The organism is Caballeronia sp. ATUFL_F1_KS4A (genome assembly GCF_023630905.1).
Lineage (GTDB): Bacteria > Pseudomonadota > Gammaproteobacteria > Burkholderiales > Burkholderiaceae > Caballeronia > Caballeronia zhejiangensis.
The window spans coordinates 1-55,568 of sequence record NZ_JALQEB010000033.1; the positions used below are offsets into that span (position 1 = coordinate 1).

At 64.0% G+C, this 55,568-nt stretch carries 52 protein-coding genes and 2 pseudogenes (1 of these 54 running past the window's edge); 31 read left to right on the forward strand and 23 right to left on the reverse strand.

Annotated elements, in window-relative coordinates:
- Positions 1-151 precede the first annotated feature (151 nt).
- The 3 genes from NCS03_RS19810 to NCS03_RS19820 form a co-directional block, all read right to left on the reverse strand.
- The gene (locus NCS03_RS19810; protein ID WP_008354331.1) at positions 152-739 is read right to left on the reverse strand and encodes an amino acid kinase family protein; all 588 of its coding nucleotides are present in this window, start codon (positions 737-739) and stop codon (positions 152-154) included.
- Between the two features lie 68 nt (positions 740-807).
- Positions 808-1,938: a hydantoinase/oxoprolinase family protein gene (locus tag NCS03_RS19815; protein ID WP_008354330.1), complete on the reverse strand. Its 1,131-nt coding sequence runs from the start codon at positions 1,936-1,938 to the stop codon at positions 808-810.
- The gene (locus tag NCS03_RS19820; RefSeq protein ID WP_250529636.1) at positions 1,935-2,975 is read right to left on the reverse strand and encodes an ATP-grasp domain-containing protein; all 1,041 of its coding nucleotides are present in this window, start codon (positions 2,973-2,975) and stop codon (positions 1,935-1,937) included. The genes NCS03_RS19815 and NCS03_RS19820 overlap by 4 nt, the downstream gene beginning before the upstream one ends.
- Before the next feature lie 13 nt (positions 2,976-2,988).
- Between NCS03_RS19820 and NCS03_RS19825 the strand changes: the two genes are divergently transcribed.
- Positions 2,989-3,720 (forward strand): HisA/HisF-related TIM barrel protein, encoded by a 732-nt coding sequence (locus NCS03_RS19825; RefSeq protein WP_250529637.1) that lies wholly within the window; start codon positions 2,989-2,991, stop codon positions 3,718-3,720.
- Positions 3,721-4,402: 682 nt separating this feature from the next.
- Here NCS03_RS19825 and NCS03_RS19830 read toward each other — a convergent pair.
- Positions 4,403-4,591 carry a hypothetical protein gene (locus NCS03_RS19830; RefSeq protein ID WP_250524206.1) on the reverse strand — a complete coding sequence of 63 codons (189 nt, stop codon included), beginning with the start codon at positions 4,589-4,591 and terminating at the stop codon, positions 4,403-4,405.
- Here NCS03_RS19830 and NCS03_RS19835 point away from each other — a divergent pair.
- From NCS03_RS19835 to NCS03_RS19880, 10 genes are read left to right on the forward strand one after another with little or no spacing between them, the layout of a single operon-like run.
- Positions 4,590-5,852: a molybdopterin-binding domain-containing protein gene (locus tag NCS03_RS19835; RefSeq protein ID WP_250529638.1), complete on the forward strand. Its 1,263-nt coding sequence runs from the start codon at positions 4,590-4,592 to the stop codon at positions 5,850-5,852. The genes NCS03_RS19830 and NCS03_RS19835 overlap by 2 nt on opposite strands.
- Positions 5,849-7,543, forward strand: a complete 1,695-nt coding sequence (locus NCS03_RS19840) for a formylmethanofuran dehydrogenase subunit A (RefSeq protein WP_250529639.1) — start codon at positions 5,849-5,851, stop codon at positions 7,541-7,543. The genes NCS03_RS19835 and NCS03_RS19840 overlap by 4 nt, the downstream gene beginning before the upstream one ends.
- Before the next feature lie 3 nt (positions 7,544-7,546).
- Positions 7,547-8,488, forward strand: coding sequence for a formylmethanofuran--tetrahydromethanopterin N-formyltransferase (fhcD, locus tag NCS03_RS19845; protein ID WP_008354324.1), 942 nt, complete (start codon positions 7,547-7,549; stop codon positions 8,486-8,488).
- On the forward strand, positions 8,485-9,306 hold the full coding sequence (locus NCS03_RS19850) for a formylmethanofuran dehydrogenase subunit C (RefSeq protein WP_008354323.1): 822 nt from the start codon (positions 8,485-8,487) through the stop codon (positions 9,304-9,306). The genes fhcD and NCS03_RS19850 overlap by 4 nt, the downstream gene beginning before the upstream one ends.
- 46 nt (positions 9,307-9,352) lie before the next feature.
- Entirely contained in the window at positions 9,353-9,925 is a 573-nt protein-coding gene (locus tag NCS03_RS19855) for a cytochrome b (RefSeq protein WP_250440804.1), read from the forward strand.
- Positions 9,922-10,842: a pyrroloquinoline quinone biosynthesis protein PqqB gene (pqqB, locus tag NCS03_RS19860; protein WP_250529640.1), complete on the forward strand. Its 921-nt coding sequence runs from the start codon at positions 9,922-9,924 to the stop codon at positions 10,840-10,842. The genes NCS03_RS19855 and pqqB overlap by 4 nt, the downstream gene beginning before the upstream one ends.
- 22 nt (positions 10,843-10,864) lie before the next feature.
- Positions 10,865-11,611 (forward strand): pyrroloquinoline-quinone synthase PqqC, encoded by a 747-nt coding sequence (pqqC, locus tag NCS03_RS19865; protein ID WP_008354320.1) that lies wholly within the window; start codon positions 10,865-10,867, stop codon positions 11,609-11,611.
- A complete protein-coding gene (pqqD, locus tag NCS03_RS19870) occupies positions 11,608-11,916 on the forward strand; it encodes a pyrroloquinoline quinone biosynthesis peptide chaperone PqqD (protein WP_250529641.1) in 309 nt (102 codons plus the stop codon). Before pqqC ends, pqqD begins: the two co-directional genes overlap by 4 nt.
- A 4-nt stretch (positions 11,917-11,920) precedes the next feature.
- The gene (gene pqqE / locus NCS03_RS19875) at positions 11,921-13,117 is read left to right on the forward strand and encodes a pyrroloquinoline quinone biosynthesis protein PqqE (RefSeq protein WP_250529642.1); all 1,197 of its coding nucleotides are present in this window, start codon (positions 11,921-11,923) and stop codon (positions 13,115-13,117) included.
- The gene (locus NCS03_RS19880; RefSeq protein WP_175982318.1) at positions 13,114-13,788 is read left to right on the forward strand and encodes a response regulator; all 675 of its coding nucleotides are present in this window, start codon (positions 13,114-13,116) and stop codon (positions 13,786-13,788) included. The genes pqqE and NCS03_RS19880 overlap by 4 nt, the downstream gene beginning before the upstream one ends.
- On the opposite strand, the gene NCS03_RS19885 is transcribed toward NCS03_RS19880, so the two are convergent.
- Positions 13,734-14,738, reverse strand: a complete 1,005-nt coding sequence (locus tag NCS03_RS19885) for an ATP-binding protein (RefSeq protein ID WP_175982319.1) — start codon at positions 14,736-14,738, stop codon at positions 13,734-13,736. The two genes, NCS03_RS19880 and NCS03_RS19885, sit on opposite strands and share 55 nt — an antisense overlap.
- 176 nt (positions 14,739-14,914) lie before the next feature.
- On the opposite strand from NCS03_RS19885, the gene NCS03_RS19890 reads away from it, so the two are divergent.
- Positions 14,915-17,218, forward strand: a complete 2,304-nt coding sequence (locus NCS03_RS19890; protein WP_250529675.1) for a TonB-dependent receptor — start codon at positions 14,915-14,917, stop codon at positions 17,216-17,218.
- 236 nt (positions 17,219-17,454) lie between these two features.
- Here the strand turns inward: NCS03_RS19890 and NCS03_RS19895 are convergent, their stop codons facing one another.
- The 3 genes from NCS03_RS19895 to NCS03_RS19905 form a co-directional block, all read right to left on the reverse strand.
- Positions 17,455-18,525 carry a beta-propeller fold lactonase family protein gene (locus NCS03_RS19895; protein ID WP_033535973.1) on the reverse strand — a complete coding sequence of 357 codons (1,071 nt, stop codon included), beginning with the start codon at positions 18,523-18,525 and terminating at the stop codon, positions 17,455-17,457.
- 172 nt (positions 18,526-18,697) lie between these two features.
- A complete protein-coding gene (locus NCS03_RS19900) occupies positions 18,698-19,225 on the reverse strand; it encodes a DUF3280 domain-containing protein (RefSeq protein WP_250481956.1) in 528 nt (175 codons plus the stop codon).
- Positions 19,226-19,278: 53 nt separating this feature from the next.
- A complete protein-coding gene (locus tag NCS03_RS19905) occupies positions 19,279-21,474 on the reverse strand; it encodes a SulP family inorganic anion transporter (RefSeq protein WP_250529676.1) in 2,196 nt (731 codons plus the stop codon).
- Positions 21,475-21,719: 245 nt separating this feature from the next.
- Between NCS03_RS19905 and NCS03_RS19910 the strand changes: the two genes are divergently transcribed.
- The 3 genes and pseudogenes from NCS03_RS19910 to NCS03_RS19920 all read left to right on the forward strand — a co-directional run bounded on the left by NCS03_RS19910 (position 21,720) and on the right by NCS03_RS19920 (position 23,016).
- Positions 21,720-22,043: a hypothetical protein gene (locus NCS03_RS19910; protein ID WP_175982322.1), complete on the forward strand. Its 324-nt coding sequence runs from the start codon at positions 21,720-21,722 to the stop codon at positions 22,041-22,043.
- A pseudogene (locus tag NCS03_RS19915) lies at positions 22,040-22,426 on the forward strand (VOC family protein). Before NCS03_RS19910 ends, NCS03_RS19915 begins: the two are co-directional and overlap by 4 nt.
- A 341-nt stretch (positions 22,427-22,767) precedes the next feature.
- The gene (locus tag NCS03_RS19920) at positions 22,768-23,016 is read left to right on the forward strand and encodes a hypothetical protein (RefSeq protein WP_008354307.1); all 249 of its coding nucleotides are present in this window, start codon (positions 22,768-22,770) and stop codon (positions 23,014-23,016) included.
- 6 nt (positions 23,017-23,022) lie between these two features.
- On the opposite strand, the gene NCS03_RS19925 is transcribed toward NCS03_RS19920, so the two are convergent.
- Both NCS03_RS19925 and NCS03_RS19930 read right to left on the reverse strand, forming a co-directional pair.
- Positions 23,023-23,616 (reverse strand): J domain-containing protein, encoded by a 594-nt coding sequence (locus NCS03_RS19925; protein ID WP_250503168.1) that lies wholly within the window; start codon positions 23,614-23,616, stop codon positions 23,023-23,025.
- A gap of 88 nt (positions 23,617-23,704) precedes the next feature.
- Complete coding sequence (locus tag NCS03_RS19930; protein ID WP_250529643.1) at positions 23,705-24,025, reverse strand: hypothetical protein; 321 nt, start codon at positions 24,023-24,025, stop codon at positions 23,705-23,707.
- Between the two features lie 104 nt (positions 24,026-24,129).
- Here NCS03_RS19930 and NCS03_RS19935 point away from each other — a divergent pair, with 104 nt between their 5' ends.
- The 3 genes from NCS03_RS19935 to NCS03_RS19945 all read left to right on the forward strand — a co-directional run bounded on the left by NCS03_RS19935 (position 24,130) and on the right by NCS03_RS19945 (position 26,886).
- A complete protein-coding gene (locus NCS03_RS19935) occupies positions 24,130-24,678 on the forward strand; it encodes a phosphonate degradation HD-domain oxygenase (protein WP_250529644.1) in 549 nt (182 codons plus the stop codon).
- Between the two features lie 117 nt (positions 24,679-24,795).
- Positions 24,796-26,205, forward strand: coding sequence for a DHA2 family efflux MFS transporter permease subunit (locus tag NCS03_RS19940; protein ID WP_033535971.1), 1,410 nt, complete (start codon positions 24,796-24,798; stop codon positions 26,203-26,205).
- Between the two features lie 105 nt (positions 26,206-26,310).
- Positions 26,311-26,886, forward strand: a complete 576-nt coding sequence (locus NCS03_RS19945) for a transglycosylase SLT domain-containing protein (protein ID WP_008354302.1) — start codon at positions 26,311-26,313, stop codon at positions 26,884-26,886.
- Between the two features lie 91 nt (positions 26,887-26,977).
- Here the strand turns inward: NCS03_RS19945 and NCS03_RS19950 are convergent, their stop codons facing one another.
- Positions 26,978-27,328 carry a hypothetical protein gene (locus NCS03_RS19950; protein ID WP_008354301.1) on the reverse strand — a complete coding sequence of 117 codons (351 nt, stop codon included), beginning with the start codon at positions 27,326-27,328 and terminating at the stop codon, positions 26,978-26,980.
- Between the two features lie 111 nt (positions 27,329-27,439).
- Positions 27,440-27,757, reverse strand: a complete 318-nt coding sequence (locus NCS03_RS19955; RefSeq protein WP_250529645.1) for a hypothetical protein — start codon at positions 27,755-27,757, stop codon at positions 27,440-27,442.
- Positions 27,758-27,908: 151 nt separating this feature from the next.
- On the opposite strand from NCS03_RS19955, the gene NCS03_RS19960 reads away from it, so the two are divergent.
- Positions 27,909-28,616 carry a hypothetical protein gene (locus NCS03_RS19960; protein ID WP_250529646.1) on the forward strand — a complete coding sequence of 236 codons (708 nt, stop codon included), beginning with the start codon at positions 27,909-27,911 and terminating at the stop codon, positions 28,614-28,616.
- A gap of 205 nt (positions 28,617-28,821) precedes the next feature.
- On the opposite strand, the gene rarD is transcribed toward NCS03_RS19960, so the two are convergent.
- A complete protein-coding gene (gene rarD, locus NCS03_RS19965) occupies positions 28,822-29,799 on the reverse strand; it encodes an EamA family transporter RarD (RefSeq protein WP_250503171.1) in 978 nt (325 codons plus the stop codon).
- Between the two features lie 374 nt (positions 29,800-30,173).
- Here rarD and egtD point away from each other — a divergent pair, with 374 nt between their 5' ends.
- Complete coding sequence (gene egtD / locus NCS03_RS19970) at positions 30,174-31,142, forward strand: L-histidine N(alpha)-methyltransferase (protein WP_033535963.1); 969 nt, start codon at positions 30,174-30,176, stop codon at positions 31,140-31,142.
- On the opposite strand, the gene NCS03_RS19975 is transcribed toward egtD, so the two are convergent.
- The 5 genes from NCS03_RS19975 to NCS03_RS19995 are packed head-to-tail and all read right to left on the reverse strand — an operon-like array spanning position 31,139 to position 37,233.
- Positions 31,139-31,435 (reverse strand): acylphosphatase, encoded by a 297-nt coding sequence (locus NCS03_RS19975; protein ID WP_008354295.1) that lies wholly within the window; start codon positions 31,433-31,435, stop codon positions 31,139-31,141. The two genes, egtD and NCS03_RS19975, sit on opposite strands and share 4 nt — an antisense overlap.
- A 48-nt stretch (positions 31,436-31,483) precedes the next feature.
- Positions 31,484-32,623, reverse strand: coding sequence for a hybrid sensor histidine kinase/response regulator (locus NCS03_RS19980; protein WP_175982330.1), 1,140 nt, complete (start codon positions 32,621-32,623; stop codon positions 31,484-31,486).
- A 22-nt stretch (positions 32,624-32,645) separates the two neighbouring features.
- Positions 32,646-33,242, reverse strand: a complete 597-nt coding sequence (locus NCS03_RS19985) for a chemotaxis protein CheB (RefSeq protein WP_250529647.1) — start codon at positions 33,240-33,242, stop codon at positions 32,646-32,648.
- A gap of 2 nt (positions 33,243-33,244) precedes the next feature.
- On the reverse strand, positions 33,245-34,090 hold the full coding sequence (locus tag NCS03_RS19990) for a CheR family methyltransferase (RefSeq protein ID WP_008354292.1): 846 nt from the start codon (positions 34,088-34,090) through the stop codon (positions 33,245-33,247).
- Positions 34,087-37,233: a response regulator gene (locus NCS03_RS19995; protein ID WP_081851862.1), complete on the reverse strand. Its 3,147-nt coding sequence runs from the start codon at positions 37,231-37,233 to the stop codon at positions 34,087-34,089. The genes NCS03_RS19990 and NCS03_RS19995 overlap by 4 nt, the downstream gene beginning before the upstream one ends.
- 161 nt (positions 37,234-37,394) lie before the next feature.
- On the opposite strand from NCS03_RS19995, the gene hpnA reads away from it, so the two are divergent.
- The 4 genes from hpnA (at position 37,395) to NCS03_RS20015 (ending at position 43,180) form a co-directional block, all read left to right on the forward strand.
- Positions 37,395-38,405 carry a hopanoid-associated sugar epimerase gene (gene hpnA / locus NCS03_RS20000; RefSeq protein ID WP_250529648.1) on the forward strand — a complete coding sequence of 337 codons (1,011 nt, stop codon included), beginning with the start codon at positions 37,395-37,397 and terminating at the stop codon, positions 38,403-38,405.
- A gap of 244 nt (positions 38,406-38,649) precedes the next feature.
- Positions 38,650-40,896: an NADP-dependent isocitrate dehydrogenase gene (locus tag NCS03_RS20005; protein ID WP_008354288.1), complete on the forward strand. Its 2,247-nt coding sequence runs from the start codon at positions 38,650-38,652 to the stop codon at positions 40,894-40,896.
- Positions 40,897-41,045: 149 nt separating this feature from the next.
- Positions 41,046-42,557, forward strand: a complete 1,512-nt coding sequence (locus NCS03_RS20010) for a tetratricopeptide repeat-containing glycosyltransferase family protein (protein WP_250529649.1) — start codon at positions 41,046-41,048, stop codon at positions 42,555-42,557.
- 104 nt (positions 42,558-42,661) lie between these two features.
- A complete protein-coding gene (locus tag NCS03_RS20015; protein ID WP_008354286.1) occupies positions 42,662-43,180 on the forward strand; it encodes a hypothetical protein in 519 nt (172 codons plus the stop codon).
- 10 nt (positions 43,181-43,190) lie between these two features.
- On the opposite strand, the gene NCS03_RS20020 is transcribed toward NCS03_RS20015, so the two are convergent.
- Positions 43,191-44,393, reverse strand: a complete 1,203-nt coding sequence (locus NCS03_RS20020) for a glycosyltransferase (protein WP_008354285.1) — start codon at positions 44,391-44,393, stop codon at positions 43,191-43,193.
- Between the two features lie 15 nt (positions 44,394-44,408).
- On the opposite strand from NCS03_RS20020, the gene NCS03_RS20025 reads away from it, so the two are divergent.
- From NCS03_RS20025 to hpnH, 3 genes are all read left to right on the forward strand, one after another.
- Positions 44,409-44,729: a hypothetical protein gene (locus tag NCS03_RS20025; RefSeq protein ID WP_250529650.1), complete on the forward strand. Its 321-nt coding sequence runs from the start codon at positions 44,409-44,411 to the stop codon at positions 44,727-44,729.
- A gap of 94 nt (positions 44,730-44,823) precedes the next feature.
- Positions 44,824-45,786, forward strand: coding sequence for a 4-hydroxy-3-methylbut-2-enyl diphosphate reductase (gene ispH / locus NCS03_RS20030; protein WP_008354283.1), 963 nt, complete (start codon positions 44,824-44,826; stop codon positions 45,784-45,786).
- Between the two features lie 13 nt (positions 45,787-45,799).
- Positions 45,800-46,954 (forward strand): adenosyl-hopene transferase HpnH, encoded by a 1,155-nt coding sequence (hpnH, locus tag NCS03_RS20035; protein ID WP_008354282.1) that lies wholly within the window; start codon positions 45,800-45,802, stop codon positions 46,952-46,954.
- A 66-nt stretch (positions 46,955-47,020) separates the two neighbouring features.
- On the opposite strand, the pseudogene NCS03_RS20040 reads toward hpnH, so the two are convergent.
- The 3 genes and pseudogenes from NCS03_RS20040 to NCS03_RS20050 form a co-directional block, all read right to left on the reverse strand.
- A pseudogene (locus NCS03_RS20040) lies at positions 47,021-47,128 on the reverse strand (PIN domain-containing protein); the annotation flags it as partial.
- A gap of 79 nt (positions 47,129-47,207) precedes the next feature.
- The gene (locus NCS03_RS20045) at positions 47,208-47,402 is read right to left on the reverse strand and encodes a YbdD/YjiX family protein (protein WP_008354281.1); all 195 of its coding nucleotides are present in this window, start codon (positions 47,400-47,402) and stop codon (positions 47,208-47,210) included.
- Between the two features lie 11 nt (positions 47,403-47,413).
- Positions 47,414-49,498: a carbon starvation CstA family protein gene (locus NCS03_RS20050; protein WP_008354280.1), complete on the reverse strand. Its 2,085-nt coding sequence runs from the start codon at positions 49,496-49,498 to the stop codon at positions 47,414-47,416.
- Positions 49,499-49,693: 195 nt separating this feature from the next.
- Between NCS03_RS20050 and NCS03_RS20055 the strand changes: the two genes are divergently transcribed.
- Positions 49,694-51,121, forward strand: coding sequence for a cache domain-containing protein (locus NCS03_RS20055; protein WP_250436190.1), 1,428 nt, complete (start codon positions 49,694-49,696; stop codon positions 51,119-51,121).
- A complete protein-coding gene (locus tag NCS03_RS20060) occupies positions 51,111-51,749 on the forward strand; it encodes a response regulator (protein ID WP_008354278.1) in 639 nt (212 codons plus the stop codon). Before NCS03_RS20055 ends, NCS03_RS20060 begins: the two co-directional genes overlap by 11 nt.
- Before the next feature lie 27 nt (positions 51,750-51,776).
- Here NCS03_RS20060 and NCS03_RS20065 read toward each other — a convergent pair whose 3' ends face one another.
- Complete coding sequence (locus NCS03_RS20065) at positions 51,777-52,394, reverse strand: MlaC/ttg2D family ABC transporter substrate-binding protein (RefSeq protein WP_175982336.1); 618 nt, start codon at positions 52,392-52,394, stop codon at positions 51,777-51,779.
- Between the two features lie 213 nt (positions 52,395-52,607).
- Between NCS03_RS20065 and hpnN the strand changes: the two genes are divergently transcribed.
- Entirely contained in the window at positions 52,608-55,268 is a 2,661-nt protein-coding gene (hpnN, locus tag NCS03_RS20070) for a hopanoid transporter HpnN (protein ID WP_250529651.1), read from the forward strand.
- Positions 55,265-55,568: the 5' end (the start) of an MlaA family lipoprotein gene (locus NCS03_RS20075; RefSeq protein WP_250529652.1), read on the forward strand. It continues 671 nt past the right edge of the window; only the first 304 of its 975 coding nucleotides appear in the window; it begins with the start codon at positions 55,265-55,267; its stop codon lies beyond the right edge, outside the window. The genes hpnN and NCS03_RS20075 overlap by 4 nt, the downstream gene beginning before the upstream one ends.

A 55,568-nucleotide genomic window follows, 5' to 3' on the forward strand; every position in this document is an offset into this window, starting at 1 on the left:
AACTCAACCCTTGACGCTCAATACAGTTGCTTTCTTTGCAGCAGCAAAGAAAGTGACTGCCGCCCCGCACAGGGGCAGTGCTAATAGACCGACACGAAAACGGGATCCGGCGAAATCAAAAGCGATAAGCAAAACCAAAAGCGAAGAAAATTCAAACCGCCACGTTGAGCAATCGATCCCGCATAACCCCCACATCGGACTTACTCAAAACCTCGACGACATAATTTGCATCCCGCACATAAGCCGCAAACCGCCGATCCAGAATGCCTTTAGAAGCCAGCGCCTCGAGCGGCGCATTCGCCTCGACCTCGCAAGACTTCACGATCATCAACCGCTCCGCATTAAGCGAAGTAGAAAGCCACGCGGCGAGCGAATCCGAAGTGGTATCCCAGTTCGTCATGGAATCGGGCGTCGAGCGCATCAGATCGGTCGGAACCCAAACCGCCACACGCCCATCGCGCAACGCGCGCCGAATCCTATCCTCGTTCGACGCCAGCACGAGCTCCGGCACCACGCCCTGCATCAGAATCGCGTACTGCGCCATCGCGAGCAGACACATGTTGTGAGCCGCGAGATCGTCGAAATGCCACTCCTGCTGATACTGCCGCACCGCGTCCGCGAAATCGCCGCCGCCCGGCACGATCACGACGCGCCCGCCGCCCACTTCCCATAGCCGCGTCAACCACTCGCGCAGCGCCGGGTCGTGACTCAGGCTTCCCCCGATCTTCACCACCCACATATTCCTGTCCTCGTTCGATCAAGCCGGCGGGCCACGCACCCGCATCCTTCGCTATGTTTCGCACGCTATCACGCAGCGCGCGCCGATGCATCGTTCGACAGATGCGCTTCGTTGCCTCCCGCGCCCTTCATCGCCATCGACGCCAGCAGCGCAACCGCCACGCTCGGCGCGCACGTCGATACCCATTCGGCACGCGTCGCATCGTCGCCGTCGATACCCGCGAGACGCGCGAAGTCGACATAGCTGCGCGCCTCCTGCCGCGCCAGCGCCGCCGCCAGAAAACGCCCGCAACCCGCGCCCACGATCGGCGCCGCCGCCAGCGCCGCATCCTGCGCAACGACGCGCGCCAGATTCGTCTCCAGCGCGCGCAACTGCTCGCGCCGCCAGCCCTGCGCGAAACGCCGCCACTCCGCATCGCTCGCATCGGCGGCGTCGCGGCCGATCATCCGCGCAATCCGGACGCGGCTCGCAGCCTGCGTCTTCGGCCCGTTGTCGGCGCTCGGATGCTGGTCGTGCTCGGGCCACAACTCGCCCGTCAGACGATAGACATCCGCGGTCGTCGCGAACCATTCGTTCATCACGCCGGCGTGCTCGCCGCGAAACGCGATGCGATGCGCGAGCCCGCACAACGGCGTTCGCACCACGCCCTGATACACGAGCTCACCGCTCACCAGCCGTTCGGCGTCGCTGGTGCCGCGCGCCACGACGCGTCTGCCGACGATCGGAATGATGTCCGTCGTCGTGCTGCCGATATCGACGAGCAGCGCATCCGGCAGGCACGCCGCGACCCATTGCGCGGTCGCGAGCCAGTTCGCCGATGCGACCTTGCGCCAGTGTTCCGCGCACGCCGAGCGCGCGAGCCAGCCCGCGTCGCCGGCGAAAAACATCGTGCGCGGCCCGAGCCTTTGCGCAAGCGCGCGCGTCAACGCACGCACGCCCTCGGCGCGGTCGGCGAAGAGATCGACCATTTCGCCCGTCATCGTGACGGCGTGGCGCGCGGCCGGATCGGCGGCGGCGGGCCAGCGCTCGAACATCGCGTCGATCGCGCGTTCCAGGTGCGCCATGCCCTGCCACAACGGACACGCCCATTGCGCGACGTCGGCGAGCACGCCCGCGCGCGTCGCCATCGACACCTTGACGTGCGCGCCGCCCACGTCCCAGCCGAACACCGGCGCATCGTGCAATGTCGGTGCCGTCATGACGACGCTCCGGCGCACGCGCGCAGCAATCCGGCATCGCCGTCGAAGCCGGGCACGCGATGCGCCGCGAGCAGCTCCGCCGCGAGATTCCTGCCGCCGCGCCGGCTCAGTTCCGCATACGCGACCGTGAGACGCGGATTCACCTCGATCACGACCGGCCCGCGCTCGGGATGCCACACGACATCGATGCCGACGAAGCCGCGCAGCCCCGGAAACGCATCGGCGACGCGCAGTGCGAGCCGTTCGAGCGCGCGTCCTTGCGGCCCATGCCGGTCGATGCGGTCGACATCGACGCCATCGAACTGAACGATGCGCTCGCGCCGTTCCGATCCCGCCGCATCCGACAATCCGATGCGCTGCCGGTTGATGCTCACGAGCCGCGAGAGCCGGTCGCGGCAGATCAGCGAAAGGCTCAACGGCTCGCCGTCGATCCATTCCTGCAGCACGGGATTGCGGCCCGCTTCCGCGCGCGCGGCGTATTCGGCGCACGCGGCGGCGAGGTCGTCGTAGACGTAGGTATCGAGGCCGCCCGCGCCGTCGTCGGGCTTGACGACCCAGCGCCGGCCGATTGCGGCGGCCGCGTTTTCCGGTTCGAGCGCGCGCGTCGCGGCGATGCTGCGCGCGGCGAGACACGCGGCCGTCGCGCTCTTGCTCGATGCCCCGCGGATCGCTTCCTTCGCGCAGCCGAGCCAGCGCGCCTGGCCGACGGCGTCGTAGAGCTTGAGCAGCAGTCCGTCGCACTCGGGCGCGACGATGCAGGCATAGTCATGCTCGCGCGCCACGCGGGCCACGAAGCGGATGAGCGATTCGCCCGGATGCGCGCGCACGTAGCCGCTTGCGCCGTCGAGTTGCTCGAAGCGCGAGCTTGCGACGGTCACGTCGATGCCGGGCAGCGCGCGCAGATCGGCGGCGATGGCGTCGCGCATCACGCGGCCTTCGACGATGAGCGCGGAGAGATCGGCGAGGCTGCCTGCGCCTGCCGCGTCCGGATCGATGCCGCCGCCGGTGAGATACTCGAATACAAAGATCTTGGTCAAAGGAAAGCCATCCATGCAGGTGATACCCGTTCTCGATCTGCTCGACGGCCACGCGGTGCGCGCGGTGCGCGGCGAGCGTTCGCGCTATCGGCCGATCCAGTCCTCGTTGTGCGCGACGAGCGATCCTGTTGCGATCGCCCGCGCGCTCGTCGCCGCGACCGGCGCGCGCACGTTGTACGTCGCCGATCTGGGCGCGATCCTTTCGCGCGGCGCGCACGATGCCGCGCTCGCCGCGATTTGCGATGCCCTCGGCGACGGCCTGCGCATCTGGCTCGACGCGGGCTTTACCGCGTTTCTGCCGATGCGCGCTTTCATCGAACGCGTCTTGCGGCTGACGCGTTCAGCGGCGCCTGCCGCGATCCTGCCTGTGTTCGGCACCGAAACGCTCGTCGATGTCGGCGCGATCGCCGAGGCATCGGCTTGCGGCTTCGAGCCGATACTTTCGCTCGACTATCGCGGCGGGCGCGCGCTCGGGGCGACGCATGGCGAGAGCGGATGGTGGCCGTCGCGCGTGATCGTGATGACGCTCGATCATGTGGGCGCGTATGGCGGGCCCGATCTCGACACGTTCGCTGACGTGCGGGCGCTTGCCGGGGCGCGGGAGGTGATCGGCGCGGGTGGGATCCGCCATGCCGATGATCTCGCGCTCGCCGAGCGCAGCGGCGCTTCTGCCTGGCTCGTCGCTTCCGCTATTCACGATGGCTCCTTATCTCAGGGCGATGTGCATCGCGGGGCTTCTTTCTGACTTCCTTGGCATCGAACTCAATTTTTATGCCAACGGCTTTCGGGGCGCGTTTCAGGTGTAATCGTTTGGGAAGCAGGTGTTGCATATGGTGATTCATGGGTGACAGTGTGTTGCAATGCGGAGCAGTTTTTTTCGCCTTTCCCGGCGGGGGTTTCGCTGGATCCCGGTTTCGCGTCGGTCTATTAGCATTGCCCCTGTGCGGGGCGGCACTCACTTTCTTTGCTGCTGCAAAGAAAGTAAGCAAAGAAAGCAGCTCTTCAGGCCCGCGGTCACACGCAATTTGGGTAGTCCTCTCGTCCCAGGCGGCACTCGCCTAAAGAGTGCCCTCAAACACCTAATCGGGCTTGGCTCGCGCACGGTCTGCCGCCCGAATACGTTGAGCGCGCTGGTTCAGCACGAAATGGCTTCGGCACAGCGCTACGCGCTGCCGCCGGGTCCGCAAGGGAAACCATCGTACGGCAAAGGCAGTGCGATAAAGATGTTAGTAGCGAAGCACGCGCATTCCCGATTGACCGGTCGGCCGCGAAGCGGGCTGGAGCTATTTGGTGCTGAACCAGTTTGGTATGTGGTGCGATGAGACGGACCGTGCGCGAGCCAAGCCCGGTTGGGCCTATGAGGGCACTCGTTAGGCAGCCCACGAACGACGAGAGGACTACCCAAATTGCGTGTGACCGCGGGCGTATCAGTAGCTGCTTTCTTTGCTTACTTTCTTTGCAGCAGCAAAGAAAGTGAGTGCCGCCCCGCACAGGGGCAATGCTAATAGACCGACACGACAACGGGATCCGGCGAAATCAAAAAGCGATAAGCAAAAGCGAAAAGCAAAAGCAAAAGCAACAAAACCGGCATAGACCTTGCTCAAAAGGTCGACCATGCCCGATACCTCCACCACGCCGAGCGCCCCGTCCGCGGCCTCAAAACCTTGGACCTGTCCGTTCTGCCCTTTACTATGCGACGACATCACGCTCGCACCCACCGCCGATCACCGCCTCGCAGCGCCGCACACCGCCTGCCCGCGTCTGGACGCTTCCCTTGCCCGCTTCGGTCCGAACGATGCAAGCCAGAAGCCCCAAATCGACGGGCAAGTCACCGACGAAAAGTCGGCGCTCTCGCGAGCCGCCGCGATCCTGTCGAACGCACATCGGCCGCTATTCGGCGGTCTCGCGACCGACGTGTCCGGCGCACGCGCGCTCTATGAACTCGCCGCGCAGTGCGGCGCGATCCTCGATCACCTTCACGGCGACACGCTCGCCGACAGCAATCGCGCACTGCAAGATCGCGGCTCGTTCTTCACGACGCTCTCCGAAGTCCGCTCGCGCGCCGATCTCATCGTCGTGTTCGCGTGCGAGCCGTCGCGACGCTATCCGCGCTTCTTCGAGCGCATCGCAAGCGAGGGCCGCGAGACAAAGGTTGTATTCATCGGATGTGACATCGATAAAGCCGCCAACGCCCAAGCCGAATCGATCCTCGCCAACGCCGATCCCTTCGACACACTCGCGCTGTGGTCCGCGCTCGTCGAAGGCGGCCGTCCGATTCCAACGCCCGAACTCGTCGCGCTGACCGAACGCATCAACGCCGCGAAGTACACGGCGGTGATCTACGAGCCATCGGCGCTGCCGACGCAGCACGCCGCGCTCGCGATCGAAGCGCTGCAACGCATCGTCAAGGCGATCAATCGCACCGCGCGCGCCGGCACGCTCGCCCTCACCGGCGACGACGGCGCCGCGTCCGTCAATCAGGCGATCACATGGCTGTCGGGCTTTCCGCTGCGCACGCGCGTCGCATACGGCTTGCCGCTCGATCACGACGCGCATCGCTATCGCTCGGAAACGCTGCTGCAGCGCGGCGAAATCGACGCGCTCCTGTGGGTGTCCAGCTACGCGCCCGAGCCGCTGCCCGCATCGCTCGATGCGAACGTGCCCGCGATCATCCTCGCGCATCCATCGACGGCCGTCCCCGCGCGCCACGCGCCGACCGTGTTCATCCCCGTCGCGACGCCGGGCATCGACAGCGGCGGGCATCTGTTTCGCGTCGATACATCGGTGGTCGCGCCGCTCGCCGCCGCGCGCGATTACGCCTTGCCGACGGTCGCATCGATCGCATCGCAACTCGCGCAGGCAAGGAGGCCCGCATGAGCGTCACGCGCCTCAAAGGCGGCACGCTTTACGATCCGGCGAATGGCGTCGATGGCGAGAAGCGCGACATCCATATGCGCGATGGCCGCATCGTCGCCGATGCCGCGAACGAAAGCATCGACCGCGATTACGATGCGAGCGGCATGATCGTGATGGCGGGCGGCATCGATCTGCATTCGCACATCGGCGGCGGCAAGACGAATCTGTCGCGGCTGCTTCTGCCCGAAGATCATCGCGACGATCCGCGTGCCGTGCCCGATCGTCCGAACGAAGGCCGATACATGCGTCTGCCATCGTGCGGCGTGTGCGCGCCCGGCACGCTTGCCACCGGTTATCGCTATGCGGAAATGGGCTACACGGCCGCGTTCGAGCCGGCGATGATCGCGTCGAACGCGCGCCACGCGCATCTGGAAATGGGCGACACGCCGATCATCGATCACGGCGCCTACGTGATGATGGGCAACGACGAGCTCTTCCTGCAGATGCTCGCTGCGAAGGAAGACTTCGAACGTCTGCGCGATTACGTCGGCTGGACCATCGATTCGAGCAAGGCGCTCGGCGTGAAGGTCGTGAATCCGGGCGGCATATCGGCATTCAAGTTCAATCAGCGTTCGCTGGATGTCGATGAAAAGCACGCGCATTACGGCATCACGCCGCGCGATGTGTTGAGCACGCTCACGCGCGCGCTCACCGAGCTGCGCGTGCCGCATCCGCTGCATGTTCACGCAAGCAATCTCGGCGTGCCGGGCAACATCGAATCGACGATCAGAACGATGGACACCGCCGATGGCCTGCCCATTCATCTGACGCATATCCAGTTCCATAGCTACGGCACGGAAGGCCCGCGCAAGTTTTCATCGGGCGCGCGCGCGATCGCCGATGCAGTGAATGCGCGGCCCAACGTGACGATCGATGTCGGCCAGATCATCTTCGGTCAGACCGTCACCGCATCCGGCGACACGATGATGCAGTTCAAGAACGCGCCGATGGCCCGACCGCGCAAATGGGTGCTCGGCGATATCGAATGCGATGCGGGCTGCGGCATCGTGCCGTTCAAGTACCGCGAACAGAGCTTCGTGAATGCGCTCCAATGGATCATCGGGCTCGAGATCTTTTTGCTCGTCGACGATCCGTGGCGCGTGTCGATGACCACCGATCATCCGAACGGCGCGCCGTTCACGAGCTATCCGCATCTGATCCGCTTGCTGATGGACAAGTCCTTTCGCGACGAACAACTCGACAAGCTGCACGCCGATGCGAAAACCGCGAGCGCGTTGAGCGAAATCACGCGCGAATTCTCGCTCTACGACATTGCGATCATCACGCGCGCCGGTCCCGCGAAACTGCTCGGCCTCACGGATCGCGGGCATCTCGGCGCAGGCGCGGCGGCGGACATTGCCGTGTATCGCGACGATGACGATCGCGAGCGCATGTTCACATCGCCTGCTTACGTGTTCAAGGACGGCGAGCTGATCGCGCGCGACGGCACGCTGCTCGCGACGCCCACCGGCGGCATCCATTACGCGCGCCCCGACTACGACCGCGCGATCGAAAAGCGCGTGCGCGAATTCACGCAGGCAAACCTCGCGACGCGCTTCGAGAACATCGCGATCGGCGACGATGAAATCTGCGCATGCTGCAACGGCGGGCGGCTGTTGCCCGTCGCATCCTTCGCTTCGAACGGGAGTTGACGCATGCGTATCAACGACACGCAGATCGACGACACCTTCGCCGAAGCCTTCCCGATGAAAGCGACGCGCCTCGTCATCACCGCGCATTCGTCGACGTGGGCCCGTCACGCGGCCAATTCGCTGACAGGCTTCGCGACGTCCGTCATCGATTGCGGCTGCGAGGCCGGCATCGAACGCGATCTGTCCGGCGATGAAACGCCCGATGGCAGGCCCGGAATCGCGGTGCTGATCTTCGCGATATCGTCGAAGGAACTCGCCAAGCAGATCGCGCGGCGCGTCGGCCAATGCGTGCTGACGTGCCCGACGACCGCCGTCTATGGCGGCATCGATCCCGCCAACACACGCGCGCCGCTCTCCGACAACGCGCCGCTCGGCGCGGGCCTGCGCTTCTTCGGCGACGGCTATCAAATATCGAAAGTGCTCGACGGCACACGCTATTGGCGCGTGCCCGTGATGGACGGCGAGTTCGTCTGCGAGGAATTCACCGCGACGGTGAAAGCGGTCGGCGGCGGCAATCTGCTGTTTCTCGCGCGCGACATCGACAGCGCGCTCAATGCGGCCGAATCCGCCGTCGCCGCGATGCATCGGCTGCCGAACGTCATCACGCCGTTTCCGGGCGGCGTCGTGCGCTCGGGATCGAAGATCGGATCGAAGTATGCGGGCGCGACGGCGTCCACGAACGATGCGTTCTGCCCGACGCTCGTCGGCTTGTCGAAGAAGAGCGAGCTGACGCCGGACATCGCGTGCGTGCTCGAAATCGTCATCGACGGCTTGACCGATGCCGATGTCGGCGCGGCGATGACCGCGGGTATCGCGGCGGCGACGAAGATCGGGCGCGCCGGCGGCGTGCTGCGCATTTCGGCGGGCAACTACGGCGGCAAGCTCGGGCCGTACCATTTCAAGCTGCATGAACTGTCGAAGGATATCGACGGGAGCCGCGCATGAACGCCATCACGTTGCGCGTAAAAAATGCGCCGGGCTTTCGCGTCGACGGGTCGAAATTACTGCCCGCGACGCTCGCGGAGATATCGGCGACAGAACTGCCGCGCATCACGCTGCAAGGCGCGGGCGAAACGTGCGCGCTCGGCGATCTTTTCGACATCGCGCAGGAACCAAGCGATGCGCCCGCACTCACGATAGAAGGCGATGCGCCGTGGCTCGATCGCATCGGCGCGAACATGACCGAAGGCACGCTCGCGGTGCACGGCGCTGCAGGCGATTACGCGGGCATGAAGATGTCCGGCGGCGAGTTGAACATACGAGGCGATGCGGGCGCATTCGCCGCGTGCGAGATGCAAGGCGGACGACTGTCGATTCACGGCAACGCCGGCGAGTTCGCCGCAAGTGCGCTGCCCGGCGACATGGAAGGCATGACAGGCGGCACGCTCGCGATTCACGGCAGCGCAGGCGCGCGCCTCGCGGATCGCATGCGGCGCGGCACCGTGCTGGTCGCGGGCGATGCGGGCGATTTCGCCGCGTCGCGGCTCGTCGCGGGCTCGGTCTGCATCGGCGGGAAAGTGGGCGCACACTTGGGCTACGGCATGCGGCGCGGCACGGTGTTGCTGGCAAATGCGCCATCCCGCATTCCGCCGACGTTCACCGAAGGCGGGCGCGGCTTCGACGTCTTCTGGCTGCTGTTCACGCGCATGCTCGCGCGCGAGATCGCACCCTTTTCGCAGTTCGCTGGCAAGATATTGCCGCGACGCTACGCGGGCGATCTCGCCGTCGATGGACGGGGGGAATTGCTGATCGCCAATTCGTAGCAAGGAGATGAACAATGGACCGTTGGCACTTCCGGGGAGACACGCCATGAGCACCGCGCGGACATCAGCAACGTCGCGCGACGGCCGTATCGATGTCGCAAGCGAGCGTTACGCAGGCCCGATGATCGCGTTGCACTGGATAATTGCGATCGCAATCATCGCGATGCTGTGCATCGGCTTCTATATGGTCGGCCTGCCGCGCGGGTTGCCGTTCAAGTCGGACCTCATCAACTTCCACAAGTCGCTCGGAATCACCGTTTTCCTGCTGGTGCTGCTCCGCATCCTGGCACGTCTGGCTTATCGCCGGCCGCCTTTGCCGCCGATGCGAACGTGGCAACGCGCCGCCGCGAGCATTACGCAGGCTCTTTTATACGTTGGCATGGTGGCGATGCCGCTCACCGGTTATCTCGGCTCGTCGTTCAACAAGTTCGGCACGAAGTTCTGGGGCATCGCGCTGCCGCAATGGGGCTGGGACGACAAATCCATGCGGCAGATCTTCTTCGGCATTCACGAGTATCTGGCGTGGATCATGGCCGCGCTCGTCATCGTGCATTTTCTCGGCGCGATGAAGCATCAGTTGATCGATCGCGACGGTCTCTTGCGGAGGATGCTGCCTTGAAGATTCGCGTGCTCGGTTCATCGGCGGGTGGCGGCTTTCCGCAATGGAACTGCAACTGCCGCAATTGCGATGGCGTGCGGCGCGGCTCCATTCTGGCGCGTGCGCGCACTCAGTCGTCCATTGCTGTTACCGATAACGGCGAGGACTGGCTGCTCGTCAACGCATCGCCGGACATTCTTGCGCAGATCGCCGCAAACCCGGAATTGCAGCCCGCGCGCCGCGTGCGCGACACCGGGATCGCTGCCGTCATCACGATGGATGCGCAGATCGATCATGTCACCGGTCTGCTGATGCTGCGCGAGCGCGGCACGCCCTTGCCGCTCTATACGACGGACGCCGTGTGGCAGGACCTCTCGACGGGCTTTCCCATCACGTCGATTCTTTCGCATTACTGTGGCGTCGAGCACAGGCGCATCGCGCTCGATGGCGCATCGTTGTCCGTGCCTGAGCTGCCGCGCGTGGGCATCGACGCATTGCCTCTGTCGAGCAAGGCGCCGCCGTATTCGCCGCATCGCGATGCGCCGGAAACAGGCGACAACATCGGCCTTATGTTCACGAATCGCGCTTCGGGCAAGCGCGCATTCTATGCGCCGGGGCTCGGCGCGCTGGAGCCGCATGTGCTCGATGCGATGCGCGAAGCAGACTTGCTGCTCGTCGATGGCACCGTCTGGACCGACGATGAAATGATTCGCCTCGGCCTCACGAAGAAGACCGGCAAGGATATGGGCCATCTCGCGCAAACCGGCGCGGGCGGCATGATCGACGTGCTCGATTCGATCGATCGCGCGGGCGTGCGCAAGGTGCTGATCCACATCAACAACACGAACCCGATCCTCATCGAGGATGGACCTGAAAGGCGCATGTTGTCGGAGCACGGCATCGAGGTCGCGCACGACGGCATGACTTTCGAGCTGTGACATTCGCACTGGAGACCGTTAGATGTTCGACCCGATGCTCAACCCGACCACAGGCCCGATCTTCACGAAAGTGACAGACGAAGGCCCCGCGTGGACGCGCGACGAATTCGAAGCGCAGTTGCGCGCGAAGGGCACGGCGTATCACATTCATCATCCGTTCAACGTGAAGATGAACAGCGGCGGCTGCTCGAAGGAACAGATACGCGGCTGGGTCGCGAACCGCTTCTACTATCAGATCAACATTCCGCTGAAGGATGCGGCGGTGATGTCGAATTGCCCCGATCGCGACACGCGCCGCCGCTGGGTGCTGCGCATTCTCGATCACGATGGCTACGACGATCAGCCCGGCGGCATCGAGGCATGGGCGCGTCTTGGCGATGCGGTCGGCCTCTCGCGCGACGATCTATGGTCGCTCAAGCTGGTGACGCCGGGCGTGCGCTTCGCCGTCGATGCCTACGTGAACTTCGCACGGCGTGCGCCGTGGCAGGAGTCGGTGTGTTCATCGCTTACGGAGATGTTCGCGCCGCAGATTCACAAGGACCGGCTCGCGACATGGCCCGAGCATTACAAGTGGATCGAGCCCGAAGGGCTTTCGTATTTCCGCTCGCGCGTGTCGCTTGCGCAGCGCGATGTCGAGCACGGTCTCGAAGTGACGCTCGCGCATTTCACGACGCGTCAGGAACAGCAACGCGCGCTCGATATCCTGCAGTTCAAGCTCGATATTCTCTGGACCATGCTCGATTCCATCGAAAAGGCTTTTCCGCAATGAGCGATACGAACCCGACTCAACGCAAGCAGGAAGCCGTCGAAGCGCCGGACGATTCGTTGCATCCGAAACTAAAACGCCTCTTCCGGCTGCAATGGGAACCTGCGCAGAACGCGCATGTGCTGCTTTATCCGGAAGGCATGGTGAAGCTCAATCAGAGCGCATCGGAGATTCTTCAGCGATGCGACGGCACGCGCGATATCCCCGCGCTCGTCGCCGATCTGGAGCAGGCGTTCAATGCGACCGGCCTCGGCGACGACGTGCGCGCGTTCATCGCCGGCGCGCGTGCGCGAGGCTGGCTGGAGTAGCGTCATGACCGACTTGTCCGAACCGATTGCGAAGCCCGAGCACGAAGACGCAACCGTCGCGCCGCCGCTCTGGCTGCTTGCCGAGCTCACGTATCGCTGTCCGCTGCATTGCGTGTTCTGCTACAACCCGGTGAATTACGCCGATCACACGCACGAGCTGGACACCGATCAATGGATCGACGTATTGCGTCAGGCACGCGCGCTGGGCGCCGCGCAACTCGGCTTCTCCGGCGGCGAGCCGCTGTTGCGCGACGATCTCGAAACGCTCGTCGGCGAAGCGCGGAAGCTCGGCTTCTATACGAACCTCATCACATCGGGCATCGGTCTGACGGAGAAGCGCATCAGTGCGTTGCAGGACGCCGGGCTCGATCACATACAGCTTTCGTTTCAGGACTCGTCGCAGGAATTGAACGACTTCCTTTCCAGCACGAAGACCTTCGACTACAAGAAGCGCGTCGCGAATCTCATCAAGGCGCATGGCTTTCCGATGGTGCTCAATTGCGTGCTTCACCGCTATAACCTGCCGCATATCGGACGCATCATCGACATGGCGCTCGCGATGGGCGCGGAGTATCTCGAACTCGCGAACACGCAGTATTACGGCTGGGCGCACAAGAATCGCGCGCAACTCATGCCGACCAAAGAGCAGCTCGACGAAGCCGAAGCGGTGGTCGAACGCTATCGCGGCGAGATCGGCGACCGGTGCAAGATCTTCTTCGTCGTGCCGGATTACTACGAGCGCAGACCGAAGCGCTGCATGAACGGCTGGGGCTCGGTGTTTCTCGGCATCGCGCCCGATGGCGCCGCGCTGCCGTGTCATACCGCGCGGTCATTGCCGGGCCTCACGTTTCCGAACGTCACCGATATGTCGATCAAGGACATCTGGTACGAGAGCGATGCGTTCAACCGGTTTCGCGGCTTCGGCTGGATGAAGGAGCCGTGCCGCAGTTGCGACGAGAAGGCCATCGACATGGGCGGCTGCCGCTGTCAGGCGTATCTGCTGACGCAGGACCCCGCGAATGCCGATCCGGTTTGCGACAAGTCCCCGCATCACGAGCGCGTGATCGAAGTCGTGCGCGCTGCATCGGCACGGCAGGAACCGCAAGAGCAACCCATCGTCTTTCGCAACGATGCGAACTCGAAGCGCATCGCGGCCGAGGCCTCCGGTAGTGGTTCAAAAGAAGGAGAAGACAAGCCATGACTGCCGATATCTCCGTGCTGCTGGTGGACGATCACGCCGTCGTGCGTGAAGGCTACAAGCGTCTGCTCGAACTGAGTCCCGATGTGAACGTCGCGGGCGAAGCGGCGGATGCAGCCGAGGCTTATCAGAAGTTTTGCGCGCTGCAGCCGGATGTCGTCGTGATGGATCTCGCGTTGCCGGGCGCAAGCGGCATCGAGGCGATGCGGCGCATGCTGGCGCGCGAGCCGCACGCGCATGTGCTCATTTTCAGCGTGCATGAAGAAGCGATCTTCGTGCGACGCGCGCTGGATGCGGGCGCGCGCGGTTATGTGACGAAGGCGAGCGCGCCCGATGTGCTCGTCGAAGCGGTGCGTTCGGTTGCGCGGCGCGTTTCGTATCTGAGTCCCGATGTGTCGCAAGCGCTTGCATTGCGCGCGAGCATTCAGGAAGGACGGCAGTTATCCGCGCGCGAATTCGAGGTGCTGAGATTGCTCGTGCAGGGTTATACGCTGCCGAGCATCGCTGAGAAGTTAGGCTTGAGCCAGAAGACGGTTGCGAATCATCAATCGGTGATCCGCCAAAAATTCGGCGCGGATAACGGCGTGCAGTTGGCACAGATCGCGAACCGCCTGGGGCTTCACTTCGCCGATTTCGCTTCGTCGGCGGTCGCGGGCAACGGCAGCCCCGCCTGAGCCGGCACGCGCGCGCAAAACAGAAAACCCGCGCCCGGCTCGCTCACAATCTGAAACTCGCCGCCGAGCGCTTCGACGCGCTCGCGCATGCCGATCAAACCGAGTCCCTTGCGCGGCTTCGCGAGATCGACGCCCGGGCCGTCATCGGCCATCGTCACGACAATTTCTTCCGGCGCGCGCGCCAGATAAATCTCCACGCGTGAAGTCCGTGCGAACTTCGATACGTTCGTCAGCCCTTCCTGCACGAGCCGATACAGCGTGATGTTGAGCGCATCGCTCAAATTGTCGAAATCGCCGTCGACAGCGAGCGTGAACGTCACATCGGGCAAGCGCTCGCGCCAGCCATCGACGCAATGTTCGAGCGCCGTCGGCAAGCCGAATTCATCGAGGCCGATGGGACGCAGCCTGCGAATCATCCCGCCGATCTCGCGATACACATGCGTCGCGCTTTGCATCAGCGCAAGCGACAGCCGATGAATCTCCGCCTCGCGCGTAGCCGACAAATCGCGGATACGCCCCGCATCGAGCGATATCGCGTTGAGGTACTGCCCGAGCTCGTCGTGCAACTCGCGCGCGAGATGACGCCGCTCGGTCTCCTGCGCGGCGAGCGCCTGATTCGCAAGGCGACGATTCTCCGCAAGCAGATGCTCGGCCTCTTCTTCGAGCGCGCGCCGTCTGCGCACTTCCGATTGCGCCTCGCGATAACGCCGCCACGCGAACCACGCGAAACCGATCGCGAGCACGACGAGCGTCGGCGGCAATTCATCGACTTGAAACCGTTCGGCGCTGCGCGTCAGCCGATACGCGTACTCGCTGAAATCGAAACGCGCAAAGAGCGCGGCCGCGATCAGCGTCGCCGCGAGCACGCAAGCAAGGTCGCGCCACACCGGCGAGCGCGGCGCGCGGCGGTCGGCGTCTTTCGCGAAAGAGGGCAAGGATTCGGTCGGCATCGTGGAATGCATTCTACGCACGGCGTCATCGCGCCGTGCGGTGGGTGGAACGCAATTGGGAACGCTTCCCTGCGCGATCGGGAAAAGCTCCCGGTCCACGCGCGCTGTCTTATGCGACGCTTTCATCGAAAGAAACACGCTCGGCGCGTGAATCGAAATATAAAGAGGAGACGATGATGAAGAGCATGCCGCGCCTGCGCGCGCCCGCGCATCCGTTCAAACCCCGAGCGGGGCTGCGGCTCGTCTTCGGCGGCGCGTTCGCGAGCATCACTGTGGCCGCATGGGCGCAGACGCCGCCAGCCGATACGACGCCGACAACCGAACTGCCTTCGATCGTCGTCGTCGGGACCACGCCGCTCGTCGGCGTCGGCACGCCGCTGGAGAAAGTGCCCGCGAACGTGCAAACGATCAAGGGCAGCGAGATCCAGGCGCAGCATTCGCCGACCGTCACGAACTATCTGGAGAAGAACGTCGCGAGCGTCGATACCAACGACGCGCAAGGCAATCCGTGGCAGACCGACATCAACTATCGCGGCTTCACTGCGTCGCCGCTGCTCGGCACGCCGCAGGGCTTGTCGGTGTTCATGGACGGCGTACGCATCAACGAGCCGTTCGGCGATGTCGTCAACTGGGATCTGATTCCGCAGGCCGCGATCCAGACGATGCAGATCATCCCCGGGTCGAATCCGACGTTCGGCCTGAACACGCTCGGCGGCGCGGTCGCGGTAACGACGAAGAACGGGCGCAGCAATCCGGGCGGCAACGTCGATGTCGGCTTCGGTTCGTTCGGACGCAAGTATGCGCAGATCGAGCAAGGCGGCGCGATCGGCGATCATCTCGACTATTACTTCACCGCGAACGTCACGAACGACAACGGCTGGGCCGATCACAACGCGAGCAAGCTGCGCCAGGCGTTCGGCAAGATCCGCTATACCGACGCCGACACGACGGTCTCCGTTTCGATGGGCGGCGCGGACAACACGCTGAACGGCTCGCAGACGATTCCGCGCTCGTTCATGGACAACTTCCGTCAGGCGTACACGTTTCCCGACACGAACGAGAATCAGGTCGGCTATCTGACGATCAACGCCGAGCACTACATCACGCCGAACGTGCAGTTGAGCGGCAACGCGTACTATCGCCACTATCGCAACAAGAACGTGAGTTCGAACGTCAACGACGATTTCGATCCGGACGGCGACGATGCCGACGAACTCACGCAAGCCTTCAACGACCAGTCGGTGATCGTGACGGACAGCTACGGCGCGAGCCTGCAACTCACCTTGCTCAACAGGCTCTTCGATCACGACAATCAATTGATCGTCGGCGCGGCGGGCGACTTCGCCAATTCGCATTTCACGCAGGCCGAGCAGCCGGCCGCATTCGAAGACAACCGCGCGACGATCGCCACGGGTCCGTTCGCACCGACGACCGACGCGAAGACGCACAACTCGAATCTCGGCATCTACTTCGAGAATACGTTCTCGTTCAACGAACAATGGTCGATGACGCTCGCCGGACGCTACAACTGGGCGAAGGCGACCATCGGCGACGAGAGCGGCGTGCAGCCGCTGCTCGACGGGAATCACACGTTCTCGCGCTTCAACCCGGCCGTGGGCTTCAACTGGAATCCGACGCCGAACTTCACCGCCTACGCGACGTACAACGAAGGCATGCGCTCGCCGACCGCAATCGAACTCGCGTGCGCGGACCCCGCCGCGCCGTGCTCGTTGCCCAATGACTTCATCGCGGACCCGGATCTTAAGCCGGTGATTTCGAAGACGTTCGAAGTCGGCGCGCGCGGGCGTCTCGGCAGTCATACGCAGTGGAGCGCCGCGGCCTACAGCACGACGCTCGACGACGAGATCCAGTTCGTCAGCGCGCAAGGCGCGGGCAGCACGCTCGGCTATTTTCAGAACGTCGGCAAGACGCGACGGCAAGGTTTCGAACTCGCGGGCCGCACGCAATGGGGACCGGTGGGCATCGCGGCGAGTTATAGCTATGTGAACGCGACGTATCGATCGACGTGGACGGAAAGCAGCGCGAGCAATTCGAGCGCGGACGCCGATGGCAACATCACCGTGCATTCGGGCGACCGCATTCCGGGCATTCCGGCGAATACGGTGAAGATGCGCATCGACTACAACCCGTTTGCGCACTGGAACATCGGCACGAATCTCACGTATCGCAGCAATATCTTCGCGCGTGGCGACGAAAACAATCAGGACGTCAACGGCAGCGTCGCGGGCTATTTCCTGATCGATCTCGACACGACCTACAACGTGACCAAACAGTTGCAGGTCTATGCGACCGTGAAGAACCTGCTCAACAAGCGCTATGCGAACTTCGCGATTCTCGGCGAGAACTTCTTCGACGGGCCCAATCACACGTTCAACAACGGCGCGACGGTGAACGAGCAGTTTCTCGGCGTCGGTGCGCCGCGTGGCGTGTGGGTGGGGATGCGGTATGCGTGGAAGTGATATGACGTGATAGCGCGGCTCAATCCCGATACGACTTCCACGGAATGCCGCGCGCGTTGATGCCTTCCCAAAGCGAAGCCTGACAGCGAAGCCTGTCTTCCTCGCTGCGCGGATGCGTCCTGTCCCTCGCGCGCATTCGTCGTGATCGACGTTGCAATATGCGCAATGCCACGGCGCACGAATGGAAGTGGCCGCGCAATGCGGCCATTTCACACTCGGCAACGCCTCCTTGCCGCTCAACGCCCGACGATCGACCCCGCGCTCGGCGGATAAGTGACGATGCCCCACGCCAGCGGCAGATCGCCGATCTGCTTGACTTCCTTGTAGTCCGATCCGTCGAGCACGTACACCGCGTTCGAACGTCCGCAGGCCAGCAGCAGCTTCGAGCCGTCGGGCGTGAAGCTGAAGTGCCAGCAACGCTGACCGACAGGCACATCCTTCCTATGCTCGTAGGTCGAGCCGTCGAACACTTGCAAGGTCTTGTCACGCGATGCCGCGATCAGCAAGCGCTTGCCGGAAGGATCGAACGAAACGCCATACGGGCCCGTCTTCGTATCGACGGTCTTCACGGTCTTCAGGCTTTTGCCATCGAGCACGACGAACTTGTTCGCGTTCTCCAGCGTGACGACATACTGCTTGCCATCCGGCGACACCTTGATGCCGCGCGGACGCGAACCCTTGTCGAGGTTCACCGTGCGGACCGGCTTGCCCGTCCCGACGCGATACACCGACACCGTATCGTCGCCCTCGTTCGTCACGAGGATCAGCTTGCCGTCCGGCGAGAACTCGACGCCTTCGGTCTCGTGCCCGCTCTTGACCGTATGCGTGATCTTCATGGTCTTCAGATCGACGATGGCGATCTCGGCGGGCGGCGAATTCGCGTCGTCGTCGTCCTTCTCCGGCTGGCCCGGTTTCGGCGGGCCGCCGCTTTCACCCGGCTCGTACGTCACATACGCATAGCCGCCGAACACGCGCACGAACTCGGGATTCTTGCCGATCTTCGCGCGCCGCGTGACCTTGCCCGTCGACGTATCGATCTCCGAGAGATCGCTCGTCGCCTTGTTCGCCACGTAAAGACGCGTGCCTTCCTTGTTGAGCGACAGCCCGCGCGGGCCGTCCTTGCCGACATCCCAGGTCGTCGCGAGCGCGAGCGTGTCGAGATCGATCACGCCGACGCCGGCGTTTTCGGTCGTCACGTAGGCGGTCGGCGCGGCGGCATGGGCGACGTTCGCCGCCAATGCAAACGCAAGCGATGTCGCGATCGCCGACGCGCAGGCAATGCGCGCCGCCTTGAATCTGACTTGCATGGTCGTCTCCAGCGGTTTCGATACCGATTGTTCGAGTTCGTGAGCGCACGCGCGCGACACGGCACGGCGCGCGTGCCGGCAGCCTCAACTTAGCCCAATCGGCGCGGCCGAGGCAACGGCATCGGCCGGGAGAAATTCCCGAATTCCGCTGGACTTTTCGCGTGGCGCCAATCTAGCGCGTCGCGGATGGATCGCTTGCAAGGAGATCGACGAGCGCCTTCGCGCCGCGCTTCCACGACAGGTCGGTGTTGCCGCGTATGTCGACGGAGCGTTGAAAGAGCATCGCGCCGCTGTTCGCGTCTTCGACGCGCAGGTTCATGTTGAGGATGAGATTGCTGATCTTCTGCACCCAGCACACGCCGACGCGCGATGTACCGAGTTCCTTCGCCACACGCAGTTCGCAGCCGTTGCACGCGTTCATGTCCTGCGTGCTTTTCAGCGTCGCGATGAGATCGCTGGCCTTCGCATTGTCGGCGACGCGAAAGAGCGCGCGCTCGCGCAAGTCGTCGCGAAACGCGCCGCTCACCATCGCGAGGCGCGCGCTCTGAATGCGGTCGATTTCGGCGTCGTTGTAGGCGGCGTTATCGTCGATGAGGGTGCAGTCGAGCATCGCGATCGATTGCGGCGCGCTCTGGGCAAGCGCGCTCGTCATGACGATGGCGAGCGCAAGCGCGAGCATCGCGCGGACAGTGTGTGTCATGTTGAAGGCCCCGGCGTTGTGCTTCCCGGCAAAAGCAGATCGCATGCCTGTCATCACGACGCCGCGCGCAACGCTTCATCGGCGATGGCGAGCCGCGACGCCATCATCTTCACGACGAAGCGATGCCACTCCTGCGCGGTCAATGGATCGTCCCGCTCGATCTCGCGCAGCGCCGCGAGCGTGAGACGGCGCAGGCGCGCCGGTTCGTCGGCGACGACATCCGCGCTGCGTGGCGCATGCGTGTACACGGCCATCTCGCCGATGATCGTGCCCGGACCGAACGAGCGCAGCCGCACCGAACGGCCATCGGCGAGCGGCAGCGACACGGTCACGCGCCCTTCTTCGACGATGTAAAGCGCATCGCCCGCATCGCCTCGACGAAAGAGCGCCTCGCCCGCGCCGATATCGCATACGTCTAGGAACGCGGCCAGTCCCTGCAGTGCGCGCTCGCTGAAATGCGGCGCGAGCATCGCGCGGAAATCCCCGGCCGGCGCGCGCGGTTCGAGCGTGCGCGTCGTCGTGGCGAGCTGCTGCGCTTCGATCCATTCGAGGCCGGCGTCGAGCGTGTCGAACTCGTGGATGCCGAGCGAAAGCGCGCCCGTGCGCCCTAGCAGCGCGCGCGAGTTGCGCGGCAGAGCGGTCAGCACGAGATCCGCGCCGATCGCCGCGCACGCCTGACGCAGCTTCACGAATGCGAGCGACACGGACGCGTCCATGCCGTTGGTCCACGCGAAATCGAGCACGACATAGCGCACCGGACGCGGACCATGCGAGCGAATGCGCTCGCGGATGCGCTGCAACATCGAATTCGCCGAGCCGAAGAAAAGGAACCCTTGCAGGCAGACGCCGCAGATCTGATCGCCGCGATCGATCAGCAAGCGCGTTTCCTCGATGCTGCGCTCGACATTCGATGTGCGCGTGCGGCCGTCGAACTCCATGCGAACGCATCCCGCTCGACCATAGAGCAGCGCGAAGGTCACGCACGCCGCGACCACGCCCGCGACGACGCCCGCGATCACGCCATAGAACGCGATCACCGCGAGGATCAGCGGCACGAGCAGATACTCGTGCCACGTCAGCTTGCGATATGCGCCGACGAGCCAGTCCATCATCAGACGCAAGCCCATGTAGATCTGCATGCCGACGAGCACGGGCACCGGAAAGAGCGACACGAGATCGGGCGATGCGATCAGCAGGAAGAGGCACGCGAGCGCGGCGAACACGCCCGCCGCGCGGCTCGTCGCGCCGGCGCGCGCGTTGAGCATCGAGCGGTTATACGACTGATAGCCGACCATGCCGCCGAAAAGACCGCTCGCGATATTCGCGAGACCGGCCGCGCGCATCTCGCGATTGAGGTCGATGTCCTGGCCGGTGGCCGCGCCTATCGCCGTCGAATTCATGATGATCGTGATCGCCGACACCGACGTGACGATGAGCGTCTCGGGCAAGTGCGCGACGATCGCGTGCCAGTCGATCTCGCCGCGCGCGAGCGACGACGGCAGATGCAACTCGGGAATGTGCAGCGCATGCGCCGGCACATGCTGAAGCAGGAGGCCCATGTCGCGCGCATCGTCGGGCGAGATGCCGGCGACGCGCAACAGCACGTAGAAGAGCGCGATGCCGATAGCGAGCGTGATCGGCAATGCGGCCGCGTGACGCCAGGTGCGCGCGAGAATCGTCGCGAGTGCGCCGACGAAAAGCGCGGGCGCCCATGCAAGCCAGTGCAGTTGCGCGAGCTTAGGCAACGTGTGCCAGTCGAGCGTGACGCCGGTCAGCACGCGAAACGCGCCCGCGATCAGAAGATAGCCGGTGCCCGCGAGAAACCCGCCCATCACCGGATAGGGAAGGAATTGCAGCGAACGACTGCGTTTCGATGAACCGATCGCGAAGAGAATGAGGCCCGTCACGAGCGAGCACAGCGCGATGGCGACGAGCACCGTCAGCAGGATGACCGTGGGCGTGCCGCCGTTCGCGCGCACGCTGCTCGCGACGCCCGCCGCGACGCCGACGAGAAACGCCGTCGCGTTGCTGTCCGGCCCGCCTATGTTCATACGCATCGAGCTCGTCACCGCGATGACGAACGCGGTCACGATGCAGCTCACGAGCGCGGTGGGCACGCCGAGTTCGGCATAGCGCGCGAGATCGGCGCTGAAGATGAGCGTGCCGAGGCTCATCGCGTAGCACAGCATCATCAGCGTGGACACGGTGCCCGCGGTGATGTCGCCGACGAGCGCGGTCATGCGCGGCATCGCGCGGGCAAGGACAGTACGATGTGTCGTGGCTGGCTTCACCGCGCCTCCCGGATCGGGACAACGGCAGACGTATCCGCTTCAAGCAAGTGCGCCGGAAAGTATCCGCCGCGCGCGAAGACGCTGTCAATTTCCCGCGCCACACATACGCATTTCTTCTGACGCGAATGCGCTTCGCGGTGGCTTCATCGCGCCAACAGGAGTAACGTTGAATCGCGAGCGAACGCTACACCAAGGAGGCGGTCATGCCTGACGATCCCGCTCAATGGCACGTTTTCGACTACGAAGGTTTCGAGATCCACGTGCAGCCGCAACTGAAGCCCACGCCCGAACATGCGCCGCCGAGCACGATGGAGCGCTACGTGTATGTCGGATATGTGTGCAGGCCCGGCGCGAACGCGAACACGCCGGGCGAAGCGGTGCACTTCCATGCCGACGGCGACGACGCCTACACGCGCGCGCAGGACGCCGTGGACGATGCGCGGCATATCGGCAAGAGCATCGTCGATGGCACGCATCCGGATCTTTCGGTGCTGCCGCTCGTGTCGCATCAGCATCATCCGGGATGACGAACGACAGCATGGAAGAATCAAGCGACGAGGCACGCGTCGAAAGCCTGAGCGCGATCACGCTCGCGACGAACGACATGCCGCGCGCCGTGCGCTTCTATGAAGCGCTCGGTTTTCGCATCGTCCACGGCGGCGCAAACGAGGCCTTTACTTCGTTCGCGCTCGGCAGTTCGTTTCTCAATCTGACCAGCGAGACGCACGACCCGATTCGTTTCTGAGGCCGCGTCATCATCCATGTGTCCGATGTGGACGCGTTATATCGGAAAGCAGTGGCACACGGCCTCGAGCCGCAATTCGCGCCACGCGATGCGCCCTGGAACGAGCGCTATTTCCATCTCACCGATCCGGACGGCCACGAACTCAGATTCGCGCGCCCGCTCTGATTCGCACGACTCAGGCACGACGTTCGCTTTGAAACCAGTGACGGGTAACGTACGAATCGGCCATTTCATATGACCGATCGCGCACATACCCTCGCATCGCGTTGCATGACGATGAGTTCAACAGCGCTACGCATCTTTCATCAACGAGCACGGCGAAAGACGCGTTCAAGCTCGCTGTTGCTATTTCGCCAAAACGGGCACGGCTCAGGATTTGAAGCGTAGAGTTCAAGTGCTTTGTCAAGAATGTGATGCGTCGCGGCAGGGGTTTCACTGATAGGGCTTCAATCATCGGCGTGTTCGGCCGTTATCCCTAACATGAAAGCCGCGTGCTGGAGACTGAAATGAAATGCGCGAACGAGCAGTCCCTTCGTTATCAGGTAGAAAAATGGCTCGCGCCGGGCAGCATGCCGGTGCATGTGAGGCAGTTCAGCCGCACGCGTGCCGACAGGCGGCGCTATGTATGCGTCGAGGCGTTGCACGGCGCGGTGTCGCGAGCGCTGTTCTTCTTCCGCCACGATGACGGGCACTGGTGCGTGTATCCGCCCGCACCGAAGCAAAGCAACATGCGCGGCGAAAGACTCGCGGCCTGAGGCGGTTCAGAAACGCAGGTTGTTGAGGAACTGGAACCACATCGCGCCGAGCGGATTCGACGCGTCGGTAGCCGCCGGTTCCTTCTCTTCTTTCTTCGCCGCGACCGGTTCTTCTTCGCGCTCTTTCTCTTTCGATTCTTCCCTGGCCTGACGCGATTCGTGCAGCGCGATCGCGCTGTCCGCGATCTGACGCGCGGTCGACTCGTCGCATTGCGCGCCGAGCAGCACGCCGAACACGACGTCACGATTATGGCCTTTCGATGCAAAGCGCATCGCGAGCGATACGCGCTGCGCATAGAGCGCCTCGCGGGCTTCACGCTCCTTCGTTTCGCGCGCTTCGCGTTCGGCTTCTTCCTGCCGCACGCGCTCTTCCCAGCGGCGCATCTCTTCCGTGTAGATGCGGTCGTAGACCTCGCGTTGCGCGGGGTCGGAGAGAATCGCGTAGGCTTCCTTGATCTCGAGGAACTTCGCGCGGGCGACGTCTTCGTTGCCCACGTTGCGATCCGGGTGGCAACGCATCGCGGCCTTGCGATACGCGCGTTTGATTTCTTCTTCGGTGGCGTGCTCGTCCACGCCGAGCGTTTCGTACAACGTTGCCATTTTGCGTTCGGTGGATGCGGGTCGTCGAGCATCCTAACACGCGAAAAACAGGGTCTTTTCGCGCGATGCGGCATTGCAACACGAACGGCTAGCGACCCGTGATCGCGCGTGCGGCCACGGCGCCTAACGAATCGAAGATGGCGCGCGCGGGCTTCAGATAGCGCGCGATATGCAGCCGTATGTTCACCACGCCCGCCACGAAAATAAGAAGCGTGATGAGCAGATAGTCGCGCCGCTCCGGTACGAGGTGATAACGCGTATGCAGCAGCACGAACACGATCCACACGAACGCCGGCGCATGCAGCGTCCAATGACGCTGCGCGAAATGCCACGCGATGCGGCGCACATCGCGTCGTGAAGCGCGATCGAGGCCTGCGAGTTCGGGGCGTCGGCGGAAAGAGAAAGGCATGAGGTTCAACGCACGCTTTGCGTGCGCCATCATCGCGTCATAAAGCCTTGCGAGAATCGCGCGTCATTTCGCTCCAAGCATACCCGCCCGACCCTTTCCTTACGATGGCGCTTTCACTCGACGACATCCGTCATCTCTTCGATGAACACGGTTCAATCGCCTATAGCGGCGAGCCGGTCACGCAATTGCAGCACGCGTTGCAAAGCGCGACGCTCGCCGAGCAGGCGGGCGCGAGCCGCGAGCTGATCGTCGCGGCCTTGCTGCACGATCTCGGGCACCTGCTGAATCTGCAAGGCGAGACACCGAGCGAACGCGGCATCGACGATCTGCATCAGTACTTCGCGCTGCCGTTTCTGCGTCCGCTGTTTTCCGACGCCGTGCTCGAACCGATTCGCCTGCACGTCGATGCAAAACGCTGCCTTTGTGCGATCGATGCGTCGTATCACGCGCGGCTGTCGGCGGATTCGGTGCGCAGCCTCCAATTGCAAGGCGGCATATTCGACGATGAAACCGCGCAGGCCTTTCTCGCGAAGCCCTACGCGCGCGATGCCATCGCGCTGCGCCGATGGGACGATGAAGCGAAGGACGCGCGGCGCGTCACGCCCGCGCTGCCGCATTTCATGGAAATCGTGGCGAGCGTCGCGCTGAGTTAGGCGTCGCTGCATCGAAGCACGCACGTTCGCGTATCGCGCTAGACTGTGCGCCATGCGTCCATTCCCATTCGAAAGCGCCTTGCAACAAGCCTTCAGCGCGCATACGAGCGCCGCATCGTGAAAGGCGGCAACTTCCGCATCACCGCCGCCGTCGTCGCTTCGGCGCTCTTCATGCAAAACATGGACGGCACGATCGTCGCGACCGCCATCCCGGCGATGGCCCGCGATCTGAACGTCGACGCCGTTCATCTGTCCAGCGCGATCACCGCCTATCTCGTTGCGCTGACCGTCTTCATTCCCGCGAGCGGCTGGGTCGCCGACCGTTTCGGCGCGCGCCGCGTGTTCATGTGGGCGATCGCGACGTTCACGCTCGCGTCCGTTGCGTGCGCCGCGGCGATGAACCTGCCGCAACTGCTCGCCGCGCGCGTTGTGCAAGGCCTCGGCGGCGCGATGATGGTGCCTGTCGGCCGTCTGATCCTGTTTCGCGGCGTCAAACGCGAGGAACTGCTGCAAGCGACGACATGGCTCACGATGCCCGCGCTCGTCGGTCCGTTGCTCGGCCCGCCGCTCGGCGGCTTTCTCACCGACGCGCTCTCGTGGCGCAGCATCTTCTGGGTCAACGTGCCGGTCGGCGTCGCCGGTCTCTTTCTCACCTGGAAGTTGTTGCCGCCTTCGCCGCCCGAAGAACGCACGCCGCCCGATCTGCGCGGCATGCTGATGTCGGGCGCGTCGCTGAGTCTGTTCATGATCGGCATCGAGAGCGCGGGGCGCGGCGTGCTGCCGGCCGGCGTGCCGTGGATTTGCGTCGCCGTCGGCCTGCTGCTCTTTCGCGCGACCGTGCTGCATTGCCGGCGCGCGCCGAATCCGGCCATCGACTTTTCGTTGCTTTCGATCCCCACGTTCCACGCCGCGACGGTCGCGGGCAGCCTGTTTCGCGCCGGCGCGGGCGCGCTGCCCTTTCTCGTGCCGCTGACGCTACAGACGGGCTTCGGCTACAGCGCGACGGCGAGCGGCCTCGTCACGTTCGCGAGCGCGCTCGGCTCGTTCTGCATGCGCCCGATGACGGCGCTCGCGCTGCGGCGCTTCTCCGTGCGGACGGTTTTATGCGCGGGCAGCGTCGTGTTCGCGGCCGTGCTGCTCGTCTGCTCGACGATGTCGCAGGCCTGGCCCGCCGCCGCGATCTTCCTGCTCCTGCTGCTCGGCGGACTCGGCCGGTCGCTGAGTTTCGCGACGATGGGCGCGCTCGCCTTCGCCGATGTGCCCAAGCCGCGCCTCGCCGCCGCGACCTCGTTCCAGGGCACCGCGCAACAGTTGATGAAGGCGGTCGGCGTGACGGTCGCCGCCGGCACGATTCAGGCGACGATGCTCGTTTCCGGCAGCGCGCATACCGAGCGCTGGCAACTGGCGTGCGGTTTCATCGTGACGGCGCTGGTCGTCCTGGCCTCGCTCCCGATGTTCGCGCGTCTCTCGGACGATGCGGGCGAAGGCATATCGGCGCCGGCTTCCAAGCGTGCCGAACGCACGTAATTCCTTCCGATCCGCGAAACAAAACATCAGATTTAAGACAAGTACATGATCCACAAGGCTTTTTTATGTGGCTATAATGCGATTCCGCTTTGATCTGTCCATCCGATGCGTCGTGTACTTGTCATCTTTGCCGCCCTTGCCCTCTCGCTGAACGGCGCGCCTGCCGCCCACGCACAGGACAATCCGCTCGCCGCCAGCAATCCGGTCGCGCAGTCCGCCGTCGCGCAAGACCCGAAGGCCGAGCAGGCAAGTCACAAGATTTCGGAAATGCTCACGCGCAAATTCGGCGTGGCGCGCCAAAAGGCGGAAACCATCGCTACGGCGGTCATGTCGTCCGCGTCGAAATATTCGCTGCCTCCGGCGCTTTTGCTCGCCATCATCTCGATCGAATCGCGCTTCAAGGAAACCGCCCGAGGGCCGAACAATGCAACGGGCCTCATGCAAGTGGTGCCGTCGGCGCACAAGAAACTGGTGCGCAACGTCGATCTGACGGATCCGGAAGACAACATCGAGACGGGCTCTGCCATCCTGCACGGCTATGTGAAGTCCGCTCAGGGCGATGTCGATGCCGCGCTGAAAAGCTACGGCGGTTCGCGCGCCTACGCCGAGAAGGTCAGCGTGCGCGCAAAGGCGTTCGAACCGGCCGCATCCGTCGATGCGGCGTCGGCGAGCGCTCAATAAGCTTCAATCTCGCGCGCCGCCGCCGGGCGGATGCCGCAACACGTCCCGATGACGTCGCGGCGATCGCACCCGACTGCGCGCCGGCCTCGCTTCAATAGGCCTTTTTGGTGCCACTGCCGTCGGACTTCGTGCCGCCCGAATTCATGTTGCCGTTGTTCGGCGCACTGCGTTGCACCGTGCCCTGATCCTGGCTCATGCCGTTGGTCGCGTCGTTGCCCATGCCGCTCTTCGCGCCGGTGCCGGTCGTGCCATCCGCCGAGCCGCCCATTCCCGTTCCGCCCATACCGACGCCGCCGCCCTTGCCACCCGCAGCTGAACCTGCGCCGGCCGAACCGTTGCCGCCTGCGCCCATCGAACCGCCGCCGCCCGCTTGCGCATAGACGCCGCCCGACAAGCCGAGTACCAGCGCGGAAATCACCAACTTCTTCGTAGTCGCGTTCATTGCAAGTCTCCCGAGTTTGCGTATCGGTCGTCGCGTATGTCGTGCAACGACCGTGTCCGCATTAGCGCAAGGGACGTGCCGCGAGTCTCATCGCGTCAGACGATCAGAGGATCAGTAGCCGCACGGCACGTACGCATTGCGATAGTTGTCGTAGCAGCAGCCAGGCGGCTGCGTCGGCTGCGCATAAACAGGCTGTGCGTATGCGGGCTCCGCATATGCGGGTTGCTGATAGACGGGTTGCGCGTAAGCCGGTTGAGCATTGGCGACCGATGTGACCAGCGCACCGAGCACCGCTCCGCCGATCAGCGCGCCGACGATCGCACCGCCATCGCCGCCGTGGCCGCGGCCACCGCCGTGTCCGTGCGCCGAGGCTTGGCCCGCCATCGTCAGACTACCGATCATCAACAAGACAAGTGCTGTGCGTTTCATGAGCTTCTCCATTTCCCGTTTAGCCGGGTTCGTGGAAGTCATCTTAAGCAGACAGCTAAGAAATAACTGCATTACTTGGTAACCGCGCATTTCAATGATTACAAATAGGCTGATTCGTTCGGATTCCAAATCGTTAAAACCACAGTTACAAATGGAAGCGAATTCGCTACGACGTAACAGCTTTTTCCGCCGGTTCGGTAACGCAAATGCTCGCGCCCAAGCAATCCCGCCGCTTTTACCGCATGCCGTTTCATTTGCTCGCCACTGGTTACTGTTTGTCACCAGAAGAACGTCAACTGGATCGAAGCACGCGGCGTTTTCATCGTCAGCGCGGCGCACTGCGCGCCACGCGTCCTCGAATAAAAGATCAAGGGAGTTTCAAACCATGAAGAAGATCGTCGCTGCTCTCGCATCCGCCATGCTGGTCTCCACCGTATTCGCGCAAACCGCCGCCACCGACGCCGGCAAAGCGCAACTGAAGGCGAACAACGAAAAGGCCGAGGCGCAGGCGAGCGCCGACAAGAAGAAGGCCGAAGCACAGCGCGACGCCGCCAAGGCGCAGGCATCGGCGAACGAGGACAAGGCATCGGCGCAAGCCGACGCCAACAAGGAAGCCGCGAAGGTAGCGCAGGCGACCACGCCGGAACAGGCTTCCGACGCTCGCGGTGATGCCGCCAAGGCACAGGCGAAAGCCGACAAGAAAAAGCACGCTGCACAAAGCAAGGCCGACAAGAAAAAGCAGGACGCAGCGAAGGATGCCAACGTGGCACAAGCGAAGGCCGACAAGGAAAAAGTCGAAGCACAAAACGACGCGAACAAGTCGGCCGCCGATGCGAAGGTCGACGCGGCGAAGAAGTAAGGGAGGCGAGCGTCCCTCGCATTGCGCATCGGGCATTGCATATCAACAAACCGGTGCGTTCGATTCAGGCGAGCCTTCGGGCTCGCCTTTTTACTTGCCTATGTTCTCGGATCAGCGCGGCACGCGTTTCGATGGCGTCGTGTTCGGGCTCGACCTCATGCGCGATCCGCACGACGCCCCCATCGAAACGCACGGGGCGCGCTGATCAATCCACGCGCTCGATTTCATCCGCGACGGTTTCATGCTCGACGCTCGCATGATGCTCGCTCATCGGCATCGGCGATGCCTTTTTGCGCGAGCGCATCAGAAGACGCGCGCTATGCACGCCCGTCAGCACGACAGCGATCCAGATCGGCACATAAGTCCCGAGCTGGTGCGCTGAAAACGGCTCGCCGAGCAGCAGCACCGCCACGCCGACGAGCAGCACCGGTTCCACATAGCCAAGAATGCCGAATAGCGCGAGCGGCAGATGACGGCTCGCGCGCAGATACGACGCGAGCGCGATCGTGCTCAATGCGCCGAGTCCGGGAAGCAGCACGAGCCACAGATGCGGCGCGCCCGCGACCTCCGTGAACGCGCCGCGCGCGAACAGCATGAGCGCGGCGACGGGCGACATCAGCATGATCTCCACCGCGAACGACACGAGCGGGTCCGCGTTGAGCCGTCGACGCAACATGAAGTACGGCGGATAACCGAGCATCACGACGAGCGTCGGCCATGCGAACGCATGCGTGGCGATGAGCTCATGCGCAACGCCGACGGCCGCCGCCGCGACGCCTGCCCACTGGAATCCATCGAGCCGCTCGCCGTAGTGAAAGCGTCCGAGCAGCACCATCGCGAGGGGAAGCAGGAAATAGCCGAGCGATACTTCGAGCGCGCGCCCGTGCAGCGGCGCCCAGAGAAAGATCCACAACTGCAGGCCGAGCAGCGCGGCCGTGATCGCGAACATCAGCAGCAGTCGCGGCGTTTTGGCGAGCCTCGCGACGAGCGCGCATAATTGCGGCCAGCGCTTTCTCACCGCGACCAGCGCGAGCGCGCCCGGCAATGTCCACACGATACGCCACGCAAAGATGTCGAGGCCGTCGAGCGGCGCGAGCCATTTCGTGTAGCCCGACATGAGCGCGAAGAGCGCGGAAGCCGCGACGGACAGCGCGATGCCGCGCGCGAGGTCATGCTGATTCATCGGGAAGTCGCTGCGCGTTGAAGGTGAATGCAAGCCGGACACAACGTGAACTGCGCATTCTAAACGCCGCGAGCGCTTTGTTTTCGGAACGCGCTTCAAAGAAAACTGCCGCGCGCGCCCGCTTTTTGCTTCCTTCATGCTTCGCATTCGGCATGAACTCTGCCGCGTGAACATTGTCTCTTGCGGTTGTCTTTTGCCGGTCATGTTGATCGGCGACCCTTGTCGGTCCGGCGCGTTCAGCCGGCCTGTCCCTCAGTCCGAGCGGCACACCGCGCGATCATCCGCCGCTCACGTCGAAGCATCCGCTGCAACAACGCGCCGTGCCATCGTTTCCCGGTGGCACGCGAAGAAAACGCCGCATCGATGGAGACGTCATGACTCAAGCTGCCCTTTCCCCCCGCTTCAACAATGCCTTCGCAGAGGCTGTGCACACAGGACTCAGCAAGCGTCCGCAGAAAGAACTGCCGTCGATGTATCTGTATGACGAAGTGGGTTCGGCCCTCTTCGAAGTGATCACCGCGCTGCCCGAGTACGGCGTGACGCGCGCCGAAGAGCGCGTGCTGAAGGACCACGCGACGGACATCGTCGCGGCGATGCCCGGCGACATTCAGGTCGCGGAACTCGGCAGCGGCAGCGGCCGCAAGACGCGCCGCATCCTGGAAGCGCTGTGTAAGAAGCAGCCGACCGCCTATCATCCGATTGAAATTTCGCGCACCGCATTGCAGTTGTGCCGGCGCGAACTGAGCGATATCGAGCGCGTGTCGATTGTCGGACATGAACGCGACTACCTCGCCGGACTCTCCGAAGTCAGCGCCAAGCGCAAGGACGGCGAAAGACTGCTCGTGCTGTTTCTCGGCAGCACCATCGGCAATTTCGCGCGGCTTGCGGCGACGAAGTTCCTGTGCTCGATTCGCGGCATGCTGCAACCTGGCGACGCGCTTCTGCTCGGCACCGATCTCATCAAGCCGCTGCCGGTGTTGATCGCCGCGTACGACGATCCGATCGGCGTGACGGCCGCGTTCAACCTGAACATGCTCGCGCGCATCAATCGCGAACTGGGCGGCGACTTTCCGATCGACGCCTTCGAGCACGTCGCGCGCTTCAATCCGGATGCGCGCAGCGTCGAGATGCATTTGCGTGCGAAGCGCGCGCTTTCCGTTCGCGTGCGCGGCGCGGATCTGCGCGTGGACTTCCGCGAAGGCGAAACGATCTGGACGGAAAGCAGCCACAAATATGCGGCCGATGAAGTCGCGCCCATCGCCGCCGATGCGGGCTTCGAATGCACGCATCAGTGGCGCGACGAGGAATGGCAGTTCGCGGAGAGCCTGCTGGTCGCGCGTTAGTGCTGCTCGAAGCGCTCGTAGCGTTTCTCGATGTGGCGCTCCTCGCTGTGAAACTCGGTGACGCGGGCATGCGGCGGCCCGCGTCGCAGCCATTCGAGCATCAGATCGACCTGATTGGCCGCGCCCTGCACGACCGCTTCGACGGAGCCGTCATCAAGATTGGCGACCCAGCCGCGCACGCCCAGCGCATGCGCCTTGCGCACCGTGTGATGCCTGAAACCGACGCCCTGCACGACGCCGCGCACACGCACGTAATAGGTTTCGATTCTCGTATCCAGATCCGGGCCCGGCATCGCGCTCACTCCTTTCCAGTGTTCATAGGCGCATTGTAGACACGCGCTTCAACTCAGGCGAAAGGGCTGCGCCATGTCGGCGTGTTCGCCCGAGCGCGGATGCGGCACGCGCGGCAGCCTCACTTCGAACACCGTGCCCGTTTCGGACGTCGAGCGCACGGATACGTCGCCGCCATGCATCTGCGCGATTTCACGCGTGATGTAAAGCCCGAGCCCGAGGCCGCTCGACTCGTTCTGACGCCGGCCCGATCGATACGGCGCGAAGATCGTCGGCAGAACGTCCGCGGGAATCTCGCCGGCGTTTTGCACCGCGATGGTGATGTCCTCGGCGTTGCCGTCGAGGCGCACTTGAATCGCCGAGCCTTCGTGACCGTGCTGGAGCGCGTTGCCGATGAGATTCGAGAACACCTGCGACAGCAGATCGCCGTCGCCCTGCAAGAGCGTGTCGCCCTGACGCAGCACGAAGATGCGCCCCTTGCCGACGCGCGCCTCGTATTCATCGACGATATTCTTCGCGAGCGTCATCAACTCGACGGCGCGCGGCTGCAGCGTCACGCGCCCGCCACGCAGACGCGCAAGGTTCAGCAACTGATCCACCATCCGCACCATGCGCATGCCGCTCGACTTGATGCGCGTGCCGATGTTCGCCACGTTCTCGTCCTGCACGAAACGCGCGAGATATTCCGCCGACGCGATGACCGCGGAAAGCGGCGTGCGCAGATCGTGACCGAGCACGGCCATCAGCATTTCGTTCGCATCGAGCAGTTGCTGCACGGTCGCGAGCTGCGTCGCGAGTTGCTGCTTCTGACGCTCCATCTGAATGAAGACATCGACCTTCGAATTGAGGATGCGCGAATCGAAGGGCTTGTAGAGAAAATCCACCGCGCCCGCTTCATAGCCGCGAAACGTGCGGCTCGCGTCCTGCGCCGTCGCGGTGAGAAAGATGATCGGCACGTGCGCGGTGCGCGGGCTGCCGCGCATCAGTTCGGCGAGCTCGAAGCCGTCCATGCCCGGCATGTTGACGTCGAGGATCGCGAGCGCGACTTCGTGCTTGAGCAGCAGCTCCAGCGCGGCGGGGCCCGACTCGGCTTTCAGCACCGACAGATCCGGCCGCGCGAGCGACGCTTCGAGCGCGGTGATGTTGTTGCGAATGTCATCGACGATCAGCACGTGGATGGGTTGCGTCATCTGGTGACTCCTTGCCTTCTTTTCATGGCTGCCGGCCGATGCATTGCGACAGCCGCAACGCCATTTCATCGAGCGTCAGTACTTCATTCACCGCGTCCTCAGCGATCGCCGCGAGCGGCATGGCCGGGGCCGAGGCCGTCTCCGGGTTCTGCGCCCAGCACGCGCCGCCCGCCTCGCGGATCGCGCGCGCGCCGCGGGCGCCGTCGTCGTTCGCGCCGGAGAGCACGATGCCGAGCAGACGTTCGCCATACGCATGCGCCGCCGATTCGAACAGCACGTCCACCGATGGCCGCGAGAAGCGCACCGGCGGATCGACCGACAGCGCGATCGCCGGCGCCGCGCCGCCTTCCGCCTCGACGAGCATGTGATATCCCGGCGGCGCTAAATACACGGTGCCGGGCGCGATCTCGTCCTTGTCGAACGGCTCTTCGACGGCCAGTTCGCAGCGCGACGCGAACAATCCCGGCAAGAGGCTCGGCTGTCCTTGCCGCACATGCACGACGATCAGCACGGGCAGCACGAACGTCTTCGGCAGCGCGGGCAACAGATGATTGAGCGCCTCGACGCCGCCCGCCGATGCGCCGATCACGACTGCTCCGATGCGATGCGCGTCGAACATCGTCACACCTTCTGGTAAAGCCGCTCGCGCGCATTGAAATCCGCGAAGCGGTCTGCATAGGTGGAAAAGCGCAGGCTTTCCTTGCTGCCGAGCCCGAGAAATCCGCGCCGCACGAGCGAATCGCTGAACAGACCGAGCGCGCGATCCTGCAACGCGCGATCGAAATAGATCAGCACATTGCGGCACGACACGAGATGCGCTTCGAGAAACACGCTGTCGGTCGCGAGACTGTGATCCGCGAACACGACGCGCGACTTGAGCGTCTGCGAGAACTTCGCCGCGCCGTACGCGGCGTGATAGTAGTCCGACAGCGAACGCTTGCCGCCCGCCGCCAGATAGTTCTGACTGAAGCTCGCCATGCGTTCCAGCGGATAGATGCCGCTCTCGGCCTGACGCAGCGCTTCGGCGTTGATGTCGGTCGCGTAGAACACGGTGCGATCCGCGATCTTCTCTTCGGCGAAGAGCACGGCGAGCGACCACAATTCCTCGCCGGTGCTGCATCCCGCGACCCAGACCTTGATCGACGGATACGTCTGCAGAATCGGCACGACCTGCTCGCGAATCGCGCGAAAGTAGTGCGGATCGCGGAACATCTCGCTCACCTGCACCGTGAGGTACTGGAACAGCCGCGCGAACAGCGCCGGATCGCGCAGAATGCGCTCCTGCAAATGCGAGAGCGTCGGCAGGCCGAGATCGTTCACGGCTTGCGCGAGGCGTCTTCTCAGCGAACTCATCGAGTAATGCCGGAAGTCGTGCTGATAGCGCAGGTAGATCGCTTCCAGAATCAGCTTCAGTTCGATGTCGAACGTCGCTTCTTCGTCGTGACTGCCGTCGTTCGCCATGTTCATCGCTGCCGCAACCAAACCCGACATAAAGACACGAGCTTATCCACGTCGATGGGTTTCGATATGTAATCGTCCGCACCTGCCTCGAGACATTTCTCGCGATCGCTCGGCATCGCCTTCGCCGTCAGCGCGATGATCGGCAGACGCGCGTGCTCCGTGCGCTTGCGGATTTCGGTCATCGCGGTCAGGCCGTCCATTTCGGGCATCATGATGTCCATCAGCACGAGGTCGATATCGCTGCGGCGCGCGAGCGCTTCGAGCGCTTCGCGCCCGTTGCGCGCGATTTCGAGCGTGGCGCCGAGCGGCTCGATCACGCGCGACAGCGCGAAGATGTTGCGCACGTCGTCTTCGGCGAGCAGGATCGTGCGGCCTTCGAACACGTCGTCGCGCTGACGCGCCGCGCGCAGCATGCGCTGCTGCTCCGGCGGCAGCGCGCTTTCCACGCTATGCAGGAACAGCGTCACTTCGTCGAGCAGACGCTCCGGCGATTTCGCTCCCTTGATGATGATCGATTTCGAATAGCGGCGCAGGCGCTGCTCTTCTTCCTGCGACAGCAGGCGTCCCGTATAGACGATGACCGGCGGCGACGCGTGCCCGCCGCTCGTCGACACGCGTTCGAGCAGTTCGTAACCGGAGCCGTCGGGCAGCGCGAGATCCATCACGACGCAATCGAACGGCACGCGCTGCATCTCCTCGATGGCCTCCGCGATCGATCCTGCCTCGACGATGCCCACCGTGTCGCTCGCGAGCAGCGCGTGAATGCTCTGACGCAACGCCGGATCGTCCTCGACGACGAGCACGCGGCGCATGCCCTGCGACGAGCGCGCTTCGAGCTTGCGGATCGCGTGCGCCAGTTCTTCGCGCGCGCTCGGCTTCAGCGTGTAGCCGATCGCGCCGAGATGCAGCGCGACATCGGCGTGATCGGTCGCGGAGACGATGTGAATCGGAATGTGACGCGTGAGCGGATCGTGCTTGAGCCATTCGAGCACGGTGAGGCCCGACTGATCCGGCAGGCCGATATCGAGCAGAATGCCGTTCGGCTGCAGCGAACGCGCGAGCTCGACGCCTTGCGTGGCGGTCGCCGCGTGCACGCAGTCGAAATCGAGTTCGTGCGCGAGATCGTAGAGGATGCGCGCGAACGGCTGATCGTCCTCGATGACGAGAATCACGCGATCCGGACGCTTGCGGTCGGCGCGGTCGTCGGCGATGCCGAGCGGCTCCGGACTGACCATGGGCGCCGGCATCGGCTGTACCGGCGCAGGCGCAGGTGCAGGCGCAGGTGCGGGCGCGGGCGCGGCCATGGGCTGCGCTTCCCGCATGTGACCGATGGTATCGAGCTTCGCGGTGACGGTGCCTTCGTGCGCCGCGATCGGCAGCGTCACCGAAAACACGCTGCCCTGCCCAAGTTCGCTCGACACGGACACCGATCCGCCGAGCAGTCGCGAAAACTCGCGCGAAATCGACAATCCGAGGCCGCTGCCGCCGTATTTGCGGCTCGTGGTGCCGTCGGCTTGCTGGAACGCCTGGAAGATCATCTCTTGCTTGTCGCGCGCGATGCCGATGCCCGTGTCGCGCACATCGAAACGCAGCGCGTTGTCGCCGGCGCGCTCGACCGCGACCGTCACGCGGCCGCGCTCGGTGAACTTGAATGCGTTCGACAGCAGATTGCGCAGCACCTGCAAGAGCCGCTGGCTGTCGGTGACGAAGTATTGCGGCACGTTCTCGCCGTGCGCGGTGACGAATTCGACGCCCTTGTTCGCCGCGATGGGCGCGAACGATTGCTGCAACGTCTGCAGGATCGCATCGACGGATGTGTGCGCGAACTGCACGTCCATCTGTCCGGCCTCGACCTTGGACAAATCGAGAATGTCGTTGATGAGTGAAAGCAGATCGCTGTTCGACGAATGGATCGTCGCGGCGAAGCGCACCTGTTCCTCGGTCAGGTTGCCTTGCTTGTTGTCCTGCAAGAGTTTCGCGAGGATCAGCGAACTGTTGAGCGGCGTGCGCAGTTCGTGCGACATGTTCGCGAGAAACTCCGACTTGTACTGGCTCGCGCGCTCCATTTCCAGCGCGTTCGCGGTCAGTTCCTGCTGCGCCTGCATCAGCTCGGACTTTTGCCGCTCCAGATGTTGCGTGTGCTCTTCGAGCTGCACGTTGGTCTGTTCGAGCTCGGCCTGCTGCTGTTCGAGACGCGCCTGCGAATCCTGCAGCGCGCGGCCGCGCTCCTCCAGTTCCTCGTTCGACACGCGCAACTCTTCCTGCTGGACCTGCAATTCCTCGCTCTGGCGCTGCGTTTCTTCGAGCAGTTCGACGAGACGCGCGCGATACCGCGACGAACGCAGCGCCATGCCGATCGGTTCCGAGGCCATGTCGAGCAGCGCGCGGGTATCGTCGAAACGGCCTTCGTTGCCGACGAAGCCGAGTTCGATCGCGCCCACGACGTCGCCATCGGCGAGAAGCGGCGCGATCACGACGCGCGACGCCGCCGCCGATCCCAGCGCCGAACCGGCCTTCAGATAGTGCGCGGACGCGTCGCGCAATTCGAGCACGCGCGCCTCTTCGACTGCCTGTCCGACGAGTCCCTGGCCGCGCGGTATCCTCGCTGGCGCGCTGGCATCGTCCGGCAGCGCCCACGACGCGACCCGCACGAGCGCATCGCCTTCGAGCGCGTAGACGACGCCGACTTTTGCATTCACGTACGGAATGATCGAACGCAGGATGCTCACGCCGATCGAAGCCGGAGACTGCTCGCCGCGCAATTTCTGCGCGAGTTGCACGATGCCCTGTTGCAGCCAGGTCGTGCGTTGTACGGCGAGCCGCGATTTGATATACAGATGCGCCACCGCTGCGAGCGCGAGCATGACGACGATGCCCATTGCGCGGTTGATCTGCAGCACGTCGCGGCTCGTGTTCGGATCGGTGGCGGCGAGTGCGTATCCTGCGAGCGTCAGCACGGTCGAGACGCCCGCCGTGACGATCGGCACGGCGGGGCGGTCGGCCCAGACGCAGAGCACGACGGGCAGCACGTAGAACACCCAGATCGCGATGCGGATCGGCGTGAGCACGTCGATGCAGAACACCACGGCGAGCGTGATTGCGATTGCGAGGTAAATCCAGGCGCTTAGGTTTCGAGTGTCTTGAGGCATCGCTTACCGGTTGTGTCCATGTTTTGCGCGGTCCTCGCGGCCGCGGCAGGCGAGGACCATAGCATGAGCCGCAAGCCCTTGTCACATCGGGCTTTGCAGCCTTTTTTCGGCGCGGCAATCGTTACAATCGAGGCCGCACGGACGTTTTCAACGAGGTAAGAATGACTGATTTTTCCGGCTCTCGCGTGCTCGTCACGGGTGCTTCGGGGTTCGTCGGTTCCGCGGTCGCGCGGCTCGCCATCGAACGCGGTTTCGACGTGCGCGTGCTCGTGCGCAAGACCAGCCCGCGCAAGAACGTCGAATCGCTGGACGCGGAGATCGTCGTCGGCGACATGCGCGACGAAGCGTCCATGCGCGCCGCGCTCAAGGGCTGCCGCTTCCTGTTTCACGTCGCCGCCGATTACCGCATCTGGGCGCCGGATCCGGCCGAAATCGAACGCGCGAATCTCGAAGGCACCGAAGCGACGATGCGCGCGGCGCTGTCCGAAGGTGTCGAGCGCATCGTTTATACCAGCAGCGTCGCGACGCTCAAGGTGACGAGCTCGGGCGCGATCGTCGACGAGACGAAGCCGTCGGATGCGCAGAGCACCATCGGCGCATACAAGCGCAGCAAGGTGCTCGCGGAGCGCGCGGTCGAGCGCATGGTCGCGCAGAACGCGCTGCCGGCGGTGATCGTGAATCCGTCGACGCCGATCGGCCCGCGCGACGTGCGCCCGACACCGACCGGGCGCATCATCGTCGAAGCGGCGACGGGCAAGATCCCCGCGTTCGTCGATACGGGCCTCAATCTCGTGCACGTCGACGATGTCGCGAACGGGCACTTTCTCGCGCTCGAACGCGGCAAGATCGGCGAGCGATATATCCTGGGCGGCGAGAATCTGCCCTTGCAGCAGATGTTGGCGGACATCGCCCGATTCGTCGGGCGCAAGCCGCCGACCATCAAGCTGCCGCGCGGGCCGCTTTATCCGCTCGCGATCGGCGCGGAGCTGTTCGCGAAAGTGAGCGGAAAGGAGCCTTTCGTGACCGTCGACGCGCTGCGCATGTCGAAGAACAAGATGTACTTCACGTCGGCGAAGGCGGAGCGCGAGCTGGGCTACGCCGCGCGGCCGTACGCGCAAGGTCTGAAGGACGCGCTGGACTGGTTCCGGGAGAACGGGTATCTCGCTCGATGAAGCGCCAAATCATTTCGTGAAACGTTCCGGCCATCGCGACGCGGCCGGAAGACAGCAACTCTTGTATAAGACTCGAAAAAAATTAAGTCGTTGAATTCGCAAGAAAAACGCCCGTTTTGGCCAATTTCTCAAGCCGAAATTCACACGCGCGCCCTGCAAAATCAGGCAGAATAGCGGTTTGTTGCCGGAGGGGTGACGAGGCCGGCGGTTTTTTCCAACCTGTTTTCGGATGTCGAGACAAGCGATGAGTAATCAGCAACCCACCATCATCTACACCCTGACCGACGAAGCTCCGCTGCTCGCGACCAGCGCCTTTCTGCCGATCATCCGTGCCTTCACCGCGCCGGCGGGCGTCAACGTCGAGACGAGCGACATCTCCGTCGCGGCCCGCATCCTCGGCGAATTCCCCGAATTCCTGACCGACGAGCAAAAGGTCCCCGACAACCTCGCGAAGCTCGGCGAACTCACGCAGGACGCCGACACCAACATCATCAAGCTGCCGAACATCAGCGCGTCGCTGCATCAGCTGACGAGCGCGATCAAGGAACTGCAAAGCAAGGGCTACAAGCTGCCCGACTATCCCGAAGAGCCGAAAAACGACGAAGAAAAGGCCATCCGCGCGCGCTATGGCAAGTGCCTCGGCTCGGCCGTGAACCCGGTGCTGCGCGAAGGCAACTCGGACCGCCGCGCGCCGCTCGCCGTGAAGAACTACGCGAAGAAGCATCCGCACAGCATGGGCGAGTGGAGCATGGCGTCGCGCACGCACGTCGCGCACATGAAACACGGCGACTTCTATCACGGCGAAAAGTCCATCACGAACGATAAAGCCCGCGAAGTGCGCATGGAACTCGTGACGAAGCGCGGCGAAACCATCGTGCTGAAGCCGAAGGTCAAGCTGCAGGAAGGCGAGATCGTCGACAGCATGTTCATGAGCAAGAAGGCGCTCGTCGAGTTCTACGAAGACCAGATGCAGGATGCGTTCGACACGGGCGTCATGCTGTCGCTGCACGTCAAGGCGACCATGATGAAGGTCTCGCACCCGATCGTCTTCGGCCACGCCGTGAAGGTGTTCTACAAGGACGCGTTCGCCAAGCACGGCAAGCTCTTCGAAGAGCTCGGCATCAACGTGAACAACGGTCTCGTCGATCTGTACACGAAGATCGAAGCACTGCCGGAATCGCAACGCGATGAAGTCATCCGTGACATGCACGCGTGCCACGAGAAGCGCCCGGCGCTCGCCATGGTCGATTCGGCCAAGGGCATCTCGAACCTGCACGCGCCGAACGACGTGATCGTCGACGCATCCATGCCCGCGATGATCCGCGCGGGCGGCAAGATGTGGGGCGCCGACGGCCGTCCGCAAGACACGAAGTGCCTGATTCCGGAAAGCACGTTCGCGCGCATCTATCAGGAAATCATCAACTTCTGCAAGACCAACGGCGCGTTCGATCCGAAGACGATGGGCACGGTGCCGAACGTCGGCCTGATGGCGCAAAAGGCGGAAGAGTACGGCTCGCACGACAAGACGTTCGAGATCGCGGAAGACGGCACGGCGCGCATCGTCGACAACGCGACGGGCGAAGTCCTCGAAGGGCTGACGCAGGAAGTCGAGAAGGGCGACATCTGGCGCATGTGCCTCGTGAAGGACGCGCCGATCCGCGACTGGGTGAAGCTCGCCGTCACGCGCGTGAAGAACTCGGGCACGCCGGCCGTGTTCTGGCTCGACCCGTATCGTCCGCACGAAGCCGAACTCATCAAGAAGGTCGAGACGTACCTGAAGGATTACGACACGACCGGCCTCGACATCCAGATCATGTCGCAAGTGCGCGCGATGCGTTACACGCTCGAACGCGTGATCCGCGGCATGGACACGATCTCGGTCACGGGCAACATCCTGCGCGATTACCTCACCGACCTGTTTCCGATCATGGAACTCGGCACGAGCGCGAAGATGCTTTCCATCGTTCCGCTGATGGCGGGCGGCGGCCTGTACGAAACGGGCGCGGGCGGCTCGGCGCCGAAGCATGTTCAGCAGCTCGTGCAGGAAAACCATCTGCGCTGGGACTCGCTCGGCGAATTCCTCGCGCTGGCGGTGTCGCTGGAAGAGCTCGGCATCAAGAACGACAACGCGCGTGCGAAGCTCGTCGCGAAGGCGCTCGATTCGGCCACCGGCAAGCTGCTCGACAACAACAAGAGCCCGTCGCCGAAGACCGGCCAGCTCGACAATCGCGGCAGCCAGTTCTATCTCGCGATGTACTGGGCGCAGGAACTCGCGTCGCAGTCGGAAGACAAGGCGCTCGCCGAGCAGTTCGCGCCGCTCGCAAAGACGCTGGCCGAGAACGAGCAGAAGATCGTCGATGAACTCGCCGCCGTGCAGGGCAATGCGGTGGATATCGGCGGCTACTACAAGCCGGACGAGAAGAAGCTCGAAGCCGTGATGCGTCCGAGCAAGACGTTCAATGCCGCGCTCGAACAGGTGCGCGCGAAGTAAGTTGGGCTGAAGCGCGTTCATTCGCGCTTCGGTGATGAAACCGGCATCGCCTTCGGGCATGCCGGTTTTTTTTGCGCGCGCCGCATCCAACGATCTTTACAGACGCCGGTTCGCCTCTGCATACACTGTCCGCCCCGACAGGAAACCTCATGCAGAACGATCTCATCCAGCGCGCCAGTCGAGCTTATGCGGAGCACGCGTTTGGCATCGCCGTCGAATTGGCCGATGAAGCCGTCGCCGAGAATCCGCGCAACGCCGATGCGCTTCATCTGCGCGGCCTGATCGCGCTGGCGCTGCGCAAGCCGGAAGACGCGCGAACGTGGCTCGCACGCGCCATCGAACTTTCCGCGCATCCGGGCTTTTGCAACTCGCTTTGCGTGACGCAGCTGCACCTGCGCGACTTCCCGGCCGCGGCGCAAAGCGCGCGCCTCGGACTGCGCATCGCCGATGAGCGCTTTCCGGATTACGGCGACATCGCCCTGCTTTGGTTCAACCTCGGACTTGCGCTGCAACTCGACGAGCAGATGGAAGCGGCGGCGCAGAGTTATCGGCGAGCGCTCGGGCATCGGCCGGATCACGCGGCATCGCATAACAATCTGGGCGCGGTACTCAACCGTCTGGGCGATCTCGACTCGGCAATCGAGCATACGAAAGCCGCCATCGCGCTCGATCCGGACAACCTCGAAGCGCACAGCAATCTCGGCCATGCGCTGCTCGCGGCGGGACGCTACGACGAAGCGTGGCCGCATTTCGAGCACCGTTGGGCAAGCTTTCAGACGGGCGGTCAGACGCTCGGCGCACGCGCGCCCGAGTTGCCGATTCCGCTCTGGCGCGGCGGCCCGCTTCCCGCCGGCGCGAGCCTGCTCGTGCTGCACGAACAAGGCTTCGGCGATGCGCTGCAATTCTGCCGCTACCTGCCGATGGCGCTGGAACGCTGCGCGCGCGTCGGCTATGTCTGTCCGGCGCCGCTGCGGCGGCTCTTCGAAGAATCGCTGTGCGCGCGCTGGCCGAACATCGTTCTCGTCGACGGAGACGCCGTCGATCTGTCCGTGTGGACGCACCATTGCCCGCTGATGTCCTTGCCGATGTGTTTCGGCACGCGCATCGGCAATATTCCCGCGCCGACGCCCTATCTGCGCGCCGATCCCCAACGCGCGCGTTTCTGGGCGGAACGAATCGGCGAGCGCTCGATGCCGGCGGTCGGTCTCGTCTGGGCGGGCGGCCACACGCATTCGCGCGGCGACAAACGGCGCAGCATCGCGCCGGAAACGCTCGCGCCGCTGCTCTCGTATCGCGGCGTGCGATGGATCAGCCTGCAAAAGGCCGAGCACGCCGACAAGCAACTGCCGCCCGCGTTCGCCGGCCAGATCGCCGACTGGATGGACCGCGTCGGCGACTTCGCGGACACGGCCGCGCTCATCGACGGACTCGATCTCGTGATCGCGGTCGATACGTCGGTCGCGCATCTCGCCGCCGCGATGGGCAAGCGCGTCTGGCTGCTGAATCGCTTCGCGGGCTGCTGGCGGTGGCTGCGCGATCGCGACGACACGCCGTGGTATCCGGACATGCGCCTCTTCACGCAGACGAAGCGCGGCGACTGGACCGACGTGCTGACGCGCGTGCGCACCGAACTCGAAAACCTCGGCGAGCGCGTCGTCTGACACACGGTTGCGTGCATTTCGTTACAAGGTGTGGCGGTATCGGAGAAGTCCAGCGGGTAGAATCGGGGCCTCACTGCTAGCACGCACGTTACAGACACACTCGCATGAATCTACAAGACCAGCTCGGCGCGCTGGAGTCGAGCCTCGATACGCTCCTTCAGACCGCTGCCGCATCTGCGCGCTCATCCGCCGGCTCGCCTGCCGCTCCGCCCGCCGTATCGGACGAACCGCCCGCTTTGCGCGATGTGCGCGAACCGGTCGATGCCGACGCGCCCGCCGAACCGCCCGCGCTGAACGAGCCCCCGACGCTCGTCGTGTCGCGCCCGGAGCGCGATGCGGTCGAAATGACGATCGCGGGCAAGACGGTGAAGCTGAGCCCGGAAGGTGTGTCGGAACTGATCGAGGAATTGTCGAACGTGCGCGCGTCGATGTCGCCGGATCAGCCTGCGGGCATTGCACCGGGATGGCGCTTCGCCGCCACGAAGAATCCCGTGATGGCGACGCAGAAATACGCGAACGGCGACCGCCTGCTGGTCTTGCGCCACGCCGGGCACGGCTGGGTGCCGTTCACGTTCTCGCCGAACATGGTCATCGAGCTGTATGCCATGTTGACGAAGAAGTGAGAAGCCGCGTTTACGAACCTTCCTGCGTCGGCGCCTGCACGCGCGCCTTCCATTGCCCGCCCTTCCCGCTCCAGTACCGCACGGCCGAGCCGATCGTCGCGCTGACGTAGAACAACGCGACGAGCGGCAGGAGCGGCGCCCACAACAGCGATCTGCGGTAATAGCGCAGCATCGGACCATAGGCGATGCACATCAGCGCCCACGCGGCGCATGCGGGCCACGCGCTCGCGCCGTATGCCAGCGCGAGCACCGGCGGCGCGAGATAGATCACCGCCATGCCGAGCACGGTGCCGGCAAGCAGCAGAGGCGAATAGCGCAATTGCGTGAACGCCGTGCGCGCGATCATGTTCCAGATGTCCCGCCAGCTATCGTACGGACGCAGCGACACGCTGTGCTCGGCGAGATCGAGGCGGATCGGGCGCGCGTCGTTGCGGCCCGCGCGATGCTTGATGCGCGCGGCGAGACTGCAATCGTCGATCAGTTCCTGCCGGATCGATTCGATCCCGCCCGCCTCCACGAGCGCCGAACGGCGCACCAGCATGCAGCCGCCTGCCGCGCCGGCGGTCGCCTTCTTCGCGTCGTTGACCCATTCGAACGGATAAAGCTTCGCGAAGAAGAAGACGAACGCCGGAATCAGCGCCTTTTCCCAAAGGGAATCGCAGCGCAGACGGACCATCAGCGAGACCAGATCGCGGTCTTCGAGAATCGTGCGCGCGACGAGTTGCGTGGCGGCATCGGCCGGATGGTGGATGTCCGCGTCCGTGAGCAGCAGGAATTCCGCCGGCAGGCCGAGCTTGTCGATCGCGCCGATGCCCTGCGACTGCGCCCACACCTTGCCCGACCAGCCCGGCGGCAGCGGCTGCGCGGTCAGGATCGTCAGACGGTCTTCGAGGCCGAGATCGCGGGCGGCGGCGAGCGCGACGTTCGCGGTGCCGTCGGTGCTGTGGTCATCGACGACGATCACATGGAACGCGCCCGCATAGTCCTGCTTGAGCAGCGAGCCGACCGCGCGGCCGATGACGTCGGCTTCGTTGCGCGCAGGCACGACGGCGACGAGCGCGGGCCATGCGCCGCGGCGCGCGATCTCGGCGTTGCCGACAGCGTGGATCGTCGTATCGGATAGCGCCGGCGCGGGTTGCGCGCGCCAGAATCCGCCGCGGGCGAACAGCAGCACGATCCAGATCAAGAAAGACAGCCAGGCGATCAATAGCATGAGTAAACGATTAGCTTGAAAACAGTGGCGCAGCCGATGGCGCGATGGACCCGGCGTTGCGCGAAAAATACACCAGGGAAACAGCGCGGCGAGCCGGTCCGCGAGGCCGCGCGGCAAGGGCGCGTGGCGCGGATCTCGACGCCATGCGGTCCGAAGCGTCCGACAGTTTACTGGGTTCTCAAAATCGCCGTATTTGCGTGTGCCGAAGCGCGTCGCGAAGTGAAGCGGGCATTGAGCACCCAAAAAGGGAACGCGTTAGAATACGCGGTCAACTTCGGCGCGCAGACCGACCCCACCGTGTCTTTTTTTCCGGTCTGCTTTCCCCGGCCTTCCTGACGCTTCCGAGCGTCGTTCGTGGCCAGGTCTTCGGGAAAGTGCGAGCTTCGCGCCGGCTAACCCGAGACCCGCGCCAGTCGGAGTTCGTTCGAATATGCGTATCATCCTTGCTCAACCCCGCGGCTTTTGTGCGGGCGTGGTCCGTGCGATCGAAATCGTCGATCGGGCCCTCGAACGGCATGGCGCACCGGTTTATGTGCGTCACGAGATCGTTCATAACCGTCATGTGGTCGACAACCTGCGCAGCAAGGGCGCAAAGTTCGTCGAAGAACTCGATGAAGTGCCGCACGGCGCGGTCGCGATTTTCAGCGCGCACGGCGTCGCGCAGAGCGTCGAGAAAGATGCGCGGACGCGCGGGCTCGACGTGCTCGACGCGACCTGCCCGCTCGTCACCAAGGTTCATGTGCAGGGCCGCCAGTATGTATCGCAGGGGCGCACGCTCATTCTGATCGGCCATGCGGGTCATCCGGAAGTCGAAGGCACGATCGGGCAGATTCCCGGCGTCGTCGTGCTGGTGCAGAGCGAAGCCGAAGTCGCGACAATGACGCTCGCGCCCGATACGCCCGTCGCCTATGTCACGCAGACGACGCTTTCCGTGGACGACACGCGCGGCATCATCGATGCCTTGCAGCGCCGCTTCACGGATATCGTCGGCCCGGACACGCGCGACATCTGCTACGCGACTCAGAATCGCCAGGCCGCCGTGCGCGAGCTGAGCACGCAAGTCGATGTGCTGCTCGTTGTCGGCGCCACCAACAGTTCCAATTCGAACCGCCTGCGGGAAATCGGCGCCGAGAGCGGCGTTCCGAGCTATCTCGTCGCGGACGGTTCGGAGATCAAGCCGGAATGGTTTGCCGACGTGCAAACGGTCGGCATCACCGCGGGCGCTTCGGCGCCCGAGGAAATGGTCAAACATGTGATCGATGCCCTGCGCGCGTTCGGACACGTCGAAGTCACGACGATGAACGGCCGCGAGGAAAAGGTCGAATTCAAACTCCCCGCGAAGCTCACTCAGCCGGTCGCCGCCGTTGCGGCAGCCGCGGTTCGCGAAGAATAAGGAGAGGACACAATTGTCTATCCCGATGCTCCAGAAGGCCCGCGTTGGCGCCTATATCTTCAAGCAACACCTGACGGGCACCAAGCGTTACCCGCTCGCGCTGATGCTGGAACCGCTGTTCCGCTGCAATCTCGCCTGTAACGGCTGCGGCAAGATCGACTATCCGGATCCGATCCTGAACCAGCGTCTGTCGCTGCAGGAATGCCTCGAAGCCGTCGACGAATGCGGCGCGCCGGTCGTGTCGATCGCGGGCGGCGAGCCGCTGCTGCACAAGGAAATGCCGCAGATCGTGAAGGGCATCATGGCGCGCAAGAAGTTCGTGTATCTCTGCACGAACGCGCTCCTGATGGAAAAGAAGATGGACGATTACGAGCCGAGCCCGTACTTCGTCTGGTCCGTGCATCTCGACGGCGATCGCGAGGCGCACGATCACTCGGTTTCGCAGCCGGGCACGTACGACAAGGCTGTCGCGGCCATCAAGGAAGCGAAGCGCCGCGGGTTCCGCGTGAACATCAACTGCACGCTGTTCAACGATGCGGAGCCGGAACGCGTCGCGAAGTTCTTCGACACGCTCGGTCCGATCGGCGTGGACGGCATCACGGTTTCGCCGGGCTATGCCTACGAGCGCGCGCCGGATCAGCAGCACTTCCTGAATCGCGAAAAGACGAAGAACCTGTTCCGCGAGATCTTCAAGCGCGGCAACAACGGCAAGAACTGGTCGTTCAGCCAGTCGACGCTGTTCCTCGATTTCCTCGCGGGCAACCAGACGTATCAATGCACGCCGTGGGGCAACCCGGCGCGCACGGTGTTCGGCTGGCAGAAGCCGTGCTATCTGGTCGGCGAAGGTTACGTGAAGACCTTCAAGGAACTGATGGAAACCACCGACTGGGACAAGTACGGCACGGGCAAGTACGAGAAGTGCGCGGACTGCATGGTCCACTGCGGCTTCGAGGCGACCGCCGTGATGGACACGGTGGCGCATCCGCTGAAGGCCGCGAAGATCGCGCTGTCGGGCCCGCGCACGACGGGCGCGTTCGCGAAGGATCTGCCGATCGACAAGCAGCGTCCGGCCGAGTACGTGTTCTCGAAGCACGTCGAGATCAAGCTGGAAGAGATCGGCCGCGCGCAGAAGAACAAGGGCGCGAAGACGGCGGCGGCGGTGAATTGAGCTTCGGTTGAACGGAGCGTGGAAAGGGCGAATGGCTTGGGTCATTCGCCCTTTTTGTTTTCTCTGCTACCGAATCGTCGTGACGTGTTCGTAGCTTAGAATCTGCCGGTCCTTGGTCACCAGCGGAGCGGATAGCGAACGCGCCGTCGCGACTATCATGCGGTCGGCTGGATCGCACCTCGCGCAGCGCCCAAAAAAAACGCGACGGCTCTCACCGTCGCGTTATCTTCAATCACCACCCAGCAGCATCAACTCAGCAGCACTTCCCCGCTCCCGACCCGTACCTCGCCTCCTGCCGCTCGCGGAAGAACTCCGCGTAGCTCATCACCGGCTTGTCGGGATGCGTCGTCTGCATGTGCGTGACATATGCGTCGTAATCGGGCATCCCGACCATCAGACGCATCGTCTGGCCGAGATACCGTCCTGCCTGCCGAAGATCGCTGAACATCGCTCGACTCCTTAGTGGCCCGCGCGCACCGCGGTGGAAGCGCCGGAAGGCATCGCTTCGAACGGCGTTTCGCGCACGGTCGGCTTCGCTTCGCGACGCGCCCGCAGCACGGCCAGCACGCCATATACCGCGATGCTCAACACCACGAAGATGAACAGGCCGGCAAGCGCCGCATCGACGTAATCGTTGAAGATGATGCGCTGCATCTCCGCGAGCGACTTCGCCGGCGCCATCACCTTGCCCGCGTCGTAGGCGTCCTTCAGCTTGCCGGCGTGCGCGAGGAAGCCGACCTTCGGATTCGCATCGAAAATCTTCTGCCAGCCGGCCGTCAACGTGCAGATGAGCAGCCACGCAGTCGGCACGAGCGTGACCCACGCATAGCGTTCGCGCTTCATCTTGAACAGCACCACGGTGCCGAGCATCAGCGCGATGCCCGCGAGCATCTGATTCGAGATGCCGAAGAGCGGCCACAGCGTGTTGATGCCGCCGAACGGATCGACCACGCCCTGATACAGGAAGTAGCCCCACGCGGCGACGCACAGGCCCGTCGCGACGAGGTTGGCCGGCAGCGATTCCGTGCGGCGCAGCGCCGGATGGAACGTGCCGAGCAAGTCTTGCAGCATGAAGCGGCCGGCGCGCGTGCCCGCATCGACGGCGGTGAGGATGAACAGCGCCTCGAACAGAATGGCGAAGTGATACCAGAACGCCATCATCGCCGGGCCGCCGATCACCTGATGAAGAATGTGCGCCATGCCGACCGCGAGCGTCGGCGCGCCGCCGGCACGCGCGACGATGGTCGTCTCGCCGACCGCCTTCGCCGTCGACGTCAGCATGTCGGGCGTCAGCACGAAGCCCCAGCCCGAGACGGTCTGCGCGACCGCTTCGGGCGTCGAGCCGAGCAGCGCGGCCGGGCTGTTCATCGCGAAGTAGACGCCCGGTTCGATCACGCACGCGGCGACGAGCGCCATGATCGCGACGAACGATTCCATCAGCATCGCGCCGTAGCCGATGAAGCGCATGTTGACTTCGTTGTCGATCATCTTGGGCGTCGTGCCCGACGAGATCAGCGCGTGGAAGCCCGACACCGCGCCGCATGCGATCGTGATGAAGAGGAACGGGAACAGATTGCCCGACCACACGGGACCCGTGCCATCGACGAACTTCGTGAAGGCCGGCATCTTCAGTTCGGGCGCGACGATGAGAATCCCGATCGCGAGGCCGAGGATCGTGCCGATCTTGAGGAACGTCGACAGATAATCGCGCGGCGCGAGCAGCAGCCATACCGGCAGCACCGACGCCACGAAACCGTAGCCGATCAGAATCCACACGAGCTGCACGCCGGTGAACGTGAAGTACGGCGCGAGCGTCGCGGATTCGGCGACTTGTCCGCCGTACACGATCGCGAGCATCAGACCGACGAAGCCGATGATCGACACCTCGCCGATGCGTCCCGGGCGAATGTAGCGCGTATAGACACCCATGAAGAGCGCGATCGGAATCGTCGCGGCAACCGTGAACGTGCCCCACGGCGAATTCGTCAGCGCCTTCACGACGATCAGCGCGAGCACCGCGAGAATGATCACCATGATGAGGAACGCGCCGAACAGCGCGATCACGCCGGGCACGGTGCCGAGTTCCATCTTGATGAGATCGCCGAGCGAGCGGCCATCGCGGCGCGTCGAGATGAACAGGACCACGAAGTCCTGCACCGCGCCCGCGAACACCACGCCCGCGAGAATCCACAGCATGCCGGGCGTGTAGCCCATCTGCGCCGCCAGCACCGGGCCGACGAGCGGACCCGCGCCCGCGATCGCCGCGAAGTGATGGCCGAACAGCACGTACTTGTTGGTCGGCACGTAGTCGAGACCGTCGTTGTGACGAACGGCCGGCGTCATGCGCAGGCCGTCGAGCTGCAACACTTTCGTCGCGATGAAGCGTGAGTAGAAGCGGTAAGCGATGAGATAGACGCAGACCGCCGCGATGACGATCCATAGTGCGCTGATCCGCTCGCCGTGCGCGAGCGCGATGGTGCCGAATGCGAACGCGCCCAGTAGCGCGAGCGCGATCCAGACCAGGAATCCGGAAGCCCGATTCATGGCGTCTCCTTAGTTATTGACCCTTCCGGGCCGATGATTGCGCCGTGATAGCGCATTGGGCGGTAGTATTCGCTTTCGCCCGGGCGCTTACAAGCGCATAACTACTTATGCGCGCTACGTGGCTTCACGTAGCGGAAAACCCTGTGTTTCCAGCAAGCGGCGCGCCGCGGCTTCGAATGTGAACACCCTGTATCGATGAATCTCAAGGCAAAGATCTTCCTGCTCGCGATCGTGCCGTTCGCGCTTGCGATCGGCGGCATCACCTACGGCGTGCGCCAGCAGGCGCAAGCGCTCGCAGCAGCGCAGCACGACACGACGCAGGCCGCGTACCTGTCGAGCAAGGAGATCGAACTGCGCCATTACGTCGAGATTGCGACGAGCGCGATCGCGCCTTATTACGACGCACCCGCCGACGATCCGCGCAGCGACGACGAACGCCGCCGCCTCGCGCTCGACGCGCTTCAACGTCTCGACTTCGGGCAGGACGGCTACTTTTTCGTCTACACGATGCGCGGCACGTCGCTGATGCATCCGCGCCAGCCGGATCTCGTCGGACGCGATCTCTGGCTCATGCGCGATCCGAACGGCGCGCTGACCATCCAGGAGCTGATTCAACAGGCGTCGAAAGGCGGCGGCTATGTGCGCTACGTGTGGCGGCGTCCGTCGACCGGACTGATCGCGCCGAAGCTCGGCTATGTCGTGCCGCTCGAACGCTGGGGCTGGATGATGGGCACGGGCATCTATCTGGAAGATGTCGAGACGACGCTCGCGCGCATCGATTCGCAGGCAGCCGGGAATATCCGCCGCACGCTCATGTGGATCGGCGCGATCGCGCTTTTCGGGCTCGCGATCATCGCGGTGTGCGGCGCGGTGCTCAACATCAGCGAGCACCGCAGCGCGGACGCGAAGTTGAAGCGCCTCGCGCGGCAAGTCGTCGATTCGCAGGAACAGGAACGCGCGCGGCTATCGCGCGAATTGCACGACGGCATCAGCCAGATGCTCGTCTCCGTGAAGCTGCTCCTCGAATCGGCGCTGGCGCGTTTCGAACGGAGCGCGGCGCGCGAACCGACCGCCGAAGCCGCGCTCGCGACGAGCCTCGGACGCCTTTCCGGCACGCTGCGCGAAGTGCGCCGCATCTCGCACGCGCTGCGTCCCGCGATGCTCGACGATCTCGGCCTCGCCGCCGCGCTCGAACAGCTCGCGCGCGAATTCGACGGACAGGACGGCCCCGAAGTGCGCTTCGAAGCGACCGCCGAGGGCAAGCCTTGTGCACCGCAACGCGCGACGCTGCCCGATCCCGTCAATACCGTGCTCTTCCGCATTGCGCAGGAAGCGCTGACCAACGTCGCGCGGCACGCGCAGGCTTCGCGCGCGGCGGTCACGCTCGATATCGCGACGCACGCCGTCACGCTCGACATCACCGACAACGGCCGGGGCTTCGACGCGCACGACGCGTTTTCCGATCCGGCGAGCGGCATCGGCCTGCGCAACATGCGCGAGCGGCTCGACACGCTCGGCGGCACGCTCGCGATCGACTCGCAGCCGGGCCGCACGTCGATCGTGGCGCGCGTACCGCTGCCGCTCGCCGCACCGAATCTTCAAGGACATACCGATGAGCGCTGAAATCGCCCGCATCATTCTGGTCGACGACCATCCGCTCGTGCGCGACGGCTTGCGCGCGCGGCTCGACTCCGTGCCGCATCTGCGCGTGATCGGCGAGGCCGGCAACGCGAAGGAAGCGCTCGCGCTCGCCGCCGACGAAGCGAATCCGCCCGATCTCGCGCTAATGGACGTCGGCATGGCCGGCATGAGCGGAATCGAACTCGCGGCGCTGTTCCACGAGCGGCATCCGGGTATCCGCGTGCTGATGCTGTCGATGCACGACAACGTGGAATACGTGAAGCAGGCGGTGCGCGCGGGCGCGAGCGGCTACGTGCTGAAGGATTCGCCCGCCGCCGAGATCATTCAGGCGATCGGCGCGGTGCTCGCCGGCAAGACGTTTTTCAGTGCCGGGCTGGCCGCGCGCATGATCCAGGCACAGTCGATGCAGACGCCGCTCGAACGCCTGACGCCGCGCGAACTCGACATTCTGGATGCGCTCGCCGAAGGCTTATCGAGCAAGCAGATTGCGCAGCAGCATGGGCTGTCGGTGCGGACGGTGGAAACGCATCGACAGAACATGAAGCGCAAACTGGATATCGACGGACAGGCCGAACTCATCAAATTCGCGGTGGAGCACCGCCGCACCTGAAGCCCGGCCCGGCCTGACAGAGAGCGATCAGCCCGCGGAACGGGCGTTATGCTCGGAAAGGAACTTGATGAGACCGTCGACGCCGCCCTTTTGCAGCTGACCGACGAATTGTTGCTGATAGACCTGGATGAGCCATGCGCCCATCATGTCGATGTCGTAGATTTTCCAGCCCTGCGGTGTCTTCTGCAGGCGATAGCGCACCGGATTGTCGCCGCCCGTGGAAATGACATGTGATTCGACGACGGTGTCCTTCGCGTTGGCGTCGACGTTGGGCGCGTCGAACTTGAAGGTCACGTCCTGATCGCGGAGCTGCGCGAGCGATGCCGCGTAGGTGCGGACCAGCAGCGTCTGGAACTGGTCGTAAAGCTGCTTCTGCTGCTCGGGCGTGGCGGTCGCCCACGCCTTGCCGACCGCGATGCGCGTCGTGCGCTGGAAGTCGGTGGCGGGCAGGAAACGCGTCTCGACGAGTTGCGTGATCTTCGCCATGTCGCCGCCGCGCGCCTGCGGGTCGGCCTTCATGGCCTTGACCGTGCCTTCGACGGCATTCTTGACGACGGCATCGGGACTCGTTTGTGCGAATGCCTCGCCTGTGAAAGACATCGAGGCAAGGAGGAAAGCGAAGCAAATAGACAGATAGCGTTTCATGGCACCCGTTCTCTAATCAGGTTTGGTGGCGCGGGTAGTGCGGCCTTCGGACGTTGCAGGAGCGGCCAGGCGGCTGCGAGTCAGTATATCGACACCTTGCCAGCGTAACAGTTCAAGGACGGACCGTTCAGTGCGCCCGGTATACTTGCGCGGCATCATGCGATTCACGCGCTCGCGCGCGCAAAAATAACAGGCACTCCAGGTAACGTCTTCATGCTGACGTCCAACATTACTCGCTTCGTCACCCTCGCCATTCGCCGGCCGGCGTGGATTATCGCCGTTTCGCTGCTGCTCGGCGTGCTGTCCACGATTTATGTCGTCCATCACTTCAAGATCAGCACCGACGTCAGCCAGCTGATCGAGACGGAGCCGGAGTGGGCCGCGCGCAGCAAGGCCATCGAGGAAGCGTTTCCGCAGCGCGGCGCGGCATTGCTGATCGTGGTTCAGGCGCCCGCGCAGGAATTCGCCGATGCCGCCGCAAGCGCGCTCGCCGCCGCGCTCGCGAAAGAGCCGGAGCGCTTCAGGTCGGTGTCGCAACCGGCGGGCGGCGAGTTCTTCGAGCACAACGGACTGCTTTATCTCCCGACGGAGAAGGTCGAGCAGGTCACGAAACAGCTCGTGCAGGCGCGTCCGCTCATCAATACGCTCGCGCACGACCCGACGCTCACCGGCCTCGCGCAGACGCTCAACACCACGCTCAACCTGCCGCTGACGCTCGGACAGGTCAATCTCGGCCAGATGGCCGGCTTGCTCGGCAAGAGCGCGACCGTGCTCGATCGCGTGCTGGCGAATCAGCCGGCGGCGTTCTCGTGGCGCGGCCTCGCGGACTCATCGCCGAACGATGCGCCCGGGCGCGCGTTTGTCACCGTGTTGCCGGAGTTGAACTTCAACGCGCTGAAGGCGGCGGCGGGCACCTCGGAAGAGATTCGCGCGAAGGCGGCGGAACTCGGCATCGACAAGAAGTACGGCGCGACGCTGCATCTGACGGGCGCGCAGCCGCTCGCCGACGAAGAGTTCGCGTCCGTGCAGGACGGCGCCGTGCTCAACGGCGTGCTGACCTTCCTCGTCGTGCTGATGATCCTCTGGGTCGCGCTGCGTTCCAAGCGCATGATCCTCGCGGTGTTCATCACGCTTTTCGTCGGGCTCGCGATCACGGCGGCGCTCGGACTCATGATGGTCCACGCGCTCAACATGATCTCGGTCGCGTTCATGGTGCTCTTCGTCGGACTCGGCGTGGACTTCGGCATCCAGTTCGGCGTGAAGTATCGCGAAGAGCGCTACAAGCACAAGCGGCTCGATGTGTCGCTCGCGGAAACCGCGCGCCATGTCGCGGTGCCGCTCACGCTCGCCGCCGCCGCGACCGCCGCGAGCTTCTTCTCGTTTCTGCCGACCGCGTATCGCGGCGTGTCGGAGCTGGGGCTGATCGCGGGCGTCGGCATGTTCGTCGCGTATGCCACCAACATGACGCTGCTGCCCGCGCTCATCAAGGTGTTCGCGCCGCCGGGCGAAGCGCAATCGCCGGGCTTTCCGATTCTTGCGCCCGTCGACGAGTTCCTCGACAGGCATCGCAAGCCGGTGCTGATTGGCACGCTCGTCATCGTGATCGGCGCGCTGCCGCTGCTCTTCAATCTGCGATTCGACTTCAATCCACTGCATCTGAAGGATCCGCACACCGAGTCGATGGCGACGCTCATCTCGTTGCAGGACTCGCCGGAAGGCGCGGTGAACGACGTCGCCGTGCTCGCGCCCTCGCTCGCCGATGCGGATGCCATCGCCGCGAAGCTGAAGAAGCTGCCGGAAGTCGGCAGCGCCACGACGCTCTCGTCGCTCATTCCCGGCGATCAGCCGAAGAAGCTCGAACTGATCAAGGCCGCCGCCGATCAGCTTTTGCCCGCGCTCGATCAGCAGACGGCCTCGCCCGTGACGGACGCCGTGCGCGTGGCGGCGTTGAAGCGCGTATCGAGCCAGCTCTCGCTCGCCGCCGACGAGCATCCCGGTCCGGGCGATAAGGAAGCGAAGCATCTGTCCGAAACGCTCGGGAAGCTGGCGCAAGCCGACGCCGCGACGCGCGATCGCGCCGAGCATGCGATGGCCGAGCCGCTGCGTATCGCGCTCGCGCAATTGCGCGCGCTGCTCACGCCGGCGGAGATCACGCGCGAAACGCTGCCGCCGCACATGGTCGCGTCGTTCGTGACGCCGAACGGCCAGGCGCTCGTCGATGTCGCGCCGAAGATTCCGCCTGGCGTCGATCCCAACGACGACGCGCTGCTCGCGCACTTCGCCGATGCCGTGCAGAAAGCCGAGCCGAACGCGATCGGCGGGCCGATCTCCGTGCGTCATTCGGCGGAAACGATCATCAAGGCGTTCGAGCAGGCGGCGCTCTATTCGCTGATCGCGATCGCGGTGCTGCTGTGGATCGCGCTGCGCCGTTTTGGCGACGTTCTGAGAACTTTGGTACCGTTGCTCGTTTCCGCGATCGTCACGCTGGAATTGTGCGTCGTCTTCAGGATGCCGCTCAACTTCGCGAACATCATCGCGTTGCCGCTGATGCTGGGCGTCGGCGTCGCCTTCAAGATCTATTTCGTGATGGCGTGGCGTTCCGGCCAGACCCGGCTGCTTCAGTCCAGTCTCACGCATGCCGTTATGTTCAGTGCGGCCACGACCGCGACCGCATTCGGCAGCCTGTGGTTTTCCCATCATCCGGGCACGTCCAGCATGGGACGGCTGCTGGCGCTGTCGCTCTTTTGCACGCTGATCGGCGCGGTGGTCTTTCAGCCGGTATTGATGGGCAAGCCGCGCAAGGTGCGCGCGGCGGCGCGCGCGAAGCTCAGGGCGGCGCAACGACATGACAACCTAAGAGGAATTGAAGAATGAAGTCGGGATCGACGGCTTTGACCGCTCGTGCTGTGCGTAAATTGGGCTTGAGTCTCGCGATTGTGGGCGCGCTCGCGACGACGGGATGCGCGACCGGCCCGGATCGCAATCCGAAGGATCCGCTCGAACCGATGAACCGCAAGATCTTCACGTTCAACGACACGCTCGATACCTATGTCGCCAAGCCGGTCGCGCAGTTCTACGTCGATTACACGCCGAGCCCGTTCCGCACGGCCGTCAGCAACTTCTTCTCGAATCTCGGCGATTTCTCCAACTTCGCGAACAACCTGCTGCAGTTGA

Excerpts from the sequence above, each read along its gene's own strand:
- NCS03_RS19810 (WP_008354331.1), bottom strand. The coding sequence starts at position 739 with ATGTGGGTGGTGAAGATCGGGGGAAGCCTGAGTCACGACCCGGCGCTG.
- NCS03_RS19815 (WP_008354330.1), bottom strand. The coding sequence starts at position 1,938 with ATGACGGCACCGACATTGCACGATGCGCCGGTGTTCGGCTGGGACGTG.
- NCS03_RS19825 (WP_250529637.1), top strand. The coding sequence starts at position 2,989 with ATGCAGGTGATACCCGTTCTCGATCTGCTCGACGGCCACGCGGTGCGC.
- NCS03_RS19835 (WP_250529638.1), top strand. The coding sequence starts at position 4,590 with ATGCCCGATACCTCCACCACGCCGAGCGCCCCGTCCGCGGCCTCAAAA.
- NCS03_RS19830 (WP_250524206.1), bottom strand. The coding sequence starts at position 4,591 with ATGGTCGACCTTTTGAGCAAGGTCTATGCCGGTTTTGTTGCTTTTGCT.
- NCS03_RS19840 (WP_250529639.1), top strand. The coding sequence starts at position 5,849 with ATGAGCGTCACGCGCCTCAAAGGCGGCACGCTTTACGATCCGGCGAAT.
- fhcD (WP_008354324.1), top strand. The coding sequence starts at position 7,547 with ATGCGTATCAACGACACGCAGATCGACGACACCTTCGCCGAAGCCTTC.
- NCS03_RS19850 (WP_008354323.1), top strand. The coding sequence starts at position 8,485 with ATGAACGCCATCACGTTGCGCGTAAAAAATGCGCCGGGCTTTCGCGTC.
- NCS03_RS19855 (WP_250440804.1), top strand. The coding sequence starts at position 9,353 with ATGAGCACCGCGCGGACATCAGCAACGTCGCGCGACGGCCGTATCGAT.
- pqqC (WP_008354320.1), top strand. The coding sequence starts at position 10,865 with ATGTTCGACCCGATGCTCAACCCGACCACAGGCCCGATCTTCACGAAA.
- pqqD (WP_250529641.1), top strand. The coding sequence starts at position 11,608 with ATGAGCGATACGAACCCGACTCAACGCAAGCAGGAAGCCGTCGAAGCG.
- pqqE (WP_250529642.1), top strand. The coding sequence starts at position 11,921 with ATGACCGACTTGTCCGAACCGATTGCGAAGCCCGAGCACGAAGACGCA.
- NCS03_RS19880 (WP_175982318.1), top strand. The coding sequence starts at position 13,114 with ATGACTGCCGATATCTCCGTGCTGCTGGTGGACGATCACGCCGTCGTG.
- NCS03_RS19885 (WP_175982319.1), bottom strand. The coding sequence starts at position 14,738 with ATGCCGACCGAATCCTTGCCCTCTTTCGCGAAAGACGCCGACCGCCGC.
- NCS03_RS19890 (WP_250529675.1), top strand. The coding sequence starts at position 14,915 with ATGAAGAGCATGCCGCGCCTGCGCGCGCCCGCGCATCCGTTCAAACCC.
- NCS03_RS19895 (WP_033535973.1), bottom strand. The coding sequence starts at position 18,525 with ATGCAAGTCAGATTCAAGGCGGCGCGCATTGCCTGCGCGTCGGCGATC.
- NCS03_RS19900 (WP_250481956.1), bottom strand. The coding sequence starts at position 19,225 with ATGACACACACTGTCCGCGCGATGCTCGCGCTTGCGCTCGCCATCGTC.
- NCS03_RS19905 (WP_250529676.1), bottom strand. The coding sequence starts at position 21,474 with ATGCCGCGCATGACCGCGCTCGTCGGCGACATCACCGCGGGCACCGTG.
- NCS03_RS19910 (WP_175982322.1), top strand. The coding sequence starts at position 21,720 with ATGCCTGACGATCCCGCTCAATGGCACGTTTTCGACTACGAAGGTTTC.
- NCS03_RS19920 (WP_008354307.1), top strand. The coding sequence starts at position 22,768 with ATGAAATGCGCGAACGAGCAGTCCCTTCGTTATCAGGTAGAAAAATGG.
- NCS03_RS19925 (WP_250503168.1), bottom strand. The coding sequence starts at position 23,616 with ATGGCAACGTTGTACGAAACGCTCGGCGTGGACGAGCACGCCACCGAA.
- NCS03_RS19930 (WP_250529643.1), bottom strand. The coding sequence starts at position 24,025 with ATGCCTTTCTCTTTCCGCCGACGCCCCGAACTCGCAGGCCTCGATCGC.
- NCS03_RS19935 (WP_250529644.1), top strand. The coding sequence starts at position 24,130 with ATGGCGCTTTCACTCGACGACATCCGTCATCTCTTCGATGAACACGGT.
- NCS03_RS19945 (WP_008354302.1), top strand. The coding sequence starts at position 26,311 with ATGCGTCGTGTACTTGTCATCTTTGCCGCCCTTGCCCTCTCGCTGAAC.
- NCS03_RS19950 (WP_008354301.1), bottom strand. The coding sequence starts at position 27,328 with ATGAACGCGACTACGAAGAAGTTGGTGATTTCCGCGCTGGTACTCGGC.
- NCS03_RS19955 (WP_250529645.1), bottom strand. The coding sequence starts at position 27,757 with ATGAAACGCACAGCACTTGTCTTGTTGATGATCGGTAGTCTGACGATG.
- NCS03_RS19960 (WP_250529646.1), top strand. The coding sequence starts at position 27,909 with ATGGAAGCGAATTCGCTACGACGTAACAGCTTTTTCCGCCGGTTCGGT.
- rarD (WP_250503171.1), bottom strand. The coding sequence starts at position 29,799 with ATGAATCAGCATGACCTCGCGCGCGGCATCGCGCTGTCCGTCGCGGCT.
- egtD (WP_033535963.1), top strand. The coding sequence starts at position 30,174 with ATGACTCAAGCTGCCCTTTCCCCCCGCTTCAACAATGCCTTCGCAGAG.
- NCS03_RS19975 (WP_008354295.1), bottom strand. The coding sequence starts at position 31,435 with ATGCCGGGCCCGGATCTGGATACGAGAATCGAAACCTATTACGTGCGT.
- NCS03_RS19980 (WP_175982330.1), bottom strand. The coding sequence starts at position 32,623 with ATGACGCAACCCATCCACGTGCTGATCGTCGATGACATTCGCAACAAC.
- NCS03_RS19985 (WP_250529647.1), bottom strand. The coding sequence starts at position 33,242 with ATGTTCGACGCGCATCGCATCGGAGCAGTCGTGATCGGCGCATCGGCG.
- NCS03_RS19990 (WP_008354292.1), bottom strand. The coding sequence starts at position 34,090 with ATGAACATGGCGAACGACGGCAGTCACGACGAAGAAGCGACGTTCGAC.
- NCS03_RS19995 (WP_081851862.1), bottom strand. The coding sequence starts at position 37,233 with ATGCCTCAAGACACTCGAAACCTAAGCGCCTGGATTTACCTCGCAATC.
- hpnA (WP_250529648.1), top strand. The coding sequence starts at position 37,395 with ATGACTGATTTTTCCGGCTCTCGCGTGCTCGTCACGGGTGCTTCGGGG.
- NCS03_RS20005 (WP_008354288.1), top strand. The coding sequence starts at position 38,650 with ATGAGTAATCAGCAACCCACCATCATCTACACCCTGACCGACGAAGCT.
- NCS03_RS20010 (WP_250529649.1), top strand. The coding sequence starts at position 41,046 with ATGCAGAACGATCTCATCCAGCGCGCCAGTCGAGCTTATGCGGAGCAC.
- NCS03_RS20015 (WP_008354286.1), top strand. The coding sequence starts at position 42,662 with ATGAATCTACAAGACCAGCTCGGCGCGCTGGAGTCGAGCCTCGATACG.
- NCS03_RS20020 (WP_008354285.1), bottom strand. The coding sequence starts at position 44,393 with ATGCTATTGATCGCCTGGCTGTCTTTCTTGATCTGGATCGTGCTGCTG.
- ispH (WP_008354283.1), top strand. The coding sequence starts at position 44,824 with ATGCGTATCATCCTTGCTCAACCCCGCGGCTTTTGTGCGGGCGTGGTC.
- NCS03_RS20045 (WP_008354281.1), bottom strand. The coding sequence starts at position 47,402 with ATGTTCAGCGATCTTCGGCAGGCAGGACGGTATCTCGGCCAGACGATG.
- NCS03_RS20050 (WP_008354280.1), bottom strand. The coding sequence starts at position 49,498 with ATGAATCGGGCTTCCGGATTCCTGGTCTGGATCGCGCTCGCGCTACTG.
- NCS03_RS20055 (WP_250436190.1), top strand. The coding sequence starts at position 49,694 with ATGAATCTCAAGGCAAAGATCTTCCTGCTCGCGATCGTGCCGTTCGCG.
- NCS03_RS20060 (WP_008354278.1), top strand. The coding sequence starts at position 51,111 with ATGAGCGCTGAAATCGCCCGCATCATTCTGGTCGACGACCATCCGCTC.
- NCS03_RS20065 (WP_175982336.1), bottom strand. The coding sequence starts at position 52,394 with ATGAAACGCTATCTGTCTATTTGCTTCGCTTTCCTCCTTGCCTCGATG.
- hpnN (WP_250529651.1), top strand. The coding sequence starts at position 52,608 with ATGCTGACGTCCAACATTACTCGCTTCGTCACCCTCGCCATTCGCCGG.